At 50.2% G+C, this 57671-nt stretch carries 61 protein-coding genes (2 of these 61 cut by a window edge); 9 read left to right on the top strand and 52 right to left on the bottom strand.

Going from position 1 to position 57671, the window contains the following annotated elements; all coding sequences use genetic code 11:
- The 6 genes in view from nuoI to J2S00_RS10865 are tightly spaced (at most 43 nt apart) and all read right to left on the bottom strand, a layout consistent with a single transcriptional unit that may run on beyond the window.
- Positions 1-171, bottom strand: the 5' portion of a protein-coding gene (gene nuoI, locus J2S00_RS10890) for an NADH-quinone oxidoreductase subunit NuoI (RefSeq protein WP_307339375.1). 249 nt of this gene lie to the left of the window's left edge; only the first 171 of its 420 coding nucleotides appear in the window; its start codon is at positions 169-171; its stop codon lies off the left edge, out of view.
- A gap of 12 nt (positions 172-183) precedes the next feature.
- A complete protein-coding gene (nuoH, locus tag J2S00_RS10885; protein ID WP_307339371.1) occupies positions 184-1209 on the bottom strand; it encodes an NADH-quinone oxidoreductase subunit NuoH in 1026 nt (341 codons plus the stop codon).
- Positions 1209-2309 carry an NADH-quinone oxidoreductase subunit D gene (locus tag J2S00_RS10880; RefSeq protein ID WP_307339368.1) on the bottom strand — a complete coding sequence of 367 codons (1101 nt, stop codon included), beginning with the start codon at positions 2307-2309 and terminating at the stop codon, positions 1209-1211. Before J2S00_RS10880 ends, nuoH begins: the two co-directional genes overlap by 1 nt.
- Before the next feature lie 43 nt (positions 2310-2352).
- Positions 2353-3114, bottom strand: coding sequence for an NADH-quinone oxidoreductase subunit C (locus J2S00_RS10875; RefSeq protein ID WP_307339365.1), 762 nt, complete (start codon positions 3112-3114; stop codon positions 2353-2355).
- Positions 3111-3632: a NuoB/complex I 20 kDa subunit family protein gene (locus J2S00_RS10870; protein WP_307339363.1), complete on the bottom strand. Its 522-nt coding sequence runs from the start codon at positions 3630-3632 to the stop codon at positions 3111-3113. The genes J2S00_RS10875 and J2S00_RS10870 overlap by 4 nt, the downstream gene beginning before the upstream one ends.
- On the bottom strand, positions 3623-3997 hold the full coding sequence (locus tag J2S00_RS10865; protein ID WP_307339360.1) for an NADH-quinone oxidoreductase subunit A: 375 nt from the start codon (positions 3995-3997) through the stop codon (positions 3623-3625). Before J2S00_RS10865 ends, J2S00_RS10870 begins: the two co-directional genes overlap by 10 nt.
- Positions 3998-4435: 438 nt before the next feature.
- On the opposite strand from J2S00_RS10865, the gene J2S00_RS10860 reads away from it, so the two are divergent.
- Both J2S00_RS10860 and J2S00_RS10855 read left to right on the top strand, forming a co-directional pair.
- The gene (locus J2S00_RS10860; protein WP_307339357.1) at positions 4436-5056 is read left to right on the top strand and encodes an RraA family protein; all 621 of its coding nucleotides are present in this window, start codon (positions 4436-4438) and stop codon (positions 5054-5056) included.
- 101 nt (positions 5057-5157) lie between these two features.
- Entirely contained in the window at positions 5158-5610 is a 453-nt protein-coding gene (locus tag J2S00_RS10855) for a cupredoxin domain-containing protein (protein WP_307339354.1), read from the top strand.
- Between the two features lie 76 nt (positions 5611-5686).
- On the opposite strand, the gene J2S00_RS10850 is transcribed toward J2S00_RS10855, so the two are convergent.
- The 46 genes from J2S00_RS10850 to J2S00_RS10625 all read right to left on the bottom strand — a co-directional run bounded on the left by J2S00_RS10850 (position 5687) and on the right by J2S00_RS10625 (position 50904).
- Positions 5687-6091: a F0F1 ATP synthase subunit epsilon gene (locus J2S00_RS10850; RefSeq protein WP_307339352.1), complete on the bottom strand. Its 405-nt coding sequence runs from the start codon at positions 6089-6091 to the stop codon at positions 5687-5689.
- A 25-nt stretch (positions 6092-6116) separates the two neighbouring features.
- The gene (atpD, locus tag J2S00_RS10845) at positions 6117-7505 is read right to left on the bottom strand and encodes a F0F1 ATP synthase subunit beta (protein ID WP_307339350.1); all 1389 of its coding nucleotides are present in this window, start codon (positions 7503-7505) and stop codon (positions 6117-6119) included.
- Positions 7506-7527: 22 nt separating this feature from the next.
- Complete coding sequence (gene atpG / locus J2S00_RS10840) at positions 7528-8388, bottom strand: ATP synthase F1 subunit gamma (RefSeq protein ID WP_307339347.1); 861 nt, start codon at positions 8386-8388, stop codon at positions 7528-7530.
- A 42-nt stretch (positions 8389-8430) separates the two neighbouring features.
- Positions 8431-9939 carry a F0F1 ATP synthase subunit alpha gene (gene atpA / locus J2S00_RS10835; RefSeq protein WP_307339344.1) on the bottom strand — a complete coding sequence of 503 codons (1509 nt, stop codon included), beginning with the start codon at positions 9937-9939 and terminating at the stop codon, positions 8431-8433.
- Positions 9940-9957: 18 nt separating this feature from the next.
- Entirely contained in the window at positions 9958-10497 is a 540-nt protein-coding gene (locus J2S00_RS10830) for a F0F1 ATP synthase subunit delta (RefSeq protein ID WP_307339341.1), read from the bottom strand.
- Positions 10485-10994 (bottom strand): F0F1 ATP synthase subunit B, encoded by a 510-nt coding sequence (gene atpF, locus J2S00_RS10825; RefSeq protein ID WP_307339337.1) that lies wholly within the window; start codon positions 10992-10994, stop codon positions 10485-10487. Before atpF ends, J2S00_RS10830 begins: the two co-directional genes overlap by 13 nt.
- Before the next feature lie 84 nt (positions 10995-11078).
- Positions 11079-11297, bottom strand: coding sequence for a F0F1 ATP synthase subunit C (atpE, locus tag J2S00_RS10820; protein WP_307339334.1), 219 nt, complete (start codon positions 11295-11297; stop codon positions 11079-11081).
- A 100-nt stretch (positions 11298-11397) separates the two neighbouring features.
- A complete protein-coding gene (atpB, locus tag J2S00_RS10815) occupies positions 11398-12117 on the bottom strand; it encodes a F0F1 ATP synthase subunit A (protein WP_307339332.1) in 720 nt (239 codons plus the stop codon).
- A gap of 20 nt (positions 12118-12137) precedes the next feature.
- Positions 12138-12527 carry an ATP synthase subunit I gene (locus J2S00_RS10810; RefSeq protein ID WP_307339330.1) on the bottom strand — a complete coding sequence of 130 codons (390 nt, stop codon included), beginning with the start codon at positions 12525-12527 and terminating at the stop codon, positions 12138-12140.
- Between the two features lie 2 nt (positions 12528-12529).
- Complete coding sequence (locus J2S00_RS10805; RefSeq protein WP_307339327.1) at positions 12530-12739, bottom strand: AtpZ/AtpI family protein; 210 nt, start codon at positions 12737-12739, stop codon at positions 12530-12532.
- Between the two features lie 205 nt (positions 12740-12944).
- On the bottom strand, positions 12945-13082 hold the full coding sequence (locus J2S00_RS10800; protein WP_307339323.1) for a hypothetical protein: 138 nt from the start codon (positions 13080-13082) through the stop codon (positions 12945-12947).
- Between the two features lie 221 nt (positions 13083-13303).
- Positions 13304-14743: a sensor histidine kinase gene (locus tag J2S00_RS10795; protein WP_307339321.1), complete on the bottom strand. Its 1440-nt coding sequence runs from the start codon at positions 14741-14743 to the stop codon at positions 13304-13306.
- A complete protein-coding gene (locus J2S00_RS10790) occupies positions 14740-15480 on the bottom strand; it encodes a response regulator transcription factor (RefSeq protein ID WP_307339318.1) in 741 nt (246 codons plus the stop codon). Before J2S00_RS10790 ends, J2S00_RS10795 begins: the two co-directional genes overlap by 4 nt.
- Before the next feature lie 67 nt (positions 15481-15547).
- Entirely contained in the window at positions 15548-15907 is a 360-nt protein-coding gene (locus J2S00_RS10785; protein ID WP_307339316.1) for a thioredoxin family protein, read from the bottom strand.
- A gap of 68 nt (positions 15908-15975) precedes the next feature.
- Entirely contained in the window at positions 15976-17157 is a 1182-nt protein-coding gene (locus J2S00_RS10780; protein WP_307339313.1) for an acetyl-CoA C-acetyltransferase, read from the bottom strand.
- Positions 17158-17272: 115 nt separating this feature from the next.
- Entirely contained in the window at positions 17273-18430 is a 1158-nt protein-coding gene (gene wecB / locus J2S00_RS10775; RefSeq protein WP_307339310.1) for a non-hydrolyzing UDP-N-acetylglucosamine 2-epimerase, read from the bottom strand.
- Between the two features lie 56 nt (positions 18431-18486).
- The gene (upp, locus tag J2S00_RS10770) at positions 18487-19116 is read right to left on the bottom strand and encodes a uracil phosphoribosyltransferase (protein ID WP_307339308.1); all 630 of its coding nucleotides are present in this window, start codon (positions 19114-19116) and stop codon (positions 18487-18489) included.
- A gap of 13 nt (positions 19117-19129) precedes the next feature.
- The gene (glyA, locus tag J2S00_RS10765) at positions 19130-20371 is read right to left on the bottom strand and encodes a serine hydroxymethyltransferase (RefSeq protein ID WP_307339306.1); all 1242 of its coding nucleotides are present in this window, start codon (positions 20369-20371) and stop codon (positions 19130-19132) included.
- 85 nt (positions 20372-20456) lie between these two features.
- A complete protein-coding gene (locus J2S00_RS10760; protein WP_307339305.1) occupies positions 20457-21014 on the bottom strand; it encodes a TIGR01440 family protein in 558 nt (185 codons plus the stop codon).
- Positions 21011-21463, bottom strand: a complete 453-nt coding sequence (gene rpiB / locus J2S00_RS10755) for a ribose 5-phosphate isomerase B (protein ID WP_307339304.1) — start codon at positions 21461-21463, stop codon at positions 21011-21013. Before rpiB ends, J2S00_RS10760 begins: the two co-directional genes overlap by 4 nt.
- An 83-nt stretch (positions 21464-21546) precedes the next feature.
- Entirely contained in the window at positions 21547-22842 is a 1296-nt protein-coding gene (locus J2S00_RS10750) for a methyl-accepting chemotaxis protein (RefSeq protein WP_307339301.1), read from the bottom strand.
- A gap of 120 nt (positions 22843-22962) precedes the next feature.
- Complete coding sequence (locus tag J2S00_RS10745; RefSeq protein ID WP_307339300.1) at positions 22963-23403, bottom strand: low molecular weight protein arginine phosphatase; 441 nt, start codon at positions 23401-23403, stop codon at positions 22963-22965.
- Positions 23404-23488: 85 nt separating this feature from the next.
- Entirely contained in the window at positions 23489-24004 is a 516-nt protein-coding gene (locus J2S00_RS10740; protein ID WP_307339486.1) for a manganese efflux pump MntP, read from the bottom strand.
- Positions 24005-24178: 174 nt separating this feature from the next.
- Complete coding sequence (locus J2S00_RS10735) at positions 24179-25285, bottom strand: L-threonylcarbamoyladenylate synthase (RefSeq protein ID WP_307339483.1); 1107 nt, start codon at positions 25283-25285, stop codon at positions 24179-24181.
- A 191-nt stretch (positions 25286-25476) separates the two neighbouring features.
- Positions 25477-26166 carry a stage II sporulation protein R gene (gene spoIIR, locus J2S00_RS10730; RefSeq protein ID WP_307339298.1) on the bottom strand — a complete coding sequence of 230 codons (690 nt, stop codon included), beginning with the start codon at positions 26164-26166 and terminating at the stop codon, positions 25477-25479.
- A gap of 109 nt (positions 26167-26275) precedes the next feature.
- Positions 26276-27214: a peptide chain release factor N(5)-glutamine methyltransferase gene (prmC, locus tag J2S00_RS10725; RefSeq protein ID WP_307339295.1), complete on the bottom strand. Its 939-nt coding sequence runs from the start codon at positions 27212-27214 to the stop codon at positions 26276-26278.
- Positions 27214-28284, bottom strand: a complete 1071-nt coding sequence (gene prfA / locus J2S00_RS10720; protein WP_307339293.1) for a peptide chain release factor 1 — start codon at positions 28282-28284, stop codon at positions 27214-27216. Before prfA ends, prmC begins: the two co-directional genes overlap by 1 nt.
- Positions 28239-28868, bottom strand: a complete 630-nt coding sequence (locus J2S00_RS10715; RefSeq protein ID WP_307339481.1) for a thymidine kinase — start codon at positions 28866-28868, stop codon at positions 28239-28241. The genes prfA and J2S00_RS10715 overlap by 46 nt, the downstream gene beginning before the upstream one ends.
- 113 nt (positions 28869-28981) lie before the next feature.
- On the bottom strand, positions 28982-29185 hold the full coding sequence (rpmE, locus tag J2S00_RS10710) for a 50S ribosomal protein L31 (RefSeq protein WP_307339290.1): 204 nt from the start codon (positions 29183-29185) through the stop codon (positions 28982-28984).
- Between the two features lie 112 nt (positions 29186-29297).
- Positions 29298-30362, bottom strand: a complete 1065-nt coding sequence (locus J2S00_RS10705; protein ID WP_307339288.1) for a M23 family metallopeptidase — start codon at positions 30360-30362, stop codon at positions 29298-29300.
- A gap of 77 nt (positions 30363-30439) precedes the next feature.
- Positions 30440-31705: a transcription termination factor Rho gene (rho, locus tag J2S00_RS10700; protein WP_307339286.1), complete on the bottom strand. Its 1266-nt coding sequence runs from the start codon at positions 31703-31705 to the stop codon at positions 30440-30442.
- 59 nt (positions 31706-31764) lie between these two features.
- Positions 31765-32730, bottom strand: coding sequence for a class II fructose-bisphosphatase (gene glpX, locus J2S00_RS10695; protein WP_307339284.1), 966 nt, complete (start codon positions 32728-32730; stop codon positions 31765-31767).
- Positions 32731-32923: 193 nt separating this feature from the next.
- Entirely contained in the window at positions 32924-34210 is a 1287-nt protein-coding gene (gene murA / locus J2S00_RS10690) for a UDP-N-acetylglucosamine 1-carboxyvinyltransferase (protein ID WP_307339283.1), read from the bottom strand.
- Positions 34211-34286: 76 nt separating this feature from the next.
- On the bottom strand, positions 34287-34943 hold the full coding sequence (fsa, locus tag J2S00_RS10685; protein WP_307339281.1) for a fructose-6-phosphate aldolase: 657 nt from the start codon (positions 34941-34943) through the stop codon (positions 34287-34289).
- Positions 34944-34962: 19 nt separating this feature from the next.
- The gene (gene fba / locus J2S00_RS10680; protein WP_307339279.1) at positions 34963-35829 is read right to left on the bottom strand and encodes a class II fructose-1,6-bisphosphate aldolase; all 867 of its coding nucleotides are present in this window, start codon (positions 35827-35829) and stop codon (positions 34963-34965) included.
- A gap of 100 nt (positions 35830-35929) precedes the next feature.
- A complete protein-coding gene (locus J2S00_RS10675) occupies positions 35930-36304 on the bottom strand; it encodes a response regulator (protein WP_307339276.1) in 375 nt (124 codons plus the stop codon).
- A gap of 190 nt (positions 36305-36494) precedes the next feature.
- The gene (gene pyrG, locus J2S00_RS10670; RefSeq protein WP_307339274.1) at positions 36495-38096 is read right to left on the bottom strand and encodes a CTP synthase; all 1602 of its coding nucleotides are present in this window, start codon (positions 38094-38096) and stop codon (positions 36495-36497) included.
- Positions 38097-38323: 227 nt separating this feature from the next.
- A complete protein-coding gene (rpoE, locus tag J2S00_RS10665) occupies positions 38324-38827 on the bottom strand; it encodes a DNA-directed RNA polymerase subunit delta (RefSeq protein WP_307339271.1) in 504 nt (167 codons plus the stop codon).
- A gap of 95 nt (positions 38828-38922) precedes the next feature.
- The gene (locus tag J2S00_RS10660) at positions 38923-42381 is read right to left on the bottom strand and encodes a methylmalonyl-CoA mutase family protein (RefSeq protein WP_307339268.1); all 3459 of its coding nucleotides are present in this window, start codon (positions 42379-42381) and stop codon (positions 38923-38925) included.
- Between the two features lie 32 nt (positions 42382-42413).
- Positions 42414-43037 carry a TetR/AcrR family transcriptional regulator gene (locus J2S00_RS10655; RefSeq protein WP_307339265.1) on the bottom strand — a complete coding sequence of 208 codons (624 nt, stop codon included), beginning with the start codon at positions 43035-43037 and terminating at the stop codon, positions 42414-42416.
- A gap of 27 nt (positions 43038-43064) precedes the next feature.
- Positions 43065-44009 carry a methylmalonyl Co-A mutase-associated GTPase MeaB gene (meaB, locus tag J2S00_RS10650; protein WP_370875865.1) on the bottom strand — a complete coding sequence of 315 codons (945 nt, stop codon included), beginning with the start codon at positions 44007-44009 and terminating at the stop codon, positions 43065-43067.
- A gap of 20 nt (positions 44010-44029) precedes the next feature.
- Entirely contained in the window at positions 44030-45172 is a 1143-nt protein-coding gene (locus tag J2S00_RS10645; protein ID WP_307339262.1) for an acyl-CoA dehydrogenase, read from the bottom strand.
- Between the two features lie 100 nt (positions 45173-45272).
- Positions 45273-46412: an acyl-CoA dehydrogenase gene (locus J2S00_RS10640; RefSeq protein ID WP_307339259.1), complete on the bottom strand. Its 1140-nt coding sequence runs from the start codon at positions 46410-46412 to the stop codon at positions 45273-45275.
- 93 nt (positions 46413-46505) lie between these two features.
- The gene (locus tag J2S00_RS10635; protein ID WP_307339255.1) at positions 46506-47360 is read right to left on the bottom strand and encodes a 3-hydroxybutyryl-CoA dehydrogenase; all 855 of its coding nucleotides are present in this window, start codon (positions 47358-47360) and stop codon (positions 46506-46508) included.
- A 47-nt stretch (positions 47361-47407) separates the two neighbouring features.
- The gene (locus J2S00_RS10630) at positions 47408-48595 is read right to left on the bottom strand and encodes an acetyl-CoA C-acetyltransferase (protein WP_307339253.1); all 1188 of its coding nucleotides are present in this window, start codon (positions 48593-48595) and stop codon (positions 47408-47410) included.
- Between the two features lie 158 nt (positions 48596-48753).
- The gene (locus J2S00_RS10625) at positions 48754-50904 is read right to left on the bottom strand and encodes a heterodisulfide reductase-related iron-sulfur binding cluster (RefSeq protein WP_307339250.1); all 2151 of its coding nucleotides are present in this window, start codon (positions 50902-50904) and stop codon (positions 48754-48756) included.
- Between the two features lie 290 nt (positions 50905-51194).
- Here J2S00_RS10625 and J2S00_RS10620 point away from each other — a divergent pair, with 290 nt between their 5' ends.
- The 7 genes from J2S00_RS10620 to J2S00_RS10590 form a co-directional block, all read left to right on the top strand.
- A complete protein-coding gene (locus J2S00_RS10620; protein WP_307339247.1) occupies positions 51195-52049 on the top strand; it encodes a mechanosensitive ion channel family protein in 855 nt (284 codons plus the stop codon).
- Positions 52050-52133: 84 nt separating this feature from the next.
- Positions 52134-54446: a DEAD/DEAH box helicase gene (locus J2S00_RS10615; protein WP_307339244.1), complete on the top strand. Its 2313-nt coding sequence runs from the start codon at positions 52134-52136 to the stop codon at positions 54444-54446.
- Positions 54436-55839, top strand: a complete 1404-nt coding sequence (locus tag J2S00_RS10610) for a ribonuclease H-like domain-containing protein (RefSeq protein WP_307339242.1) — start codon at positions 54436-54438, stop codon at positions 55837-55839. The genes J2S00_RS10615 and J2S00_RS10610 overlap by 11 nt, the downstream gene beginning before the upstream one ends.
- A gap of 77 nt (positions 55840-55916) precedes the next feature.
- Positions 55917-56300 carry a hypothetical protein gene (locus tag J2S00_RS10605; protein ID WP_307339240.1) on the top strand — a complete coding sequence of 128 codons (384 nt, stop codon included), beginning with the start codon at positions 55917-55919 and terminating at the stop codon, positions 56298-56300.
- On the top strand, positions 56300-57133 hold the full coding sequence (locus J2S00_RS10600; RefSeq protein WP_307339237.1) for a hypothetical protein: 834 nt from the start codon (positions 56300-56302) through the stop codon (positions 57131-57133). Before J2S00_RS10605 ends, J2S00_RS10600 begins: the two co-directional genes overlap by 1 nt.
- A gap of 35 nt (positions 57134-57168) precedes the next feature.
- A complete protein-coding gene (locus J2S00_RS10595; protein ID WP_307339235.1) occupies positions 57169-57330 on the top strand; it encodes a hypothetical protein in 162 nt (53 codons plus the stop codon).
- A gap of 124 nt (positions 57331-57454) precedes the next feature.
- Positions 57455-57671 carry the 5' portion of a hypothetical protein gene (locus tag J2S00_RS10590; protein WP_307339232.1) on the top strand. The gene runs 14 nt beyond the window's last position, so only the first 217 of its 231 coding nucleotides appear in the window; it begins with the start codon at positions 57455-57457; its stop codon lies beyond the right edge, outside the window.

The raw sequence follows: 57671 nt of genomic DNA, 5'->3' as shown, positions 1-57671 counted from the left end.
CGGACAGATGGCTGCACATTGGTTACACACGATGCACTTTTCAGGATAAAAGGTTTGAATGCCCCGGAAACGGTCAGGCACATCCAGTGGTTCCTGGGGATAGTCATAGGTGACTTGCTTTTTCCCCATTTGTTTTAAGGTATAGGCTAATCCCTTGGTTAAGCCTAACATGTGATCACACCCTTATTTGATGAAGATTTCTACCATAATCGCTGTCACAAAAACATTAACCAAAGCCAAAGGCAGCAGCACTTTCCAACCGAACTCCATCAATTGGTCAGCCCGCACACGCGGAAAAGTGGCTCTGAGCCAAAGCATGAAGAACACAACAGCCATGAACTTCAAGGCAAACCAGACCACGCCCGGAATCACACCCAGGAAGGCCAAACCGGGAATAAACTGCAAGGGCGGGTGCCAGCCACCCAAGAACAGCACCGTGGTCAAGGCAGCCGTGCCAAACAGATAGACATACTCGGCCAGCATGAAGAATGCCCAGCGGAAGCCGCTGTATTCCGTATGATAGCCGGCCACCAGTTCCGATTCAGCCTCAGGCAAGTCAAAGGGCACACGGTTCAGCTCAGCCACAGCAGCAATCAGGAAAATGATAAAAGCCAGTGGCTGTACAAAAATATACCACACCGTCTCCTGCCCATTGACAATGGTGATCAGGTTGAGGCTGCCGGAGAGCAAAATCACACCAATCACGGACATGATCAGCGGGATTTCGTAGGAGATCATCTGGGCGGCGGCCCGCATACCCCCCAAGAGGGAGTATTTGTTGTTAGAGGCCCAGCCGCCGGCCAGAACCCCCAGTGTGGTAATGCCCGCTACAGCGATGTAATACAGCAAGCCAACTGCCAGGTCGGTAAAGTACAAGCGCTCACTGAAGGGAATGGCGGCCAATACAGCAAAGGCCGGCACAAAGGCAAGCACCGGTGCCAGAACAAACAGCGGTTTATCTGCTTTTTTGGGAATAATGTCTTCTTTTAAGAGCAGTTTAAGCACATCTGCTACGGTTTGCAACAGACCGAAGCGTCCCCCCACCTGGTTGGGGCCGAGGCGCATTTGCATAAAGCCGATCACTTTCCGCTCAGCCAAGATGGCAAAGGTGACAAAGCCCAAAGCAATCGAGAGCAGGCCTGCGCCAAGGGCCACAAATGTGGCCAAATTGAGCCATGACGGAGGTGAGCTCAGCAATTCTGTTATCATCAGCCATCCACCTCCCCAAGCACAATATCAATGCCACCCAAAATAGCAATCAGGTTGGCGATGTTTTCCCCTTCCAAGAGCTTGGGCAGAATTTGCAGGTTGTAGAAGGAAGGGCGGCGAAACTTCAACCGATAAGGCTGAGGTTTCTTTTTGCTGTAGATATAACAGCCAATTTCTCCCCTTGGTGACTCTATGCGCACGTAAGTTTCCCCTTCAGGCGGCTTAATGATGCGCGGCACCTTGGCCATGATGGCCCCTTCCCCAGGGAATTGCTCTACAGCCTGCTCCAGAATGCGCAGGGATTCGCCGATTTCAGCCATGCGCACCAGATAACGGGCGTAGCAGTCTCCCTCAGTCTGTGTGGGCACATCAAACTCAAAGCGGTCGTAGATCGAATATGGTTCATTTTTGCGCAAATCCCATTTGACCCCTGTACAGCGCAGATTAGCGCCGCTTAACGAATACTCAATGGCCGTTTGGGCATCGTATTTGCCGACGCCTTTGACTCTGTTGAGGAAAATTTCATTGCCGCTCACCAGATCATGATAGCCTTCCAACTGTTCGCGCATGTAGGGGATAAACGCTCTTACCTTGTCGATCCATCCCTCGGGGGCATCCCATTTAACACCGCCAACACGCATATAGTTGAAGGTCAACCTTCCGCCACAGACTTCATTTAACATGTTAATAATCATTTCCCGGTCCCGGAAGGCATATAAAAAGGGACTCATGGCGCCAATATCCAGCAAATACGTGCCGAACCAAACGAGGTGACTGGCAATGCGGCCCAGTTCCATGGTAATGACCCGCAAATATTCGGCCCGTTCGGGAATCTCCATGCCCATCATGGTTTCCACGGCATGGCAGATCACATAGTTGTTGGTCATGGCAGCCAGGTAGTCCATCCGGTCCGTATAGGGAATAATTTGTGTATAATTCAAGTCTTCGGCCAGCTTTTCAGTCCCTCTGTGCAGGTAACCAATCACTGGTGTGGCTTCTTTAATAATTTCCCCGTCTATTTTGAGGACGACGCGAAACACTCCGTGGGTACTCGGGTGCTGGGGACCGACATTGAGCATCATCTCTTCTGTTCGGATCATTGTCCTCGACAACTCCTCACTGATCGTTAAGTCACTTAATCATTTAGATCTCTTCGTCATATTGCTCATAATCTTTGCGTAAAGGATAACCCACCCAATCATCGGTTAAGAGAATCCGCTTCAAATTGGGATGACCATCAAAGTGAATACCCAACAAATCATACGCTTCCCGCTCCGGCCAGTTAGCTCCGGCCCAGATGGGCGTGATGGACGGAACACGGGCTTCGTCCCGGTCAGTCTTCACCCGTACAGCCACCGGCTGGTTTTCTTTATAGGAATAAAAATGATAATAGACCTCCATATGGGTTTCATGGTCAATCCCAGCCAGGTGGGAAAGATAATCAAAAGACAGTTGTTCATTATGTTTCATAAATTGGGCCACTTCAAACCAGTGTTCCTTTTTGATCACCAGAGTGGGCACTTCTTTGGCCAGTTCATTAATATAGGCGTCTTCAAGCACGTCTTCCTCAAAGTGTTCTTTGAGGACTCTAACATACTTATCTAACAGCGGCTGGTTCTTAGACGGCTCTTTGGGCTTAACTTCTTCCTCTTTGCCTTCCAAAGCCTTTTTCTTCCGGGCTGCCGCTGCCGCTTTGGCCTTGGCAATCGCGGCGGCCTTCGCTTTGGCTTTGGCGTCGTCAGCGTCTCCGTCTGCTGCTTCCCGTTTTGCTTTGGCTTTGGCCGCGGCAGCCGCTTTTGCTTTGGCAGCAGCTGCGGCTTTGGCTTTAGCTGCGGCAGCTGCTTTTTTCTTCTTCAGTTCTTCTTCGTCCATCGGCTGGTCTGTTTTTTTCTGTTCGTCGCTCATCGATTGGTCACCCGCTTTCCAGTTTTGGCTTCATAGCGGATTTTTTCCTGCAGCTTGTTAATACCGTAAATCAAAGCAGCCGGGTTGGGCGGGCAACCGGGAATATATACATCAACTGGCACAACCTGATCCACACCTTTGACCACGGAGTAGGACTTGACGTATGGTCCGCCCGCTGTGGCACAAACTCCCATAGCAATGACCCATTTGGGTTCAGGCATCTGATCATACAACCGGCGCAGCACAGGTGCCATTTTCTTCGTCACTGTACCGGCGACAATCATCACATCAGCGTGACGGGGCGAGGGACGGAAAACACCTGAGCCGAAGCGGTCTAAATCGTAGTGGGAAGCCCCAGTCCCCATCATCTCAATGGCACAGCAAGCCAGGCCAAATGTTAAAGGCCACATGGAATTGCTGCGGGCCCAAGCTTTGACCTGCTCCAAGGTGGTTAAAAAGACATTGCGCTTCAGTTCTTCCTCTTCTTTCGGTGTGATCTTCTCCAAGTTTAGATCCATTTTAACACCTTCTTCTTCCAAGCATAAACCAACCCAAGTAATAGGAAGATGACAAAGATCAGCATCTCAATCAATGCAAAAAAACCCAGCTTCTCATAGGCCACAGCCCATGGAATGATAAACACCGCCTCCACATCAAACAACACAAACAAGAGCGCAATCACATAATAGCGCACATTAAAACGCACCCAACTGTCGCCAACCGGGTCGATTCCGCTTTCATAAGTGATGCGCTTGGCCTCATAGGGGTTGTGCGGTCTGAGCAAGCGCCCTGCCGTAAGCGCTACCATTGGCAGGAGCACACCAATCAAGATAAAGGCGGTAACCACGAGATAGTTGTTCTGGTACACATTAAAAAAGTCCATTAACTTCCCTTCCCCCCCATTATTCGGTGGAAACAAGGTGAGACTCCTTTATCCAGCTTGTTAATCTGTTTAACTTATGGATCTGTCATGTAACAAATCGCTAGAAACAAGGGTTAAATACCTCTTAACATTATATCAAATGTGCCAAAAACTGTCTAACTAAGACCTACCCCTTTTGACGGCCATTTTCTGTCAGCCCAAGGTGGAAAAGACAAGCCACCCTGCTCGCAGTTTTTTGTTTGGTGAAACCACGTTCTATTGTATCTTACCTCCGCTAGTAAAACTATGATCTATATCACAACCCTTTACCGATCAGTTTATCATTGAAGAAGCATGCACTAGCCTTGCTATTGGTCATAATTGTCCCAGTTTTGTATAATTTCAATATAGTGTGTGCTTATTCTAACAAAGGAGTGGAAAACAAAGGAGTGGAATATGATGAACCAGGTAATTGAGCTATTAAAAACGTTACCCACAACGGTTGTTTCCGATGCACTGGGTGGGCTCTATCATCTGGACCCGGCTATTAAGCCATTGAAAGAGGAGTGGAAAGTGGCCGGCAAAGTCCGTACTGTCAAGCTCAGAGCGGCTGACAACAAGCTGTTGCTGCAAGCCATGCGTGAAGCCGAAGATGGGGAGGTGCTGGTCATAGATGCCCGTGGCTACACCTATAATGCGATCGTCGGGGATTTCATGGTGGAGTTGGCCAAGCTGTTGGGGATTGCCGGGCTTGTCATTGACGGAGCTGTGCGGGATGTGCAGGGAATCAAAAAGATAGACTTGCCGGTATTTTGCCGCAGTGTCACGGTGGCAGCCAGCGATAAGAGTGGCAGCGGGGAAGTAGATGTGCCCATCTCCTGTGCTGGTGCCAGCGTCAAGCCGGGAGACTTGATTGTGGGCGATGCAGATGGCGTAGTGGTTATTCCCCAGGAAAAGGCTGAAACAGTCGTGGCTAAAGCCCAGGAGAAAGTGCAAAAAGATCTGGAGCGGGAAGCTAAGGTATTGGCCAGCCGGGAAGCTGCCATGGCTTACCTGGATAAAGCCTTGGGGAAACAGTAACGAAATTTTATCCGACTGGCATCCATCTTTAGGCATAAAACACCGGGACAACGCATAACCTTGTACAAATATTTGGACTAAGGAACAAGGAGCGGGTGTCTATGGTGTTAAATGGTAAAAAACTGATGGGCTGGATTGTTGTTGTGCTGGTCTTACTCCTGGCCGGTAGCTATTGGTTCCTGTCTAACAGCACTGGCGATTCTGTGCCAGCGGGTGGGCGAGATAATGATGTAAAAACCTTTGATTTGGTGGCCGTAGAGCATACCGGGAAGCATCCCCAAACGGGTGAACAGATGGAAATTTATCGCTGGGATCCCGGTTTGTTGGTTGTGAATAAAGGGGATCGCGTTCGGCTGAACATCATTGGACTTAATGGTCATAGCCACCCTTTCACTATCGAAGGCATGGGTGTGAAAGGGGAGGTTGTCAAGGGGGATGTAACAACCGTTGAATTTGTAGCAAAAAAAGCAGGCACATTCAAAATCGTCTGCCTCTCCCACACTGATTTGTCCAACGAAGGACCGATGATAGGACATATTGTGGTACTCAAATAGGCAACACACCACACAAAACCTCCTTGCCATGATGGTCAAGGAGGTTTAAATCATGCTTTCCAGTCACTTACAGGGCCTATTTGCTTTTAGCCACCTGCAGGCGTACTTCAGCCCGTTCCAAAGCACGCTTGTGGCGCAGGTAATCCTTATCCGATTTATCCAGCCGTTTCAGGATGGTCTCATGGCGCGCCTTTGCTTTTTGGGCACGCTCCACGTCAATTTCTTCAGGCAATTCGGCTGTATCAGCCAATACGTTCACTTTATCAGGGCGCACTTCCAAGAAGCCGCCACTCACAGCAATCAGGGTTTCCTGGCCCCCTTGCTTGATGCGGATCGGTGCTGTTTTCAACGCGGTGACCAGAGGAGCGTGGCCGGCCATAACCCCCAATTCACCCTCCACACCGCGGGCGATGATAATATCAGCCTCTCCCTGAAACACTTTCCGTTCAGGTGTGACGATATCAACTTGAACAGTTGCCATAGTTTATCCTCCCTATCCCAGGGAATTACAGTTTCTTCGCTTTCTCAACCGCTTCGTCAATGGTACCCACCATGTAGAAGGCATCTTCAGGCAAATTGTCATGCTTGCCTTCCAAAATTTCTTTAAAGCCGCGGACCGTCTCTTTAACCGGCACATATTTTCCGGGCATACCGGTAAACTGTTCGGCCACATGGAACGGTTGAGAGAGGAAGCGTTGGATTTTACGGGCACGTGCCACAGTCAGCTTATCTTCATCACTTAATTCATCCATACCCAAGATAGCGATGATGTCTTGCAAGTCGTTATAGCGCTGCAACACTTGCTGTACGCCGCGTGCCACTTGATAATGCTCCTCCCCTACAACGGCAGGAGAGAGAATACGGGATGTAGACGCCAGCGGATCCACAGCCGGATAGATCCCCATCTCTGCTAATTTACGCTCCAGGTTGGTGGTCGCGTCCAAGTGGGCGAAGGTGGTAGCCGGCGCCGGGTCTGTGTAGTCATCCGCCGGAACGTAAATAGCCTGGATTGAAGTGATGGATCCTTTTTTGGTTGAAGTGATCCGCTCTTGCAACTGACCCATCTCAGTGGCCAGCGTCGGCTGGTAACCAACCGCAGAAGGCATGCGTCCCAGCAAAGCGGACACCTCTGAACCGGCCTGGGTAAAGCGGAAGATGTTATCGATGAAGAGCAGCACGTCCTGACCTTCTCTGTCACGGAAATACTCGGCCATGGTCAAACCGGTCAAAGCAACGCGCAGACGGGCTCCCGGGGGCTCGTTCATCTGGCCGAAGACCATGGATGTTTTGGAAATAACGCCGCTGTCCTTCATCTCATGGTACAGGTCGTTACCTTCGCGTGTACGCTCACCAACACCGGCAAAGACAGACAAACCGCCGTGCTCTTGCGCCACGTTGTTGATCAGCTCTTGGATCAACACGGTTTTACCCACACCGGCACCACCGAAGAGACCGATCTTACCCCCCTTGGCATAAGGGGCCAACAGGTCAATCACCTTAATACCCGTTTCCAAAATTTCATCGGCTGTGGAGAGCTCTTCAAATTCCGGAGCAGGACGGTGAATGGGGTGTTTCTCCTCCGCCTGAACCTCTCCTTGTTCATCGATGGGTTCACCTAAAACGTTAAAGACACGTCCCAAAGTGGCTTCCCCAACGGGCACGGAAATGGGCGCACCTGTATCTGTCGCCTCCAGTCCGCGAACCAGTCCATCCGTTGAGGCCATGGCCACACAACGGACGACATTATCTCCAAGATGAACGGCTGCTTCTACGGTCAATGTGCCACCTTGGGGCCGCTCAATCGTAATGGCATTATTGAGATCGGGCAGTTGTCCACTTTCAAATTGAATGTCAACAACAGGACCCATAACTTGGATGATACGTCCTTTATTCACGCGTTTTCCCTCCTTGCTTTACCTAACTTAAGGCATTGGCTCCTGCGACAATTTCAGCAATCTCTTGGGTAATCGCAGCCTGACGGGCGCGGTTAAACTGCAGCGTCAGCGACTCAATCATTTCTGTGGCGTTATCGGTTGCGTTCCCCATCGCTGTCATCCGTGCACCAAACTCACTTGCTTTGGCATCCAGTAAAGCACTGTAAATCAAGGTTTCAGCATACTTGGGCAGCAACACTTCCAAGACAGATTCACTGTCCGGTTCATATTCATATTGGCTGACCGGGCCGCTGAGTACTTCTTCAGAGGCCAGGGGAAGCAGCTGCTTCTCCACAGGGCGCTGCACAATCGGGCTGACAAACTCGTTATAAAAGATGGTCAGCTTGTCAAACGTCTCATCGGCAAACATGCCAATCGCACTTTGGGCAATGTCCTGAATTTCCACCAGGGAAGGGGTGTCGGAGATACCGGTTACTTCTTCCACCACAGGATAGCCCCGCTTGGCAAAGAAGTCACGCCCTTTGCGGCCAATGGCAAAAATGACGTATTCGTCTTTGGACTGGTGACGCTCATCGATCGTTTTGGCCACCATACGCAAAATATTGGCATTATACGGTCCGGCCAAGCCCCGGTCGGAGGTGATCACCATGTAACCCGTCTTTTGGACTGGACGGGCTTCCAGCATGGGGTGAGAAAAATCCTTGGTCCCAGCTGCAATACTGGAGATCACCTCTTTAATTTTTTCGGCATAGGGACGGGCATTCTCGGCTGTTTCCTGTGCCCGGCGCAGCTTGGCTGCCGCCACCATTTTCATCGCTTTGGTGATTTGGCGTGTATTTTTAACCGAACGGATACGGCGCTTGATCTCTCTCATTCCTTGCATGACGCATTCACCACCTTTTTCCTCTGTTTAACATGCGGCCTTTTAGGCAGACGGTGTAAAGCCTTTCTTAAACTCTTCAATGGCAGCATCCAGTTCTTTCGTGTCTGGCAATTCACCAGTCTGGCGGATATGGTCGAGCAAGGAATCTTTGTGGGCGCGCATGAAGCTTAACAGCTCTTCTTCGAAACGGCGCACATCCCCCACCGGAATGTCATCTAAGAATCCTTTGGTCACGGCATAAATGCTGATCACTTGTTCCTCAACTTCCATCGGTTTGTTCTCATCTTGTTTCAAAATTTCTACGGTGCGCTCCCCGCGGTTCAGCTTGGCCTGTGTGGCTTTATCCAAGTCGGAGCCAAACTGGGCGAATGCCTGCAGCTCACGGTACTGGGCCAGGTCCAGACGCAAGGTACCGGCCACTTTCTTCATCGCTTTGATCTGAGCAGCGCCCCCGACACGGGAAACGGATAAACCAACGTTAACGGCCGGACGCACACCGGAATAGAACAGGTCAGATTCCAGGAAAATCTGTCCGTCGGTAATGGAGATCACGTTGGTTGGGATGTAAGCGGAGACGTCACCGGCTTGGGTCTCAATAAACGGCAGGGCCGTTAAGGATCCGCCACCTTTGTCGTCGCTCAGTTTAGCGGCACGCTCTAATAAGCGGGAGTGCAGGTAGAATACATCCCCAGGATAAGCTTCACGTCCCGGCGGACGTCTTAACAGCAAGGACAGCTCACGGTAAGCTGCAGCTTGTTTGGACAGGTCGTCATAGACCACAACGACGTGTTGTCCTTTATACATGAAATACTCGCCCATGGCGCACCCGGCATAAGGCGCCAGATACAACAGCGGTGCTGGCTCAGAAGCAGCAGCTGTAACCACAATCGTGTAGTCCAGTGCATCATGCTGACGCAGTTTCTCCACCACACCAGCCACAGTGGATTGCTTTTGGCCAATGGCGACGTAGATACAAATGACGTCTTTTCCTTTTTGGTTAATGATTGTGTCAATGGCGATGGTGGTTTTACCGGTCTGACGGTCACCGATAATCAACTCACGCTGACCGCGTCCTATGGGGATCATGGAGTCAATCGCTTTAATCCCCGTTTGCAGCGGTTCATGCACGGATTTACGATCCATGACACCAGGTGCGGGAGATTCAACCGGGCGGTATTCCGATGTTTCAATCGGACCACGGCCATCAAGGGGCTGACCAAGAGGGTTGACTACGCGGCCAAGCAAGGCTTCGCCTACAGGCACCTCCATAATGCGTCCTGTACGCTTCACTTGTGTGCCTTCACGAATCTCAGAGAAGGGACCCAAGATAACGATACCCACGTTGTCCTCTTCCAGGTTTTGAGCCATTCCCATGACACCGTTCTCAAACTCGAGCAACTCCCCAGCCATGACGTTTTCCAAGCCGTGTACACGGGCAATCCCGTCACCAACCTGGATCACGGTTCCTACTTCAACAACCTCCAGATCTGCTTCATAATTCTCGATCTGCTTTTTGATTAACGCACTAATTTCTTCAGGTCTGATGCTCATCTATTTCACCCCAATCTGCTAGCTTTTCGTTCTTTCGATCATACGTTCAAAGCGGGATAGTTTGCCTTGCACGCTTCCGTCATAGATTCGGTCGCCAATTTTCACTTTAATGCCGCCCAAAATGCCGGGATCAACCACAGGATGAAGGCGGACATTTTTATTTGTAATACGGCCAAATACCTGACGCAACTGCTCTTCTTGCTCCTCTGAGAGCGGGGAAACGGTGGTGACGACAGCATCGACCACCCCGCGTTCTTTATTAAGCAGGTCCGCATAATAGGCTGCAATATCTTCCAGCTCATTTTCACGGTCCCGTTCAATCAAAAGGTGCAAGAGACCAGTCATAGCCTGAGAGAGTTGGCCAGCAAACACTTTGCCGATGAACTCTTTTTTGGCTTGCTTCTCGATTAGTGGATGGCGAAGAAATTGAACAAAGGCGGGATTCTGGTTCAGCAGCTCTTGAATGTTTTGCAATTCCTGTTTAACGAGGTCAAGTTCATCTTTTTCTTTGGCTACTTCAAACAGGGCTTTGGCATAACGCTTTGCTACTGCACCCATTTTTTGGTCCCTACCTCTTTAAGATAATCGTCAATCAGTTGCTGCTGCTGCTGTGGATCCAGTTCTTTTTCAATCACTTTGCTGGCCAGCAAAACAGACAGTTTGCCCATTTCCTGGCGAAGCGCTTCGATCGCTTTTTCCTTTTCGCGCTCAATTTCTTTGCGAGCGACACTTTTATACTGCTCCACTTCTTCTTTGGCTGTCCTGATGATTTCATCAGCCTGTTTCTCACTGGTTGTGCGTGCGTTATCAAGAATGGTTTTTGCGTCTTGCTTGGCTTGTGCCAGCTCAGCACGCTGCTGCTCAAGCAATTTTTCAGCTTCAGCGCGGTTTTGTTTGGCATGTTCCAGGTCTTCTTCAATCTGCTTCGCCCGCTTTTCCATGACACCCATTAACGGACCAAAGGCATATCTACGAAGGAGCAGGAAAAGAACAATAAACATGAGCAGTGAATAGATCATATCACCCCAACGGATGGCACCCAGTTCCATTTCCATGTCATTCACTCCCTTCGAGTCTCAAATACAAAGGAAAGGCGAAGGTCAAGCTGACCTCGCCATACGCTTGATTTTAAATTAGGGTTATCTTCCTAAGGCAATGAAGGCAATCACAATAGCGATGATCGGAATCGCTTCTACCAGACCAATCCCGATAAACATCGTGGTTTGCAGTACACCGCGAGACTCGGGTTGACGCGCAATGCCGTCAAGCGCACTGCCAACAATATTTGATACCCCAATACCTGCCCCTAAAGCTGCTAAACCTGCAGCAATTGCTGCTGCTAATACCGCAAAATCCATTGAGAAATCCTCCTTTCAGAATCTAAACAGATCAGACAGAAGTTGATAAAGAGAGTGATTTATGCTAAACCTCAATGATTGTAAAAGATGAGGCTTAAACCTAATGATCAGGTTCCACTTTTTGAGCAATATACACCAATGTCAATATTGTGAAGACAAATGCCTGAATGGCCCCTACAAAAATTCCAAATGCCTGCCAGGCAATCATCGGAAGGGCAAAAGCAACGGCACCAACAACACTAGCGAAGCCAGCATGGGCCAGCATCCCAGCCAATGTTTCTTTGGCAAAGATATTACCAAACAGTCGCAAGCCCAGGGTCAGCGTCTTGGCGAACTCCTCAATAATATGTAACGGAAATTGCCAAGCCTGAGGTTTAAAATAATGTAAAAAGTATTCCTTGAATCCCAGCATACGGATGCCAAGTATGTTAGACAGAACAATCACAGTGATCGCCAGCGTCAAAGTCACATGCGGATCGGAAGTTGGCGCTTTCCAAAGAATGTAATAATTGTCTGTGGTGATTTTAAACGGTATGCTAAGAAAATTACCAATAAAGATAAACATGATTAACGCCAAAGCCAGCATGACAAACTGGTTGTTGCGTGCAGAGTGCATAGTGCTGCCCACTAGGCCGCGAATAAATTCAACCATCCATTCCATGAAGTTTTGCATGCCGGACGGTTTGCCTGTATGAGCCTGCCGTGCACCCGCATAAGCAACAGCAAAAGTTAATGCGGCGGTGATCGTGACCATTAGAACAACCGTAAAACTAAACTCCAGAAAACCTAGCAAGGTAAAAGTTGGCTCTTTGTACTGCAAGCAGTATTCACCCCTTTCTGCTACTTCTCTTGTTTAAGTTGATCATATATAGCATCGCCTATGGCGAATACTGTCGGCATCATCAACCCAATGACCAGACCAATGTAATCAAAATAGTGGGGGTAGATCATCACCATCACGGCAGCAAGTGAAACCAAAGCCAGCCGGGTCATGGTTCCCAAGTTGGGCAGCGGCTCTCCTTTTGCTGCGGCTTGTCCAAAATACTGGACGCGTTTGGTCAGATGAATCGCACCGATATACCCAATGCATAATCCCAAGCCCATCCCGGCAAAGAAAGAGGGATAGCCGGAAAATCCCCATCCCAAAACGACGAAAGCCAAGCTAAACAAGAAAAAGCGCGTCAGACGCCTGATGCGTCCCACCATATCTTCAAACATAACAAACTCCATTGTCACAGATACTTTTTCACAACAGGGATAATACTTAGGATACCGGCTCCCAGCCCCGCAAACACACCGATGATGAGCCCCAGCGGTTCTGTACCCAGCCACTGGTCCGCCTGACGCCCCAACCAATAGCCGATAATGGTACAGGCAGCCAGATCGATGCCGATCAAACTGACCACTGATAAGGCTCGCCACGGGGAGTTGGAACCAGCCACACATAAACCCCCTCTGTCTCGTTAAGCACGAAAAGTGAATCGCTTCCAGTGAACTCCTTCACAACTAAAGATACCTGTTATATCGTATAATATTGACTTATGTTTGTCAATGTGAAGGAAATCATTTTCCATTCCCAAAAGTTTGTCAAAATTGTGTCTAAAAAGCGAAAAAAAAAAGCCCTGCAGGGGCAGGGCAGCCGCTTCATTAGTTGCTGCTTTCACCTTCACCGGCAGGCTCTTGAACATCAGCTGGTTGTTCTGTACCCGGGTCATCCGCACCTTCGGCACAGCCGACCAGCAAAATGGAGACTAAAGCTAAACTGAGCAACAGTTTTTTAAACATATCAATCGCCCTCCTTGTTTTAAATCAGACAGTTAACTGACCATCCTTTGTTTCATACACTGGATTGTCTTCACAACCGGCAGCTCCGGTTTGTTAACCTCTAGTATAGAGGGCAAACATGACCACACTTTAACCAAATTGTGAACACTTATGAACATAATGTGAAAAAAATGTGAACATTTTTTCCGGAGCTGGGAGGGCCCTCTCTCACCGTAGCCTATTTAGGCTTTCGCTCGTCTAAGGGGAAATGTGACCGTAAAGGTGGTCCCCTTGCCCACCTCACTCTGCACCTCAATCGTACCCCCGTGCAGCTCCACCAGTTCTTTGACTATCGCTAAGCCCAAGCCTGTTCCTCCTTCTTTTTTAGAGCGCATGCGATTCACTTTGAAAAAGCGGTCCCAAATTTTGGGCAAGTCATGGGAGGGAATACCAATCCCCGTATCGGTGATTGAGACAATGATGGATTGATGATTAGATCTAATGGTGATCCGAATGGTGCCATTCTCTGTAAATTTAATCGCATTGCCAAGTAAATTGTTAAAGATCTGCTCCAAGCGGACTGGGTCAGCCCACAACGCCGGTAAATCATCCGGATAATCGACATGGATCTCGTTGTGCCGCTCTTCTGCCTTGGCTTCCTGCAGGAAGACGACTTTTTCAATAATCTCTCCCACCTGAACATGGTAAGGTTCCAGTTTAATATCTCCTTTTTCCAGTTTGATTAAATCCATCATGTCGTCTACCAGCCGGTTTAAGTGCATCGTTTCCCGGTACATCACATCATAATAACGCCGCTTCGACTCTTCATCCTTAACCAATCCATCCTGCAATGCTTCCAAAAAGCCTTGCATGGATGTTAATGGGGTGCGCAATTCGTGGGAAATATTGGCCAAAAATTCATCACGCTTCTGCTCCTGGGCTTGACGCTCGTTCTCTACCTGTTCCAGTTTTTCGGCCATGTGGTTAAAACTTTTGGCCAGTTCGCCTATTTCATCAGCCGATTGTTCCTGTACTCTTTTCCTGTAGTTGCCGAGGGCAATTTCATTGGCTGCCTGCTCAATATGTCGCAACGGGCGGGAGATGGACCAGGAAAGGTAGGAAACCATGACCGTGGTGACCAAGATGGCAAACAGCATCGCCCACAAGACCGTTTCCCGCAAATTGCGAAAGGTGGACTCAATACCTTCAATGGGGGAATGAAGGACAATACCCCCATATAGTTGGTCTTCTTCCCCCCAGGGTACAACCACAGACATCATCGGCCGAGGCAAGCCTTCTATATTGAGATTTTTAATCACATCCTGCCCTTGCATAACCTGTTCTACTATGGAAGTGGACATTTCCCGGCCCACAAACACTTCGTCAGGCATGGAGCTGGCAATGATCTCTCCCCGTTCGTTAAAAACCCAAATGCGGGCATCAAAAGCAGAGTCCAAAAAGATCAAGGTATCCTTCATCTGCTCCGTCACTTGGTCTGTATGCTGGATCGTGGCATTGACCCGCTTGGCTTGCCGGAGCATCTCCTGCTCTTTGGTTTGAGTGATATGACTGGTAGTTAAAAAGGAGATCACGGTACCCATCACACCCAGTCCGAGTAAAACGGTGATCAGGTAACTGATCAGCAGCCGTCGGAACAAACTGCGTCCAAGCCACTTGGTCACGCCCCATCACGTCCTTGTTTGTCTGCCGGCAGTTCAAAGCGGTAACCGACACCCCATACTGTATGAATGCATTCAAGATCATACTCATTCAACTTTTTCCGCAATTTTTTAATGTGGGCGTCAACAGTGCGCATATCGCCGTAAAAATCATAACCCCACACCTGCTCCAACAGTTGTTCCCGCCCCAGTACGACTCCAGGATGGCGTGCCAGGTAAAGAAGCAAATCAAATTCTTTGGGCCTAAGGCTAATGGCCTGGCCATGAACGGACACTTCGCGGCGTTCGGCATCTATGAACAGGGGGCCTGCTTCCACTTGTACAGCCTCTTTGGCTCCCTGACCGTTGTCCTTGCGTTCCTCTTCCCTCTCCCGGGACATGCGCCGCAAGATCGCCTTGATGCGAGCCACCAGTTCCCGCGGGCTGAACGGCTTGGTTACATAATCATCCGCCCCTAATTCCAGTCCAAGTACCCGGTCAATTTCGCTGTCTTTTGCTGTCAACATAATAATGGGCACATCTGTTTTGGTCCTCAGTTGGCGAGTGACATCATAGCCGTCCATCCCTGGCATCATCACATCAAGAATAATCACATCCGGCTGTTCCTCTGCGGTTAATCTGACAGCCTCCTCCCCATCGTTCGCTTCAACCACCTGGATGTGATGTTCTTCAAAATAGAGACGAATAATCTCACAAACGTTGGGGTCGTCATCAGCGACCAACACTTTGAGCTCCTTCATCTAACCCCTCCCTTCCCCCGAAGGTTAATCTTTTATTCTATCATATCATGTGTAAAAGTCCCTGCATTTAAGACAGGGACTTTGTGTACTCTTCTAGGGCCTGGGAGACTTGCACGACCCGGTTGAGAAAGGCTTCGATTTGTTCCCGTGTTTTGCGCTCCTTATTGACAAAACGCATGATTTCCTGGCCGTTACGATAGGCGATGAAACTGGGAATCCCAAACACGTCTAACTGCTGAGCCAGATCAAGCATCTGGTCACGATCCACTTTGTACATCTTGAGCTGGGACTTGAAGTTTTCTTCTACTTCAGGCATAAATGGGTCAATGACACGACAGTCGGGACACCAATCTGCGCTGAACATAAGAACAGTGACTCCTTCTTTAATGGCGCTCTGATAAGCTTCGATGTTTTCTATGGTTTGCATAACATCTCCCCCTGTTTGCATGATCCTTGATTTTACAAGTCATTCTTGGCTTGTCGGCCCAAAAGTTCTTATGGGCGTTCTACAATGGTAGCTACCCCTTGGCCGCCGCCAATACACAGTGTGGCCAAGCCCCGTTTTACATGTCTGCGTTTCATTTCAAACAAGAGGGTGACCAAAATGCGCGCTCCGCTGGCTCCAATCGGGTGGCCCAACGCAATGGCCCCCCCATTCACATTAACGATATCCGGGTTCCAGTCCAGCTCTTTGCCCACGGCCAGAGACTGAGCAGCAAACGCTTCATTGGCTTCAATTAAATCCATGTCTTTAAGCGACAATCCCAGTTTGGCGAGGGCTTTTTGTGTGGCGGGAACAGGACCGATACCCATGATGGACGGGTCAACCCCGGCATGGCCATTGGCCCGGATCACAGCCAGTGGTTCAAGCCCTAATTTCTCTGCTTTGGAAGCAGACATAACCAACACCGCTGCAGCCCCGTCATTGATACCGGAAGCATTGCCGGCCGTCACCGTTCCGTCTTTTTTGAAAGCTGGGCGCAGTTTGGCCAGTGATTCTGCCGTCACGCCCGCTCTGGGAAACTCATCGGTGTCAAATAAGAGGGGAGCCCCTTTTTTCTGTGGGACCTCAACAGGTACAATCTCCTCTTTAAACCGCCCTTCAGCGAGGGCGCGCTCCGCTTTTTGCTGGCTTAATGCAGCAAATTGATCCTGTTCTTCACGGCTGATGTCGTATTTTTCAGCCAAATTTTCAGCGGTAATGCCCATGTGATAGTTGTTCATGGCACAAAGCAAGCCATCTTGCAACATGCTGTCCACCACTTGCTGATCCCCCATGCGGTATCCCTGACGCGCTTTAGGCAGCAAATAAGGGGCTAAGCTCATATTTTCCATTCCCCCGGCTACCACAATATCTGCCTCTCCCAGTTGAATAGCTTGGGCAGCCAAATGCACTGCTTTCAATCCGGAACCACATAGTTTGTTGATCGTCATGGACGGCACATGGTGGGGCAGACCTGCCTGGAGCGCTGCCTGTCTGGCCGGTCCCTGTCCCAGGCCTGCTTGCAACACGTTGCCCATAATCACTTCATCCACCTGATCAGCCGCGACCCCGGCCCTGTTTAACACTTCTTTGATGACCACCGCACCCAATGTGGTCGCCGGAATTTGGCTCAATGCACCTCCAAAATTACCAATCGCTGTCCGGGCAGCACTGACAATCACCACTTCTCTCATTGACCCGAGAACCTCCTTTAAAAAGAGGCACAATTCCTGTTTGGCGAAAGGGAATTGTGCCCGCGGTATATAAAAGCTTATTGCTCAACTGCACCATCGTTCCAAATCAACTGCTTTATGAGATGATAAGCGGCACTTGAAAGGAAGCTGGCCGTTCAGAACGCCTGCCGTAATAATGGAGGATAGCCTCCACAATCCGTTTGGATGCCTGCCCATCTCCGTAAGGATTGGATGCCTTGGCCATTTGTTCATACATCCGGTTGTCTGTTAATAACTGTCGGGTCAGCTGATAGACCTCTTCCTCTTGAGTGCCGGCCAGTTTTAACGTACCTGCTTGCACTCCCTCTGGACGCTCGGTGGTATCCCGCAAAACAAGAACGGGAACGCCAAGGGAAGGAGCCTCTTCCTGAATGCCACCCGAGTCGGTCAAAATGAGATGGGCACGGGCCGCAAAATTATGGAAGTCAAGTACATCCAGCGGCTCAATAAGATGAATGCGGTCATGTCCGCCGAGGATATCCTGAGCTGCTTCCCGAACCGCAGGATTTAAGTGGACCGGGTAGACCACGTGGATGTCCCCCTGCTCAGTAACCAGTCGGCGTACCGCTCTGAAAATGCGCCGCATGGGTTCTCCCAGATTTTCCCTCCGGTGAGCCGTCATCAAAATCATCCGGGAATTCCCCAGCTGTTCCAGAATGGGATGTGTGTAATCGTCCCGTACGGTGGTCTTCAGGGCGTCAATGGCCGTGTTACCGGTAATATAAATACTTTCGGCAGGCTTATGTTCCTGTAACAAGTGTTCAGCTGCCTGCTGGGTTGGAGCAAAATGCAAGTCAGCCAACACACCTGTTAATTGACGGTTCATTTCTTCAGGATAGGGGGAATCTTTGCGGTAAGTCCTGAGACCTGCTTCCACATGTCCAACTGCGATTTGATGGTAAAAAGCAGCCAGGCTGGCCACAAAGGTGGTTGTCGTATCCCCATGAACCAGAATGATGTCAGGTTTGGCCTCTTTAATGACCGCCTCCAAACCTTCCAGAGCCCTTACCGTCACCTGAGTTAACGTTTGGCGGGCTTGCATGATATTGAGATCATAATCAGGGGCGATTTTGAACAGGCGCAACACCTGATCCAGCATTTCCCGATGCTGGGCAGTCACCGTGACCAACGATTCAATCTCTTGCTCATGCTTTTTCAATTCATGAACCAGTGGGGCCATTTTAATCGCTTCAGGGCGTGTCCCAAAAATGGACATCACCTTGATTTTACGCATATGAAGCATCTCCTTTAATATTTAATGCTGCAAGTTATATTTATGATCTGCGGATGTTACTTTGTGCCAAACAGCCGGTCGCCGGCATCGCCCAAGCCGGGGACAATATAGCCTTTCTCATTCAGCTTCTCATCCACACTGGCCACATAAATATCCACATCAGGATGCTCCTCTTGCACCCGCTCAATCCCTTCCGGTGCGGCAATCAAACACATCAGCTTCATATTGGACGCTCCCCGCTTTTTGAGGGAGTGAATGGCCGCCACAGCTGATCCTCCCGTAGCCAGCATAGGGTCAATGACAATAAAATCACGCTCTTCAATGTCACTGGGCAGCTTCACATAGTATTCCACCGGCTCCAACGTGTCAGGATCCCGGTATAAACCCACATGCCCCACTTTGGCTGCGGGAATCAGCTTTAAAATGCCATCCACCATACCCAATCCGGCGCGCAGGATAGGCACCAGCCCGATCTTCTTCCCTGCTAAAAGATACGATTTGCACTTAGCCACCGGAGTCTCTACTTCCACCTCTTGTAAAGGCATGTCCCTCGTAATTTCATAAGCCATCAAGGCAGCCACTTCATCGACCAGTTCCCGAAATTCCTTGGTCCCAGTCTCCTTGTTACGAATATAGGTTAGTTTATGCTGAATCAAGGGATGATCGAAAACATAGACTTTACTCATGGCAAACTCCTTCCTACAGCTCCGGATAGAGCGGGAAGCGTTCCGTCAGCTGGCGGACGCGCGCTCTGGCTTCCTGTTGTTTGCTGTCATCTTCCGGATGTTTCAGCGCCAAAGCCATAATATCTGCAATCTCTTCCATTGCTTTCGTATCAAACCCTCTGGATGTGACCGCTGCCGTGCCAATGCGAATGCCGCTGGTGACAAATGGGCTTTCAGGGTCAAACGGAATGGTGTTCTTGTTGCAGGTAATGCCCACTTCATCCAACAGGTGCTCTGCCTGTTTACCGGTCAGGTTTAAATTGCGCACATCAATCAAAATCAGATGGTTGTCCGTTCCGCCGGAAACGAGCGTAAACCCGCGGTCGGTCAGGCTTTGAGCCAACTGCTTGGCATTATCGATAATGGCTTGGGAATAGGCTTTAAATTCCGGACTGAGAGCTTCTTTAAAGGCAACTGCTTTGGCGGCAATGATGTGCATCAGCGGGCCGCCCTGCATGCCCGGAAAGACGGCTTTATCAATCTGTTTGGCGTATTCAGCTTTACACAAAATCAAACCGCCGCGGGGGCCACGCAATGTTTTGTGGGTGGTAGAAGTGACAAAGTCCGCATAAGGTACCGGTGAAGGGTGATGACCTGTCGCCACAAGGCCTGCGATGTGAGCCATATCCACCATCAGCAAGGCACCCACTTCATCAGCGATCTCCTTCAAGCGGGCAAAATCGATCACCCGTGGATAGGCGCTGGCGCCAGCGACAATCAACTTGGGCTTATGTTCTTTGGCCTTGTTTAAAACATCATCATAGTCAATCCGGTGCGTGTCCGGGTCTACTCCGTAGTCAACAAAATTGTACAGGGTGCCGGAGAAGTTGACAGGGCTGCCGTGGGTCAAATGTCCCCCGTGGGACAGATTCATCCCCAGCACGGTATCACCCGGTTTTAGAACTGTAAAGTAGACAGCCATGTTGGCCTGGGCCCCGGAATGGGGCTGGACGTTGGCATGGTCGGCACCAAATAATTTTTTCACCCGTTCCCGTGCCAGCTCTTCAGCCACATCCACATGTTCGCAACCACCATAATAGCGGCGGCCTGGGTAACCTTCGGCATATTTATTGGTCAGCACACTGCCCATGGCTTCCAAAACCGCCCGGCTGACAAAGTTTTCAGAGGCAATCAGCTCAATTTTGCTGCGCTGACGGCCCAATTCTGCTTGAATGGCTTCGTAAATTTCCGGATCTTGCTTATGTAAAATATCCATCGTTTCGCTTCCCCCTTTAGGCTGTCCTGTTCTCGATTGGTCAGTTTTCTCATTTCTAACTACTATAACAGATCGTCAGCGTAAATCAATTCTTTTTCTCCAATTCGTAGATGGCCCGTGATCCTCCGATCAGCTTGGGCCGTGTTTTGGCCATCGTAACATGAGCCTTCCCTACTTGCTTAAGCGTGCCTCTGACTGGGACAGCCACATGTTTGAGATGCATACCGATCAAGGTATCGCCAATGTCGATACCGGCATGGGCTTGAATATGTTCCACCATGACTGGATCAGCCAGTTGGCGGTAGGCATAGGCGGCCATGGCGCCCCCGGCCTTGGGTGCAGGGATGACGGTCACTTCTTCCAACTGAAAGATATCAGCCGTACGCTTTTCCACGACCAGGGCCCTGTTTAGATGTTCACAGCATTGGTAAGCGATGTGAAAACCGTGTTTCTGCCGCACATCTTCAACAGCACGGAAAATAGCTTCCGCCACATCATCACTTCCGTGGGTGCCGATTTTCTCCCCTAGCACTTCACTGGTGCTGACCCCAAGTACGAGAATCTGCTTGGTGCCCAGGGGATATTGGTCCAGGAGATCCTGCAGCACTTGTCTGGTTTGGTCATAGATGGAGGTTAACTTCATGTTGCCTCCGTCTCCTTTTCCAGCACATTTATTTTATCAATACGGCGGGCATGGCGCCCTCCTTCAAATTCCGTCTCCAGCCATACTTTAACAATTTCTTTCGCTAAGCCAGGGCCAATCACCCGTTCACCCATGGCCAATATATTGCTGTCGTTATGCAAGCGGGTCATTTTGGCACTGAACGTATCGTGGGCCAAAGCACAGCGAATCCCCCTGATCTTGTTGGCCGTAATAGACATACCGATCCCTGTCCCGCAAATCAAAATACCCCGCTCAAACTCACCGCCGGCCACTTTCTGGGCCACAGGGCCGGCATAATCGGGATAATCTACCGAATCGGCACAGTGGCAACCAAAATCCTCAACTTCATGTCCCATTTCAGTGAGCATGCTTTTAATCTCTTCTTTTAATCGGTAACCTCCGTGATCAGAACCAATGGCAATTTTCACGGTTTCCCCCTCCTTTCTCGACACATATGCGCTTTTGGCGGTGATCAAAAAGGCTTCTTAATTATTATACCCGATTATACCCGTTAAAGCGTAAAGCGGCTAATTTTCTCATGCAATGTTTTCGCCTCTCGTTCCAGTACCTCTGCGGAAGCAGCAATTTCTTCCATGACTGCTGTCTGCTGCTCAACTGAAGCTGCCACTTCTTGAGCACCAGCCGAAGTTTGCTCTGAAACGGCAGCGACCCCCTGTGCTTCAGCCAACGTTCGTTTCATCGCTTCCGTTTGTTCACCTGCCAAACGGGTGATGTGGGCAATTGATTCTACCACCTTATGAATAGAACGGCTGATGGCCTCTAAAGCCTGATTGGCTTCCTGCCCTTTGGCTGATTCCGATTCTGCCGCGTGCACTTGAGCTTCAATGTGACTGACAACCTGCTCTACACCCTGGTGAATATGGTTAATCAGCTTAGTAATGCGCCCCACTGCCTGGCGGCTTTCATCAGCCAGTTCACGCACTTCCTGAGCCACAACAGCAAATCCCCGCCCGTGTTCTCCAGCCCGGGCTGCTTCAATAGAGGCATTGAGAGCCAGCAAATTAGTCTGTTCGGCAATATCTCCTACCATGTCTGTAATTTCATTAATCTCTTTGGCTTGCTCCTTCAAGCGGGAAACCACTTGCAGCGATTCCTGATTAACTGCCGCAAGACTGCCCATCCCTTCAATTAAAGAGTGGACCACTTCACCACTGTGATTCAATTCGCTGACCATGTCCTCTGCCAGCCGCTTCGATTCCTCAGCATAGCGATCCACTTCCTCAGCCATGGCGGTCACTGACTCCACTGCTTCCACTGTGGCCTGCACGCTGGAAGCCGACCGTTCTGCTCCGGAGGCAATTTCTTCGATGGTGCGGCTGATCGCTTCTGCCTGTTCGGCTGCTGAATCTGATGCTTGGGACAACTCTTGGACTTGCCGGTTGGTCTCTTTAAAATGATTGGAAATGTCCCCTACCATCCCTTGCAATTGGTGAACCATCTGATTGAAGGCTTGTCCTAACGCTTTAATTTCATCATCAGAGCGGTATCCTTCAAACTTGACTCTCAAATCACCGGTTGCAGCCGTGTGCATGGACTGGGCCAAGCGCTGAATGGGACGGGTAATACGCCTCGCTGCAAAATAACCCAGAATGCCCGACCAGATCACTCCCAGGCCAAAGGTAATCAGCGTAAACGAGAGACCTGTCATCCAGGGCACATAGTCACTGACTACAAAAATGAAAAAGGCACTGCACCCATAAGTAATCAGGGCCAGCACAACAATCCCTGATACCATCTTTTTTTGCAAACTGAACGTGTAACGCTGTTTCGCTTGTTCTGCTTTCATCACGGCACTCCTCCTTAACACCAAAAGGGACTCTTTTCCTATTTCTTTCTTCACAATGAAGCAGAGTCCCTTCTTGTGACTATTTTAATTTGTGACATTTTGGAGAATATTGCTCAGCCTTTAGCCCTCTTTCTCTACGAAGCGCTCCAGCCATGCTTCAATCTCATGCATGGTGGACTCATAGACTTCCTTGTTTCCGCCAAACGGGTCTGAAATATTGGGATTCTCATGCTTTGGGTCCACATAGGTTTTCAAGGTATATATGACGTCTTTTTTATCTGGAAATTGCTCTTGCAAGTGGTGCATGTGTGCCTCGGTCATGGTGAGTACCAAATCGGCCCACTCCATCAATTCCGGTGTAACCGGCTGAGACTTATGGTCAACAAGAATCCCCTGCTCGTTAAGTAATTGTTTGACATGGTCGGCAGCATCCTGACCAGGAAAAGCAGCCAGACCAGCCGATTTTACCTCATACTTTTCCCCTGCTTTGTGACGCAGCAAATACTCCGCCATCGGACTGCGGCAAGTATTTCCCGTACAGACAAATAAAATATGTTTCAAAGATCATCCCTCCTGTTGTAGTTCTTCTCCTCAGTGTATGTCACTATGCGGGGGCTGCCTCCTATGTATGACGTCTCTGAACAGATCAGAACAGAAATTTAAGACCAAATGTGACTAGAATCATACCCCCCACCGCCTCACTATAATGGCCCATCCAGCCTCCCACATACCGGCCAAGGATTAACCCCAGCCAGGTTAGCACCAAACCGGAAAAGCCGAACAATGGGATAGCTAGCCAAGTGTTAACGTCAAACAGACCTAAAGACAAGCCGACTGAAAAGCTGTCCAAACTAACGCTGACGGAAAACAGAAACAATCCGGTCCCTGTTGTGTTTAGCCATAATGGGGTTGTAGCAGCACTGAACAAGGAAGAATAGACCATATGAAGTCCAAAGCAGATCAGCAGGGTTCCTCCTATAGTGAGCGCCAGATGGCCAATCATGTCCCCGATCATCTGACCCAGGATCATACCGGCCAAAGGCATGGCCATATGCAAAAAGCCGTTGCATAGTCCGATCGCTGCCATTCTTCGCGCACCCATCCGCACTAGTCCCAATCCCAGACACATGGAGAAGGCATCCATCCCCAGTGCAAGCGCCATCAAGCCTAGTGTGATCAGTTCCCCGGTGTTTATGGTGTGGAGCAACTGTCCTCCCCCCTTGTCTCTTTCAACATATGCATGGGGGAAGGAAATAAGTACAAGCCGGGAAGTTTTTATTTGCTTACGAGGCTAACAATAGCTGGTTGCCAGTTGTACAGAGTGCGGTTCCATGGTTCAAGGTTCAAGCATGCGTCCCTGAGCAGCTTTGAGCAAGCGGTTCATAATGGCTTCGCCTACGGCTGCAGTAGGAAAGGATTCAACATATATTCTTTGTATCTGCGCCTGATCCGCCTCTCGCAAGGCGGCATAAATCCGCTGGGCGACCCTCTCCAGCCGGGTCCGGTCACCTAAGGAGATAACCAAATCGGCCACATAAAATCCTTTCCCATCATCGGTGGTCAATACAGCCACAGAATAACCCTGCTCTCTATCCCGGAGGGCACACTCTTGAATGTAGCGGCGCATCGCCTTCACTCCTTTGGCCAGAGAGACAAGAAAGACCTCCCCGTCCGGTGCGTAATGTTTATATTTCAAGCCCGGTGAACGGGGACGAAAAGCTGCGGTGTTGTGAACGGAATCCAGGTGATAGGACAGCGCTGGATCTATCTCTACGCGGCCGACCACTTCCTCCAGCTCACTTTGGGTTACCCCGCCCGGACGCAGCAACAGGGGAACTTCCCCAGTCACATCCACAACGGTAGACTCCAAACCGACCCCCGTTTCTCCCCCGTCCAGCACACCCACAATCCGACCGGACAAATCATGCAACACGTGTTCAGCCCGGGTGGGGCTGGGTTTGCCTGAAAGGTTAGCGCTGGGGGCTGCCAACGGCTTTCCACACGCTTCAATGAGGGCCAGGGCCACCGGATGGGCAGGCATGCGGACTGCCACAGTATCCAGGCCTGCAGTCACACTCTGGCACACTTGACTCCCGCGGGGAAGAACCAGAGTTAATGGACCGGGCCAAAACTTGGCCATCAGCAACCGGGCCTGTGCAGGTATTTCATCCACAACCCCTGCCAGGTTATCCACAGCTGAGATATGAACAATTAATGGGTTGTCTGCCGGGCGTCCTTTGGCCGTAAAGATTTTCTGCACAGCCTTGTCAGACAAGGCATTGGCACCTAACCCGTAAACGGTTTCGGTGGGGAAAGCAACCGGTTCATCCCGGTTGATCCAGCTGGCTGCTTGCTGAACATGTGGATGGCTAATCAAGTTATCAACATGTTTATCCACAACATTGTGGATATGCCAATGTTTTGTCTGCCATTTGTGTTCCATCACCTGCTAAAACTCCTTTATGGACACCTTGATGTCTCGTCCCAAAACTTATTAACTTATTATACATATTATACCCTTTACGGGGTTTGCCCCGCACGCACATTTTTGTCTACAGCAAAGCCGGTGTTTTCCTATGATGCCCTGACAGGCAAATTTATTGGAAAACACCGGCTCAAAGTGCGGCTAAGTTTTTAAACAAACAAGTTTTTTACTTTATCAAACAGATCCACCAGGAAGAAACGAACCTCAACCTCTTGCTGGGCCAGATCATTTTCCTCGGTGAGCAGTAAATCTGATTCTTGCTCGGTGCTGTCAAATAAGGACTGCTCGCTCTCTGTTGGCTGCTCATCTCCCTCTTGGTCCATTTCCAGTACATCTCCGGTCCCGAAGTCGACAAAACAGAGAGGTGGAAAGAGCACACACCACCAGTTTTCTCCCTGCCCGGCACCAATGGTGATCAATACGCCTTCGTATTTTCCAGCCGGATACAGACGGCTGCCGTACAACTTGGTCGGGAACGGAATCTCTCCGTAGCTGACACTGAATGTATAGTTAAAACCACGGGACTGAATCGTTTGGCCGACCACCCGTTCCAGTTCAGCCAGAGAACCGGCGATCACTTCGCGGGCATCGTCAATGTCATCCATCCCGTTCACCCAAGTTGTGATCAGTTCAACCACTTCATTGCGCACTTCCTCTTTCAGCCACTGGTCATGCGGGCTATCACTATTGGCCAAAATACGCAGGCGGAGGGACTCTTCCGGAATCTCTGTCGTCATCACCAGGGAAGAGGCTGTCACCCGCTGGTACTCCCAGCTCATCACGACAATCATTAAACCGGTCAACACATAGGCACAGACCCGTTGAAAATGCTTATTCATCCTTGTTTCCCCTCTCCAAGTCGTCCATTTTTGTTCCGTTAGTCTCAGCTTGGACCAACTGGCTGAAAGTTAAACCTTGGAGAAGGGATGTTTTGACCGACAAAACTCGTCACCTTTCTATAAGGGCGACAACGATCCGCTCGATACCTTGTAAGTCCGGCTTGATCAAGCACCGGGCCTGTGGATAAGCGGTGCGGATGATGGCCGCCACCTGCTCGGCCTGCCCCTGACCCACTTCAAAGGCCAATACACCTGGCCTGTTCAATACAGACAGCGACTGCCGGACAATCTGCTGGTAACTATACAGTCCGTCATTCTCTGCAAAAAGGGCCAAATGGGGTTCATAGTCCACGACTGCCGAATCCAGCGTATGCCGCTCATCCGGGGGCACATAAGGAGGATTAGAGACGATCAGATCCACCCTTTGCCCGGCTTCGGCCAAGGCTTGCAGCCAATCACTGTGGATAAAAGTGACTTTGGCTTGCATGCGTTTGGCATTAGTTTGGGCCACCCGGAGGGCAGCCGTGGAAATATCAACGGCTAGTATCACCGGTTCGAGTCCTTGCTGTTCTCTATCTGACAGGTATCTATCTTCATTCTCAACTTCCTGGCTGCAAACAGCCGCCCCCATCTCCAGAGCCAGGGTAATGGCGATGGCCCCGCTTCCGGTCCCCACATCGACAACTTTAAGCGGATGGCTCGCCGCTTGACACAGTTTTAACACTTCTTCAACCAACAGTTCCGTTTCCGGTCGGGGAATCAGTACATCCCGGTTGACAAGAAACTCACGTCCGTAAAATTCGGCTGTACCCAGTACATATTGATAAGGTTCACCCTCTAAAATGCGCTTGATGCGCTCGCCAAAGGAACGCCTTTGGGTCTCAGTCAGGGGATGATCCAGCATGTTTAAAAAAGAGGCCCTGTCTACATCCAGCACGTGCATCAGTACCCATTCTGCCACTTTGGGGTTTAGCACCTGCTGCAGTAATAAAGAAGAAGCCCAAACCAGGGCTTCTCGGCATGTACAAACAGAACCAGGCGTGTTCATCAGGCTTCCTGACGCTCCAAAAGGGCCGATTGTTCCTGCACAATCAGCGCATCAATAATATCATCCAGCTCTCCGTTCAACACCTGATCCAGCTTGTGCAGCGAGAGCCCGATACGATGATCAGTCACCCTGCTTTGGGGGAAGTTATACGTCCGGATTCGCTCACTGCGGTCCCCTGTGCCCACAGCAGACTTGCGGATGCTGGCATATTCGCTCTGGGCCTCTTGCATATATTTGTCATAGACACGGGCACGTAAAATTTTCATAGCCTTGTCTTTGTTTTTATGCTGTGATTTCTCATCTTGGCAAGACACAACGATACCGGTGGGAATGTGGGTGATCCGCACGGCTGATTGGGTGGTGTTCACGCTTTGCCCACCGGGGCCACTGGAGCAGAACACATCCACACGGATATCTTTTTCGTCAATCTGCACATCGATTTCCTCCGCCTCAGGCAAGACAGCAACCGTCGCTGTGGAGGTATGAATACGTCCGCCGGACTCAGTTACGGGGACGCGCTGCACCCGATGGGCTCCGCTTTCATATTTCAGGCGGCTATAAGCCCCCTTACCTTTAATGGTAAAAATAATCTCTTTATACCCGCCTACATCATTGGGGTGGGCTTCGATCACTTCAATTTTCCACCCTTGATCTTCCGCATAGCGGGTGTACATTTTGAATAAATCCCCGGCAAACAAGGCCGCTTCATCACCGCCCGCTGCCCCGCGGATTTCCACAATCACGTTCTTCTCGTCGTTAGGATCTTTGGGCAGCAAGAGGATTTTCAGCTTCTCTTCCAAGGCTTCTTTTTTCTCACTCAGTTCAGCAATCTCCTCTTTGACCATCTCCCGCAGTTCGTCATCCAGTTTTTCTTCCAGCATGGATTTGGCATCTTTCAATTGCTGAACCGCATCTTTATACTCACGGTAGCAGGAAACCGTTTCCTCCAGTTCAGACTGCTCTTTGGAGTAATCCCGCAGTTTTTTGGGATCACTGGCCACAGCAGGATCTGACAACAGACGGTTCAATTCCTCGTAACGATCTTCCAATGCTTGTAAGCGGTCAAACATGAAGCCTTCACTCCTTTCACTTCATGGCAGTGGCGGCAACGGGGTTCATAGCTTTCCTTGGCTCCAATCAATATGACTGGGTCGTTCACATGGGCCGGTTCTCCGTTGATCAGGCGTTGAGTCCGGCTGGCCGGTGCTCCGCAGCAAGCACAAACGGCTTGCAATTTGGTGACATATTCGGCACAGGCCAACAGCTGCGGCGTGGGGCCGAAGGGTTGTCCACGAAAGTCCTGATCCAGCCCGGCGCAAATCACCCGTTTGCCCTTGTTGGCCAAGTACTGGGCCACTTCTACCACAGCTTCATCAAAAAACTGAACTTCATCAATGGCCACGCATTCTGTTTTTTCCTGCACCTGATCCACAATGTGGCTGGCCTGTTCCACAGGAATAGCAGAGAGAGAGGTGCCGTTATGGGAGACAACAGCTACCTCACTGTAACGGTTATCTAGCACAGGTTTAAAAACCTGTGTGTGTTGTTTGGCGTAACGGGCCAGGCGCACCCGCCGGATTAATTCTTCGCTCTTGCCTGAAAACATGCTGCCGCAAATCACTTCAATCCATCCGTTGTGCTTTACCACATGCATCAATGACAGCGCCCCCAACATCAGTAATAAGGATCATCAGGCCACATATGTAGCAAAAAACAGGCAAGCGTCCTTGCCTGTTTTGTCCAACGCAACATATGATTGTCGTCCGTTTATTGCAGGTTGTATTTTCTTTTGAAACGGTCCACACGTCCGCCTGCATCGACGAATTTTTGTTTTCCGGTAAAGAACGGGTGACAGTTGGAGCAGATCTCCACGCGCAGCACTTCGGCTTTAGTGGAACCCGTTTCAAACTCATTTCCACACTGGCAAACCACTTTGGTGACGTGATAGTTAGGGTGAATGCCTTGTTTCATCTTCTTTCACTCCTTTTTGCCCTGAATCAACACGAAACAGAGTTCTTTCAAAACATATTATATTATAGCATGGTTCAACTCTCCTTGGCAACAGGGCAAGAGGAGCAAGGGATTATGGAAGATAGTGGATCGGGTTGAGGGGCTTATTGTTCAATCGTACTTCAAAGTGGAGATGGTATCCGGTGGCGTTCCCTGACATGCCTTGGTAACCCAGCACCTCCCCCTCGGCAATGGACTGCCCTTGACTGACGGCAATCTGGCTGAGGTGGGCATAATAGGTTTCTACTCCCCCACCATGGTCAACGATCACCAAATAACCGTAACCCCCGTGGTAATTCGCTTGCTTGACCACTCCTTCGCGAGCTGCTTGCACCGCCGCATTTCTTTCCGGGTTGGCAATATCCACTCCATTGTGCATTCTCCCCCATCTCATGCCAAACGGACTGGTAATTGTTCCTTTTATTGGCCAGGAGAAAAAGCCGATGTCACTTGCTGAGGCAGATGTGGCCTGTGCCGATGCCGTAGTGTTTTCTGCGGTCGCGGTCTCTTTTTGCTCTTGTTCCTGTGAAGGGCGGTTCTGGGAGCGGCTGGCCACGGTAACAGGTGCTTTCTGCTGGCGGGGCGAGAGCACAGGCTGGGGAACAGGTTCCGGCGGGGGAGATGTAGGAATATTGATGGCCTGGCCGGGAAAAACAGTCCGGTTATTGAGACGCAGCTGGGCATTATGAGCCAGCAATTTCTCCATACTGACCCCATGTGCCTCAGCAATGGTCTCCAGGGTGTCGCCATGCCGTACCACGTATTCAACTTCTTTCAGGCGGATCTTTAATTCTTGCCCCTCACGGATAAAGTGAGTGTTGGTAATGCCGTTCTGTACCGCTATTTCCCGCACAGGAATATCAAACCGGTGAGCTATTTCCGACAAGGTGTCTCCTGCCTGAACCGTATAGGTGATATACTCCTCCATCTCCTCATCTTTCACGTCAAGCTGAAGACGATTGAGAGGATTGGTATAGTGGCGCAGTGCATTTTCGATCCACTCTGCTTCCAGCTCCTCCAAATCTTCATCCAGAAAGCCGCCGTCTTTGATCTCAGCGGCTTCCGCATCCATCGCTGAGAGAGCAGTTCCCCCTGTTAAGACCAGGGTTGTGGCCACCACTTTTTTCACTGAGCCCACACAATGTCCCTCCTTCAGACAGCTTGATGACAGCATTATTTACAATCCTATGCTGCTGAAGGGAAAAATATCACCACTTAAGCTGAAGAAGAGGATTTAGATTCAAATAAGGCCATAAACTCCAAATTGGACTTGGTTGCCTTTAATTTACGGATAAATTGCTCTGTAAAATCCGGGGTTTCATTCATGGTTTTGCGGATGTTCCACAATTTCTCCAAATCATCGGGGTCAAGCAGCAATTCTTCCCGGCGCGTCCCTGAACGGCGGATGTCAATGGCCGGATAAATGCGCCGTTCGGCCAGACGACGGTCCAGATGCAGTTCCATATTACCGGTCCCTTTAAATTCTTCATAAATCACATCATCCATGCGCGAACCGGTGTCAATCAGGGCCGTAGCCAGAATGGTCAGGCTGCCCCCCTCTTCAATATTGCGGGCGGCACCAAAAAAGCGTTTGGGGCGGTGGAAAGCAGCCGGGTCAATCCCGCCGGATAAGGTGCGTCCGCTGGGTGGAATCACCAGGTTGTAAGCCCGGGCCAAGCGGGTGATGCTGTCCAGCAGAATGACCACATCTTTTTTGTGTTCCACCAAGCGCATGGCCCGTTCCAAGACCAGTTCCGCGACACGAATATGATTTTCGGGCACCTCATCAAAGGTGGAACTGACCACTTCCCCTTTGACAGAGCGCTGCATATCCGTTACTTCTTCGGGGCGCTCATCGATTAATAGCACAATGAGATCGATTTCAGGATGATTGGTGGTAATGCTGTTGGCAATCTCTTTTAACAGCATCGTTTTTCCAGCTTTGGGGGGCGCCACGATCAATCCCCGCTGTCCCAAACCAACCGGCGCAATCAGGTCAATAATACGGGGGGCAAGCTTGTCCGGACTGCTCTCCAGAACCAGCTTTTGATCGGGGTAGACAGGGGTAAGTCCGGGGAAATGAACCCGTTCTTTGGCCAATTCAGGATCCTGTCCGTTGACCGCATCCACATGCAACAGACCGAAATAGCGCTCATTTTCCTTGGGTGGTCTCACTTTTCCAGATACTTTGTCCCCGTTTCTCAACTCAAAGCGACGGATTTGGGAAGCAGAAATATAAATATCTTCTGAGGAAGGTGCATAGTTAATGGGCCGCAAGAAACCGTAACCCTCACTCAAAATTTCCAGGATCCCTTCCATGAACAGATAGCCGTCTTTTTCAGCCTGAGCTTTGAGAATGGCAAAAATCAACTCTTTCTTTTTCAGTTGTGAATAATAAGAGATTTTGTACTCCCTGGCCAGTTTATACAGGTCACTTAATTTTTTTTCCTCCAAGCTGGCTAACTCCAGATGTGTTGTCATCGTTTTCTCCCACCACTTTTCATAATCTCTTTTGCTTGCTGTGTCTCATTCATGTGTGTTTATTCAACCACCATATTAGGCTTTCGCTCCAAGCGGTGCTTGGCTTGAATAAAACGCACCGTCCCCGACTTGGCCCGCATCACCACCGATGTGGTTTCGGCTGTATTGCCTTGGAAACGGACTCCTCGGAGCAGTTCCCCATCAGTTACACCGGTAGCGGCAAAAATGGCATCGTCCCCTGCAACCAGGTCTTCCATGGTGAGCACCTGCTTGGGATTGGTGATGCCCATCTTTTTGCACCGCTCCCACTCTTCCTCGGTCTGGGGAACCAGCCGTCCCTGAAGTTCGCCACCCAGGCATTTTAAAGCAACCGCGGCAATCACCCCTTCAGGTGCCCCGCCTGTGCCAAACAAAATATCCACACCTGTATTCTCAAAAGCCGTATTAATCGCCGCAGCCACATCTCCATCGGAAATGAGTTTGATACGCGCCCCGGCCCGGCGCACTTCTTCAATAATATGGCGGTGCCTTTCTCTGTCCAAAATCACCGCGACAAGATCAGAAATATCTTTATTGGTCGCTTTGGCCACGGCTTTTAGGTTATCAGTAACCGAGGCATTCAGGTCAATCTGGCCCACAGCCGCAGGTCCCACGGCAATTTTCTCCATATACATGTCCGGGGCATGCAGCAAATTGCCCTTGTCGGCAATGGCCAGGACAGACAACGCATTCCACGTGCCCTTGGCCACGATGTTGGTACCTTCCAAGGGATCAACAGCCACATCCACCTCGGGCCCCTGACCGGTCCCCAATTTTTCCCCAATATAAAGCATGGGCGCCTCGTCCATTTCTCCCTCTCCAATAACTACAGTACCTTGCATGGGAATCGTATCAAATACTTTGCGCATGGCTGTGGTGGCTGCATCGTCGGCTTCTTCCTTACGACCCCTTCCCATCCAGCGGGCCGAAGCCAAAGCTGCTGCCTCAGTCACACGAACCAGCTCCATGGTTAAGCTTCTTTCCATGTCGTTTCCCCCTTTTGCTTGTTTCCTCGTCAACCGGTTTCCTCTTCACAGAAAAGGCTTCCACAATAGGAACCCATGATCTCTGCAGGAGAGATCATGGACTGTACATGATGTCTTGTGTTGGACAGAAAATGAAGTGACGTCACAAACCATCTGGGAAGAAAATGATGAGAGGTTGAAGGTGAGAGGAATGTTATTTGACTCGGTACAAAGCGGCCTGTCCTTCTGCAGACTGGCGCCAGATTTGAACCCCCAGGCCTTTTAACTTGGCTTCCAACTGCTCATAACCGCGTTCAATATGCTCCACACCGCTGATTTCAGTTAATCCAGAGGCAATTATGCCGGCAATGACCAGAGCAGCACCGGCTCGGAGGTCGCTAGCTGTTACCTTGGCTCCGGTTAAAGGTGTAGGTCCGCTAATAATGGCCGAGCGGCCCTCCACTTTGATGTTGGCGCCCATACGCCTCAATTCATCCACCTGTTTGAAACGGGAACTATAAATGGTGTCGGTGACAATGCTGGTTCCCTCAGCCTGAGTCAGCAAGGTGGTCATCGGCTGCTGCAAATCGGTGGGAAAACCAGGGTGGACCAATGTTTTAATATCTACAGCCTTCAACTTGGTCTGACTGCCATCCACAATAATATGTTCATCTGCTTCAACTACTTTGACGCCCATTTCGCGCAGCTTGGAAGTTAAGGACTCGACGTGTTTGGGGATCACCTGATCCACCATCACTTGCCCACGGCTGGCAGCAGCAGCAATCATGTAGGTTCCTGTCTCGATTCGGTCGGGAATAATGCTGTGCCGGCAGCCATCCATTCGTTTGACGCCTTCAATACGGATCACATCTGTTCCGGCTCCCTTAATCTTTGCCCCCATGGAAGAGAGCAAGGTAGCCACATCAATAATCTCCGGCTCTTTGGCTGCATTCTCAATAATGGTTTGCCCTTCCGCTCTGACAGCCGCCAGCATGATATTGATGGTGGCCCCCACACTGACGACATCTAAGTAAATACGGGCCCCGGATAGCTTTTCAGCCTCCAGATAGATGGCACCTTTTTCAGTGCGCACTTTGGCACCCAATGCTTCAAAACCCTTAATATGCTGGTCAATGGGACGCGGTCCCAAATTGCAGCCTCCCGGGAGGCCGATTGCCGCCCGCTTGAACCGACCCAGCATGGCACCCATCAGATAATAGGAGGCACGCAACTGTTTGACCCGTCCGTTGGTCAGCGGGGTGTCTCTCATCCGGCTTGCGTCAACCTTCAATTCCCCGCCTCTTAAACGGACCTGTCCGCCAATCTCTTGCAATAACTCAATTAAAATATGAACATCGCGGATATTGGGCACGTTATCAATCACCGTTTCCGATTCAGCCAGAATGGTAGCCGGAATCAGGGCAACAGCGCTGTTTTTAGCTCCGCTGACTTGCACTCTGCCTTTTAAGGGAGTGCCCCCCTCTATCACGATTTTCTCCATGAAGCATGGTCTCCTTCCTTGTGCACTTCTGAGACGTTTGGTTCTATTATTGACCAAATGATGCTGGTTTAACAGGTCAGTTCCGTGCTGACTTTTGGGCTTCTTCCCAGTCCTTTAAGAATCTCTCAATACCAATATCAGTTAAAGGATGCTTAATCAATTGCTGGAGAACTTTATAGGGAATGGTGGCAACATGTGCCCCGTGCAAGGCAGCTTCCCGTACATGCTGGGGATGGCGGATGGAGGCAGCGATAATTTCCGTCTCAATGCCATGCAGGGCAAATATCTCGGCAATATCGGCAATCAACTCCATGCCGTCATGGCCGATGTCGTCCAGACGTCCCAAAAACGGAGACACATAGGTGGCACCGGCCCGGGCGGCCAACAGGGCCTGGTTGGCAGAGAAAATAAGGGTCACGTTGGTTTTAATCCCTTTCTGACTAAAAGCATGCACCGCTTTTAACCCTTCGGTGGTCATAGGCACTTTAATGGTAATTTGCGGGGCAATCTTAGCCAGTTCCTCCCCTTCGGCAATCATCTCTTCCGCTTTCTCGCTTATTACTTCCGCACTAACTGACCCCTTAACCACTGCACATATTTCTTTTAAGCGTGTATGAAAGTCAACCCCTTCCTTGGCCACTAAAGAAGGGTTGGTGGTCACCCCAGCCAACACACCCAGAGCATGGGCTTCTTTAATCTCAGCAATGTTTGCACTGTCGATAAAAAATTTCATGTGTCCCCCTCCTGCTCGATTATTCAGCTTTCCTGCTGGACCCAAATTCGCGCATTTTGCCTTTGACCGTTTCCTTAATGGTCTCTCTGGCCGGTCCCAGGTATTTGCGTGGATCATACAAGGACGGGTTTTCATCCAAAACCTGACGCACGGTTTTGGCCGATGCCATTTGGTTTTCTGTGTTGACATTAATTTTGGCCGTGCCTAATGAAATGGCTTTTTGAATATCTTTGAGGGGAATGCCGGTTCCGCCATGCAAGACGAGTGGTACACCTGTCAGCCTTTGAATCACTTCCATGCGGTCAAACCCCAGTTTAGGCTCCCCTTTGTAGGGACCATGAACCGAACCTAAGGCCGGAGCAAAGCAGTCTACCTTTGTTTCACGAACTAATTGCTCGCATTCTTCGGGAACCGCATACATCGCTTCCGCATCATCAACGACCAGATCATCCTCCTGCCCGCCGATTCTCCCTAATTCGGCTTCAACAGAAACACCCAAAGCATGAGCTACATCCACTACTTTTTTCGTCAAAGCAATGTTCTCTTCTAAGGGTAGATGCGATCCGTCAATCATCACCGAGGTAAAACCGGCATGGATAGCTTTGACGCAATTTTCAAACGAGGAACCGTGATCCAAATGAATGGCTACAGGAACAGTGACGTTGTACTCTTCCATCAAGGCTTTGACCATATTGACAACCAGTTTAAATCCGCCCATGTAGCGGGCAGCCCCTTCACTGACACCTAAAATAACAGGAGAACGCTCTTCTTGGGCTGCTTGCAAGATGGCCTGGGTAAACTCCAGATTATTCAGGTTGAATTGTCCGACGGCATACTTGCCCTCAACCGCTTTGTTCAGCATGTCTGTCATTGAAACCAAAGGCATGGCGTATGTATCCTCCTTAATTATTATCTTTAATTAATTTTTCTTAACTATTCATACGCTTTATATTATACTAACCTGCTTATCTGGCAGCAAATGAAACTTAAGGAGTCAAGGGCAGCAAATACTCCTCTACTTTTTTGCACAGTTCATCAATATCAAAGGGTTTGCTAAAATGAGCCAAAGCCCCCAGCTGCATGGCTTCCTTGATCATGTCCAGCTCCCCATAGGCCGTCATCATAATCACTTGGATCGAGCTGTCAAATGCCTTAAGATGTTTTAAAATATCCAAGCCGTCCATCCCTGGAATTTTCATATCCAATATCACTAGATCCGGCCGTTCCTTTTTGGCGATCTCAATTGCCTGTTTGCCGTTGGACGCTTTAAACGTGATGTAACCTTGACTTTGCAACACTTCGGACAACAAGATGCGGATACCGTATTGGTCATCCACGATTAAGATTTTGGCTTTAGCCATTTTTATCCCTCCTCGCTTCTGACCTTCATTATTTGTTACATTCTTGCCTTAATGGCCGGAATCCTTCTTTTTTTCATGGCTTTTTTTCAGAAAATCGGGGAAAAGATTTTGGATGATCTTAATCGTGGATCTATAGACCTAACCTTCCCATACTTAAGGCCTAACCTGTCACTTTGTACCAGCAGTCCCTTTAAACCTGGTACTCCAGGGCGTGCTTAACAAATTCCCTGAAAAGGGGCTGGGGCCGGTTGGGGCGGGAGACAAATTCGGGATGATATTGGCTGGCCATAAACCAGGGATGGTCCTCCAGCTCAATCACTTCGACCAAGCGGCCATCAGGCGATGTGCCGGAAAACTTGAAGCCGCGCTCCTCAAACAAGGGGCGGAATTCGTTGTTAAATTCATAGCGGTGGCGATGACGCTCGTAAACCAACTCTTCCCGGTAGGCTTGATAGGCCTTGCTCTCTTTGTGCAACTTGCAGGGATACAGGCCTAGGCGCATCGTCCCGCCCAAGTCCTGAATCTCTTTCTGTTCAGGCAAAAGATCAATCACAGGATAGCGTGTATCCGGATTAATTTCAGAGCTGTGAGCCCCAGCCAACCCTAGCACATGGCGGGCAAATTCAACACAAGCCAGCTGCATCCCTAAGCAGATGCCCAAAAACGGGATACGCTGTTCCCGGGCATAGCGGATGGTGGCAATTTTACCCTCAATGCCCCGGTCACCAAACCCTCCGGGAACCAGAATACCATCTGCCCCCTGCAATTTCTCGGCTACGTTTTCTGCTGCCACTTCCTCTGAATTGACCCAGCGGATGTTGACCTCTGTATCATTGGCAATCCCGGCATGATTTAAAGCCTCCGCAACGGATAGGTAAGCATCAGGAAGTTCCACATATTTGCCAACCAGGGCGATGGTGGTGGTGCGGCTCAAGTTCTTAATTTTGGCCACCATTTCTTTCCACTCGGTCATATCGGCTGCGGGTGCCTCCAACCCTAACTTTTGCAGAACGTAATCGTCAAAGTGCTGGGCCTGTAACAAGAGAGGTACTTCATACAAGGTATCCACATCTTGTGCCTCAATAACGGCCTCTTTTTCAATGTCACAGAACAGGGCCAGTTTTTCTTTCATTTCTTCAGACAGCTTATGTTCTGTGCGGCAGACAATGATATCGGGTTGAATTCCTAAACTGCGCAACTCTTTGACACTGTGTTGTGTCGGTTTTGTTTTCAGCTCTCCGGCAGCTTTTAAGTAAGGGATCAGAGTGCAGTGGATGTACAAGACATTTTTGCGGCCGATGTCGCTTTTAATTTGACGAATCGCCTCCAGAAAAGGCAAACTTTCAATATCGCCTACCGTTCCGCCGATTTCGGTAATCACCACATCTGGATGGTCCACCTTGCCGGCCCGGAAGACCCGCTCCTTGATTTCGTTGGTAATGTGAGGAATCACTTGTACTGTGCCACCCAAATAGTCTCCCCGGCGCTCTTTAGTTATCACAGAGGAATATATTTTGCCCGTGGTGACATTACTGTTAGCATTGAGGTTAATATCGATAAAGCGTTCATAATGGCCTAAATCAAGATCGGTTTCGGCCCCGTCCTGGGTGACAAACACTTCCCCATGCTGATAAGGGCTCATGGTTCCTGGATCCACATTGATGTATGGATCAAACTTTTGAATGGTGACGCTGAGTCCACGGTTCTTCAGCAAGCGCCCCAATGAGGCAGCCGTAATCCCTTTCCCCAGCGATGAGACCACACCGCCTGTCACAAAGATGTATTTTGTCATCCGTGATCCTCCTTTTCTCTTCCTAGTGTAACTGATGTGGGGAGTCTTAAATCTTGTCAATATGAAAAAGGCACCCCTGTCAGGGGCGCCCTCATTTGATCTATCTTTCATGCTTGGCTGCACGTATGAGCCAAACACGTGTGTTCAATTCTATGGCCCAGCACATATGTTACTCCTTCACCAGAAAGATGTCAAGCCTTGAGATACACCTTTCTTCCGCCGGTCTTTTAAACCTTGTCATCATCATCGCCCAGGTCATCAAACGGCGCAAACTCATCCTCATCCAACTCATCCTCATCCAGCGCTTCATCGAGGTCTTCGTCCAGCTCTTCGTCGTAAAGCTCTTCATCGTCAAGTTCTTCGTCCAGATCGTCATCCACTAATTCATCGGACAGATCATCAAAGTCGTCATCATCCGGAGCCTGCTTTTTCTTTTTCTTCCTTGTCTCAGCCATCACCGGTTCTTCTGTTTGTTCAACCGGATACCAGCTGCGCAGACCCCACAGGTTATCTCCCACTGGCTTAAAGCGTCCATCTATATTGATCTCCGTATACAGCCGGGCAATGACACTTGAGCTTTGTTCCTCTGAGAAGCCCTTTAGTTCAGCTACCTCCCGAAACAATTCGTCAAAGGGCTTGGGTTCTTTGGCTTCTTTTAAGAGTTGATAGACAATATCCACTACGGACATTTCCTGTATGGTCAGTTGATCGAGCTCTTTGAGCGCACTCAATCCTAGCACTTCCCTTCCTCAGTCTCTGGTATGCTCTATCACTACATTATAGACCGATTAAAGGATTTTATGCCATACCCTTTTTTAAGATAAACTTACATGTTGCGACGGTATTGTCCACCCACTTCATATAAAGCTTGTGTAATTTGCCCCAAGCTGGCCACCCGGACGGTGTTCATCAGCTCGGCAAAGATATTGCCTCCGGAACGGGCGGTGTGCTGAAGCCGCTCCAGAGCTTGGGAAGCTTCGTTCTTGTGTTTGTCCTGGAAGGCACGTAAGTTGGCGATTTGCTGCTCTTTCTCTTCCTCGGTAGCCCGGGCCAGTTCCAAGTTAAATTCCTCTTCTGCTTGTTTGTTGGGATTGAGGAAGGTGTTGACCCCGATGACAGGCAGCTCTCCGGAATGCTTCTTGGTCTCATAATAGAGGGATTCCTCCTGGATCTTACTGCGCTGGTATTGGGTTTCCATGGCCCCCAGCACACCGCTCCGGTCGTTGATGCGCTTCAGTTCCATCAACACCGCTTCTTCCACCAGGTCGGTCAATTCCTCGATAATAAAGCTGCCCTGCAGCGGATTCTCATTTTTGGCCAAGCCCAATTCCTTATTGATAATCAGCTGAATGGCCATCGCCCGGCGCACCGATTCCTCCGTCGGCGTGGTGATCGCTTCATCATAGGCATTGGTATGCAAAGAGTTGCAGTTGTCATAGATAGCCATTAGCGCTTGCAAGGTGGTGCGGATATCGTTAAAGTCAATCTCCATAGCATGCAAGGACCGTCCTGACGTCTGGATGTGGTACTTCAATTTCTGGCTGCGTTCATTGGCGCCATACTTGTGTTTCATGACCACGGACCAGATGCGGCGGGCCACCCGGCCAATCACCGTGTATTCAGGATCAAGACCATTGCTGAAAAAGAAGGACAGATTGGGTGCAAAATCATCAATGTGCATGCCCCGGCTGAGGTAGTATTCCACATAGGTGAAACCGTTGGCCAGGGTAAAGGCCAGCTGGGTGATGGGATTGGCTCCTGCTTCAGCGATATGGTAGCCGGAAATGCTGACCGAATAATAATTACGCACTTTGTTTTCTATGAAGTACTCCTGTATGTCACCCATCATGCGCAAAGCAAAATCGGTGGAGAAAATACACGTGTTTTGTCCCTGGTCTTCTTTTAAAATGTCAGCTTGCACTGTGCCGCGCACCGTTTGCAATGTATATGCTTTGATTTGTTCCCGTTCCTCTGCTGCCGGTTCGCGCCCTTCCCTTTCTTTAAATTTGTCAATTTGCTGGTCGATAGCCGTATTGAGGAACATGGCCAGAATAATCGGGGCAGGCCCGTTAATGGTCATGGAGACACTGGTGTTAGGGGCGCACAGGTCAAAGCCGGCATACAGCTTTTTCATGTCATCAAGTGTGCACACACTGACGCCGCTTTCGCCCACCTTGCCGTAGATGTCCGGCCGCTCGTCGGGATCCTGGCCATATAAGGTGACGCTGTCAAAGGCAGTGGACAAACGCTTGGCTTCACTGTCTTTGGACAGGTAGTGGAAGCGGCGGTTGGTCCGCTCCGGAGTTCCCTCCCCGGCAAACATGCGTGTCGGATCTTCCCCTTTCCGTTTGAAGGGAAACACCCCGGCCGTAAAGGGGAATGCGCCCGGCACATTTTCCTTCAAGAGCCAGGTGACAATGTCTCCCCAGTCCTCATAGCGGGGCAAGCACACCTTGGGAATTTTAGTGCCAGATAGAGAAGTGGTATACAATTCGGTGACGATCTCCTTGTCACGCACTTTAACCACATGCCGATCCTGTTGATACGTTGCTTTCAGCTCCGGCCACTTTTCCAGCTTTTCTCTCACTTCAGGATGCAGCTTATTTTTGTAGTGCTCTTTTAGCTGCTCCAGCTGGGCGAGTGCGGCAGCGCTCTGTGCCGATTCAGTGTTTTGTTGCTGGGCTTCTGACTCTGGTTTTTCTTGTTCTCCAGATGCTGACAGCCCCTCCCCAAGCGCCACTTCCTCCTGGTCTAAGGCATCGACAATGTCACTCTCCCCTCTCTTCAACAACTCCTGCAGCGCTTGCTGGGCTCCCTCCAATTGATACCATTTGCGGGCCAGCTGTGCTTGCTCCTCCACAAATTTACGGTAACCTCTGACTGTCTGCACGATTTCCGCCAGATAATGCGTCCTTTCCGGGGGAATAATCTGATTTTTGTTGACCAAATCTCCTTCGGTGGCAATGGTAACCGGCCAATCCAATCCCATTTTCTCATTGATTTTGTGTATCAGAGCCGCAAACAAACGGTTAGTACCCGGGTCCTGGAACTGGCTGGCGATGGTGCCATAGACCGGCAGTTGTTCATCCGGAATGTCAAACAGCTGCTGATTGCGCTTCACCTGTTTGCGCACTTCACGCAAAGCATCCTCCGAACCTTTGCGGTCAAATTTATTGATGACAATCAGGTCGGCAAAATCAAGCATTTCAATTTTCTCCAGCTGGCTGGGAGCGCCAAATTCACTCGTCATCACGTACATAGACAGGTCACACACTGTGGTGATTTCCGCATCACCCTGGCCGATGCCGCTGGTCTCCACGATAATCAGATCAAACCCTGCTGCTTTAACCACTTCAATGGCTTCATACACAGCTTCACTTAATTCTGTGCGGGAGGAGCGAGTGGCCAGACTGCGCATATAGACCCGCGGGTCATAGATCGCATTCATGCGGATGCGGTCACCCAACAGAGCACCGCCCGTCTTTTGCTTGGATGGATCCACGGAAATAATGGCTACAGTTTTGTCCTCATACTCGTTTAAGAAGCGGCGGACCAGTTCATCAGTTAATGAGCTTTTTCCCGCTCCCCCTGTCCCGGTAATCCCTAATACCGGTGCGTGCGTGTTGGCCCGGGCTTTGGCTTTGACAGCGCTGAACAGCTGACGGGTCTTGTCGTCAACGAGTTCAGGCTGCACTCCTCCTGAGGCAATGGTCACTCTCTCCCGCATGCGCATCGTATCGTAAGTTTTTTCGGCAAGAGTAATCAAGCGGGCGATCAGCTGAGTGTCCGCCACACTAAGCTGCTCAACCATCCGATCTTCCAGAGGGAGGTCGTGCACATCCAACGGTGAGAAATCAGCTGCTTCGATCACCTGGTTAATCATCCCTTGCAAGCCCAGTTCTCGGCCGTCCTCAGGGGAAAAGATCCGCGTAATGCCGTACTCGTGCAACTCCTTGATCTCGGGCGGAGTGATCACGCCGCCACCGCCGCCAAAAATTTTAATATGTCCTGCCCCTCTCTCATGGAGGAGGTCATACATGTACTTAAAATACTCCATGTGGCCGCCTTGATAGGAACTGATACAGATACCTTGCACATCTTCCTGGATGGCGGCATGGACCACTTCATCGACGGAACGATTATGCCCCAGGTGGATCACTTCCGCTCCTGAAGCCTGTAAAATACGCCGCATTACATTAATGGCCGCATCATGCCCGTCAAACAGACTGGAAGCCGTTACAAAGCGAACCTTGTGCTTCGCTTGATACATTTTCTGCCCGCTCATGCTGCTCTTCCTCCTTGTCAGAGATTGATCCCTTAAGAGATTTGACTCAGAATGAGAGAGATTTGCTTCTCAATATACTCTTCCAGGGTGAATCTTTTGGCCAACGCCCAGCGCCTGAACACCCACATCTCACCCAACACCATGATGTTATGGGCCATCAGTTTGGCCTCTTTAGGATTCATGTCAATGCTGCCGTCCTCGATACCTTTCTTGAGCACTTGTTCAAAAATAGCCGTAATCTGTTCCTCTCTGTTCAGCACATATTTCAAAGTGTCAGCGGGCAACGATTTGGCCTCTTGGTAAATAATCAAAATCTGATCTTGCATATGGTCCATAATCTCAAACAGACGCCTGATGGCCAGCACCAGTGACTCGCGTCCGCTGGTCTCCTCTTTCAGGACAGGCATCAGACGCTCTTCCAACTCCTGATGAATGGCATCACAGACCAGATAGAGCACGTCTTCCTTGGACTGGATATACTCGTACAGCGTGCCGATACTAAAGCCTGCTTTAGCCGCAATTTCCCGTGTCGTTGTTTTATGGAACCCTTTTTCAATAAACAGAGACACAGCCGCTTCAATCATCTGTTCCCGCCGTTTCTGAATCAGTCGCTGGTCTTTTACCAGAGAGGGGATTTTCTTTTTGGGATCGGTCACACTTAGCTCACCACCTTATAAAAATATTCAGGATTTTATCCAGGTGCTAAACAGCTCTTCCGCTGCTGTATAGGGATCCTTTTGTTCTTGGGCAATCTCTGCTTTAGTCCGCAGGAACTCGGGCGCCTGCTGTTTTGCTTTGATAAACGCCAGCCACTGCTGTTCCAAAACGCCCAGCATCTCCTGCACAGCCCGTAAGGACTTACGCCGTTCTCCTTCCCCTGAGTGCTCTAAATAACGGCGATGCGCTACCAGCATATCCCACAACCCTTCAATGCCTTCTTGTTTGGTGCTGATCGTTTTGACAATGGGCGGTCGCCAGGGTGCATCATGTTTGACCAAGTCCAGCATATGCTCTATTTCCGCTTTCATTTTCTCCGCTCCTGGCAAATCTGCTTTATTAATCACGTACAGGTCGGCAATTTCCATAATTCCCGCCTTAAAGGCTTGCACCACATCACCTGCACCAGGATTAAGCACTAATGCCACCGTGTCAGCCACATGCATAATGTCCAGTTCCGATTGCCCCACGCCAACCGTTTCTATGATGATGACATCTTTGCCGTATGCGGCAATCAGATGGACCGCTTCTTTGGTGGCCCGGGCCAGTCCCCCCAGACTGCCCCGGGTGCCCATGCTGCGAATATAAACCTCAGGATCAGTATAGTGGGGGGACATGCGCACTCTGTCACCTAAAATGGCACCGCCAGTAAAAGGACTGGTGGGATCCACCGCCACAACGCCCACCGTTAATTTCTCCCGGCGCAAGAGGGTGACCAGCTCGCTGGTAAGGGAGCTTTTGCCTGCACCAGGGGGGCCGGTCAGACCGATAATGTAACTCTTGTTCTGATAGCCATGCACATCTTTCAACAGTTCCAAGCGGTCGGGGTGTCCATTTTCCACATAGGAAATGGCTCGAGCCAAGGCCCGTACATCTTTTTGCAGGATCCGTTGTGCTAAGGGATGCATCATCCAATCACCACATTTCCAACTTAATCTTTGAGCAGATACCTGGATATCACCAGGCGTTGAATTTCATTCGTGCCTTCATAGATTTGAGTGATCTTGGCGTCGCGCATAAACCGCTCTACCGGGTATTCTTTGGTGTAGCCATAGCCGCCGAACACTTGCACCGCATCAGTGGTGACTTCCATGGCAATATCCCCGGCGTACAGTTTGGACATGGCTGATTTCAAACCGTAGGGCAGTCCCTCACTCTCCGCCCAGGCCGCCTGGTAGGTGAGCAGTCGGGCAGCTTCCACTTTAGTGACCATATCAGCGAGCATAAACTGAATCCCTTGCTGCTGGCCAATGGGCTTGCCAAACTGTTTGCGTTCTTTGGCATAGGCGATGGCATGATCAAGGGCACCCTGGGCAATGCCCACCGCCTGGGCAGCGATGCCGTTGCGCCCCCCGTCAAGGGTCATCATGGCAATTTTGAAGCCTTCTCCTTCTTCACCGAGGCGGTTCTCCACAGGGACTTTCACATTGTCAAAAATGATTTCCAGCGTAGGGGATGAACGAATGCCCAGCTTGCTCTCCTTCTTGCCAAAACGGAAGCCTTCCATGCCCTTTTCCAGGATAAAAGCGGTTACCCCTTTGTGTTTCTTTTCCGGATCAGTTAAAGCGAAGATCACATAAATTTCTGCCTCGCCACCGTTGGTGATAAAAATTTTGCTCCCGTTAAGGATATAATAATCCCCTTCCCGCTTGGCAGTGCTTTTCATGGCAGCCGCATCAGAGCCGGAACCTGGCTCGGTCAGGCCGTAAGCACCCATTTTGGTGCCCTTTGCCAGCGGCTTTAAAAACCGCTGTTTCTGCTCTTCCGTGCCAAATTTATAGATGGGCCAGCTGGCCAGGGAGACGTGGGCAGACAAGGTCACCCCTGTTGAGGCACACACCCGGGACAATTCTTCAACAGCAATCACATAACTGAGATAATCGGAGCCGATCCCGCCGTATTTTTCGTCCCAGGGGATGCCGGTTAAGCCCAGCTCGGCCATTTTGTCAAAAATCTCCCGGTCGAAGCGCTCTTCTTCATCCCGCTCCGCCGCTGTGGGCGCCACTTCATTTTCGGCAAAGTCACGCACCATTTTGCGTATCATCTCATGCTCTTCCGACAATTTAAAATTCATGGTTCTCCTCCTCTTTCCCTGCCCTGTCACAGGCCGTAATCTATGACACTATGCCCAATGCGTTTTATCAACATCCATGGCGCATGTCATATGGCGCCAGTCAGCTTAGCAGATGCTTGGCTATCACCAGGCGCAGGATTTGATTGGTCCCCTCATAAATTTGGGTCACTTTGGCATCGCGAAACAGGCGTTCCAGCGGATACTCCTTGGTATAGCCATAACCGCCAAAGATCTGGAGTGCTTCGGTGGTCACTTTCATGGCCGTGTCAGAAGCAAACATTTTGGCCATGGAGGACTCCCGTCCGCAGCGCTCTCCATTTTGATGAAGGTGGGCGGCACGGTAAGTGAACAGTTTAGCCGCCTCCACCTGGGTGGCCATATCGGCCAGTTTAAAGGCAATTCCTTGCTGCTGGCCGATCGGTTGGCCAAACTGCTTCCGGCTAGCAGCGTACTCACGGGCCAGCTCCAGTGCTGCTTCAGCAATGCCCAAACTTTGGGCGGCAATCCCGATGCGTCCCACGTCAAGATTGGCCATGGCAATGGTAAAGCCCATGCCTTCTTCACCCAGTCTGTTACGCACCGGAACCTTAGCGCCTTCAAAGATCACCTCGGACGTATCAGACCCGTTTAAGCCCATCTTTTTCTCCTTTTTACCGATGACGAGCCCTGGTGTGTCTTTCTCCACAATGAACGCAGTAATCCCTTTTTTACCTTTGTCTGGGTCAGTGACGGCAAAGGTGATATAGATATCCGCTTCTTTGGCGTTGGTAATAAACATCTTGTTGCCATCCAGCACATAATAGTCTCCTTCCTTGACCGCTCTGGTGCGAATGCTGCCCGCATCAGACCCGGCCTGGGGTTCTGTCAGGGCAAAAGCGCCCAAATACTGGCCCGAGGCCAGCTTGGGAATATAGTGTTGCTTTTGCTCTTCATTTCCAAAATAAAGGATCGGATTGGTGCCCACCGAGGTGTGCACGGACAAAATCACCCCGACTGTAGCCGATACCTTGGACAATTCATGAATGGCAATAATGTAAGAGATAAAATCAGCGCCACTGCCGCCCCAATCTTCCGGAATGGGAATGCCCATCAGGCCCAATTGACCCATTTTGTTCAGGATTTGCCGCGGAAATTCATCAGTACGGTCCATGTGCTCCACAACCGGTGCAATCTCGTTCTGGGCAAATTCACGCACCATCTGCCGCATCATGTCTTGCTCTTCGGTAAAACGCAAATTCATGGCTGTCTCCCCCTGTTTTGGTTTGTCCAGCGGTTCTCTCCATTCATGTGTTTTCTTTTCTAGAAGTTAAGGTCCGCTAACAAGGGGCGGTCCCTATTGATCATAGCGGTAAAAACCGCGTCCCGATTTTTTGCCCAGCCAGCCTGCCTTCACATATTTGCGCAATAAGGGGCAGGGCCGGTATTTGTCATCGCCAAAGCCTTCATGTAATGTTTCCATAATATATAAGCAGGTATCCAAGCCGATAAAGTCAGCCAGCTGGAGAGGTCCCATGGGATGGTTCATGCCCAGTTTCATCACTTGATCCACATCTTCCGGACTGGCCACGCCTTCATACACCGTATAAATCGCTTCGTTAATCATGGGCATCAAGACCCGGTTGGAGACAAACCCCGGGAAGTCGTTCACCTCCACCGGCGTTTTTTCCAGCTTAAGCGCCAGATCATGCACCACTTGATACACCTCATCGGTGGTGGCCAAGCCGCGGATAATTTCCACCAGCTTCATGACCGGCACCGGATTCATAAAGTGCATGCCGATCACTTTTTCCGGCCGTTTGGTGACCGCTGCAATCTCCGTAATCGGCAAAGAAGAGGTGTTGGTGGCCAAGATGGCATGTTCTGGCGTAATATCATCCAGGCGGGTAAAAATATTTTTCTTAACCTCCATGTTTTCCACTGCAGCCTCAATGACCATATCCACCTCTTTCCCGTCGGCCACATCAGTAGTTAATTCAATACGGTGCAGGATAACCTCTTTTTCCTCCTCTGACATTCTGCCTTTTTGCACTTGGCGGTCAAGGTTGGAGCGAATACGCCCCAAACCACGGTTTAGAAAATCATCTTTCACATCCTGTAAGAACACTTTAATTCCTGCCTGAGCCACCACCTGAGCAATGCCTGAGCCCATTTGGCCTGCTCCGATCACCATCATGTTTTTAATCTCCATGTTATGACCTCCTTCTTCATCCAGTCTGGGTTGTTTATTTCCTGCAACTATTCCCCATCCACTCGGATCAGAATGGCATCTCCTTGGGCTGCCCCGCTGCAGATGGCGGCAATGCCCAAACCACCGCCCCGGCGCCGGAGCGCGTAAATCAATGTGGTTAAAATCCGTGCCCCGCTGGCACCGATGGGATGCCCCAAGGCAATGGCGCCGCCATGGACATTCACTTTTTCCTCATCCCAGCCGACAATTTTACCGCTGGTTAAAATCACGGCAGCAAAGGCTTCATTGACCTCCAACAGGTCAATCTGCTCCAGACTGTAACCGGTTTTGGCCAACAGTTTCTGGATGGCCAGCGCCGGAGTACGGGCAATATACGGCGCTGCATCCGCCACTTGAGCATGGCCCAGTATGGTAGCTAACGGCCGCTTGCCTTCCTGTTTTGCGCGTCTTTCCGACATCAGCAACAAGGAACTGGCGCCATCGTTCACACCGGGAGCATTGCCGGCGGTAATGGTTCCGTCCAAGGTGAACACAGGCGGCAATTTGGCCAAGGCCTCCAAACTGGTATCCTTGCGCGGTGCTTCATCTATATCCACCACTCTCGGCTCCTGCTTACCCTCTTGCACCGTAACCGGCACAATCTCTTCCTTAAACCAGCCTTTTTCCGTGGCCTCAACGGCGCGCTGATGGCTGCGCAAAGCCCATTCATCCTGGGCCTCTCGGTCAATGGCATACTCAGCGGCCACATGACTGCCATGAACAGCCATGTGCACCTGATCAAAAGCACAAGTCAGCCCATCATGAATCATGAGGTCGACAACAGGTTGGTCACCCATGCGCTGTCCCCAGCGGGCTTTGGGCAGGATGTAAGGTGCCTGGCTCATGCTTTCCATGCCTCCAGCCAGAATCACTTCGGCATCACCAGCACGGATGATTTGATCAGCCAGCGTCACCGCCCGCAAGCCGGAAGCACATACCTTGTTGACAGTTTCACTTTGCACCTCCCAGGGAAGGCCTGCTTTTCTGGCTGCCTGACGGGAAGGAATTTGTCCTGCTCCCCCTTGGAGCACCATACCCATGATCACCTGGTCCACTTGCTGAGGAGACCAGGCTGCCCGAGCCAATGTTTCCTTTAAGGTAACTGCCCCTAGTTCCACAGCGGGCACCATTTTGAAAACGCCTCCAAATTTGCCGATAGGTGTACGTGACGCACTGACAATCACAGTACTGAACACTGATATGGACCTCCTTTAGACTGAACGCTCATTCAGTTTTGCTGTGATGACCGTAACCCGATGCCTGTTTAGCATCGGGTGAACGGCAACATGTGTTTAGCCTCTTGTATTTATAGCTTTAATTGATCCAGCTTTCATTAATCGTTGGTCATTCCTAGTTAATGCACCATAGCTTGCTCTGTATCCAAGGCCTCGACCACGATCTCGGCAATATCCTTGGTGGCGATGCTGTCTTCCACTTCCAGCATCTTGGTGCCGTCACTCATCATGGTCAAACAGTACGGACAGGCACTGGAGATGGTATCCGGTTTGACGGCTAAGGCTTGCTCAGTGCGGGCCAGGTTGACCCGTTTGCCCTGGTCTTCTTCCAGCCACATCATGCCACCTCCGGCACCGCAGCACATACCTAAGTCACGGTTGCGCTCCATTTCCACCAGTTCTACGCCGGGGATCGCTTTTAGGATCTCCCGGGGGATGTCGTACACGCCGTTGTAGCGGCCCAGATAACAGGAGTCATGGTAAGTGATGCGCTGGTTGATCTCCTTGCCCAACTTGAGACGCCCTTTCTTGATCAGCTGCCAGATCAGTTCGGTGTGGTGGATCACTTCCGCCTGCAAGCCAAAGTCCGGGTATTCGTTTTTGAGAATGTTGTAGGTGTGCGGACAGGCGGTCACAATTTTCTTCACGTTGTATTTTTCAAAGGTGGCGATGTTCTCCATACACAGCTGCTGAAACAGGTATTCGTTGCCCATGCGGCGCGGGGTGTCCCCGGAGTTTTTCTCTTCGTTGCCCAGGATGGCAAAGGAAACACCAGCGGTATTCAATATTTTGGCCAAGGCTTGGGCCACTTTTTTGTTGCGGTTGTCGTAGCTGGCCATGGAGCCCACAAACCACAGATACTCGAAGTCATCGACTTCCTTAACGGTAGGTACATGGATGTCGTCTCGCTCATCCCGCCAGTCGATGCGCTCTTTACGGTTTAACCCCCAAGGGTTGCTTTGCCGCTCAATGTTGTTAAAGACGCGGGTAGCTTCAGCAGGCATGTCACCCTGGGTCATGACCAAGTAGCGGCGCATGTCCACAATTTTGTCCACGTGTTCGTTGCCCACGGGACACACTTCTTCACAGTTGCGGCAGGTGGTACAGGCCCACAGTTCCGTTGCGGTCATCACATCGCCGATCAGCTGTTTGTCATAGCCCGCATGTTCCAGTTTGGCTTCCGCTGAGGCGGCCGCTTCGTTTTCGGCCTCTGACACGGTGGCGGTGGCGGAAGCCAGCTGGTTGGCCGTAGTGCCCTTGAAGGCAAAGGCCGGCATCCACGGGGTGCGGGAGGTGATGGCTGCCCCCTTTTCGGTCAGGTGGTCGCGCAGTTTGACGATCATGTCCATGGGGCTGAGCATTTTACCGGTGCCTGCCGCCGGACAGACGTTGGTGCAGCGGCCGCACTCCACACAGGCGTACAGGTCCATCAGCTGTTTTTGAGTGAAGTTTTCGATTTTTCCTACTCCAAATTCTTCCGCGCTTTCTTCTTCAAAGTCGATGCTGTTCAGTTTCCCCGGCGGATCCATGCGCTTTAAGAAGATGTTGACCGGTGCCATGATCAGGTGGAAGTGCTTCGATTGCGGCACATAGATCAAGAAGGAGAACAGCACCAGGTTATGGGCCCACCAGAAGATGTAAAACAGGGTTGTGGCTGCGCCCCCGGATAAGCCTGTCAGGCCGCCCGCCAGAAGAGAGGTCACCGGATGGGCCAGGGTATAGCCGCTGAGATGGTCCTTATGGATCAGCATCACCGCTTCCATGGTCAAGGAAAAGAGCACGGTCAGCATTAAGGAGAAAAGAAAGATGATGACCAGGCTGGCCTTAAAGTTGCGCTTTAAACGCGGCAGTTTTTCAATAAAGCGGCGGTAGAAGGCATAGCCGGCCGCCAGGATAATCAGCAGGACGGTGATCTCCTGCATAAAGACAAAGGCCCCGTAAGCGCTGCCAAAAACAAGCTCTTTTAACCAATAAGGGTTGCCGCTCAAGCCTTTGCCGATCAGGTCGATGGCCCCGAACTGGAGAATGATAAAGCCGTAAAACATGACAAAGTGCATGATCCCGCTTTTTTTGTCTTTAAACAGTTTGGAGTGGCCAAACACTTGCACCAGAATCTCGTTCAGCCGCTCTTTGAAGGCTTGTTTGAAGTCCACTTCCTGTCCCAGTTTAAGGTACAGATAACGGCTGTACAGGATATGGGTGAACAGGTAGAGGACATAAGCCAAAACGGCAAAAAAAGCAATAAGATTAAGAATAGCGAGTCCGCTCATGTTGTCGCCTCCTTCGTTCGATACACAACTTTTCGACTGAACGCTCATTCTGTAACTTATGTTTATTATAACAGTCAAGAGCGTTCCTGTCACTTTAAATTTTTAATTTACTGACAGTTGCGCTTCTATTATAACACACAGTGAATGAATAGTCATTCATTTTTGGGCAAATTTGTGGAAATGATGTTTGCTGATAATCAGGGTTTAATTTTGGGCTCCGTGGGGTATGTCTAAGAAATATGACCACAACTTAATTTTACAGTACTGACATAAGTGGAGGAGGTTTGCCAATGGATGAGGCCATGTATGCTGTGGTAGCGCTATTAACCAGCGGTGCCTTTTGGGTGCAAGCAGGCTATGTGCTGCTCAAAATTGTGGTGATTATGTTATTGGCCCGCCTGGTGATCAGCCTTGGCCAACGTATGGTACACAAGCTGCTTACTGTCCGTCACAACCGCTTCTTATCCTTGCCCAGTGAACGGCAGCAAACAATTCAGAGTCTGCTCAACAGCGTATTGCGCAATGTGATTTATTTTATAGCTATTCTGGTCATTTTGGCTGAATTGGGTTTCAGCATCGGGCCTGTTTTAGCCGGCTTGGGTATTGTGGGACTGGCGGTCGGTTTTGGCGCCCAAAATTTGGTCCGTGATGTGCTGAGCGGTTTTTTTATCTTGCTGGAGGACCAGTTTTCCGTGGGGGATTTTGTCACTATTGGCCAATATACCGGAACAGTGCAAGAATTTGGCCTGCGCATCACTAAAATAAAAGAATTTACGGGACAGGTGCATATCATTCCCAATGGGCATATCACCGAAGTGACCAACTATTCCCGGGAAAACGCCGTCGCTGTATTAGACGTGGGCATCTCCTACGATACCCCCATTAACAGAGCGGAGCAAGTGCTGGAAAAGTTGTTGGCTGAGTTTGCCCAAACTGAAGAAGATGTGGTGGGTGATCCCAGCGTGTTGGGTGTGCAGGATCTGGGTGAATCAGAAGTTGTCATCCGTATCACCGTCCCCTGCCGTCCCATGACGCATTGGGCCTTGGCCCGCAAATTAAGAAAAATGGTCAAAGAACGCTTTGATCAGGAGGGTATTGACATTCCCTTTCCGCAGCTGGTGGTGCATCAACATCAAGCACAGTAAACAGATTTGCCAAACGAACACCCATTCGCTACAATGGGGTTGAGCAATCTGAACGGCATGTTAGTGGGAGAGTGAGAAAGAACGGTGTACACCAGAAAAAACGTTGCCCAACTTCTGGAAGAGTTAAAGCAAGAACCGGCCTTTGCTGACCACATTGTGGAGTGGGTTACATTACCTTCCCAAGAGGCAAGATATGCCCCGTTTCCTGAGGCGTTGCACCCCACAGTGCGGAAAGCCCTGGAACAACGGGGCATCAAGGCACTGTACACGCACCAAGCCACGGCCTTGGAAGCGGCTCTGGCAGGCAAAAGTTTTGTCGCTGTCACCCCGACAGCTTCGGGCAAAACACTGTGCTACAATCTGCCTGTTTTAAATGCTATTGCTAACAATCCCCACACCAGAGCATTATATCTGTTTCCGACCAAAGCTTTGGCCCAGGATCAGAAAGCGGAATTGCAAACTTTTGTGGACGACATGAACGCAGACATTAAAACCCATACCTATGATGGTGACACGCCAGCCAATATTCGGCAAGTGATCCGCCAAGCGGGACATGTGGTCTTGACTAATCCAGATATGCTTCATGCGGCTATCCTGCCCCATCACACCAAATGGGTTGCCCTGTTTGAAAACCTGAAGTATGTCGTGATAGATGAATTGCACACCTACCGGGGGGTTTTCGGCAGCCATGTGGCCAATGTGCTGCGCCGCCTGAAGCGGATCTGCCGCTTTTACGGCAGTTCGCCCCAGTTTTTCTGCACCTCAGCCACCATTGCCAACCCCAAGGAGCTGGCTGAGCAGCTCACCGGTGAACCCATGGTGCTGGTTGACAACAACGGCGCCCCCAGGGGGAGGAAACATTTTATCCTGTATAATCCGCCGGTGGTCAATAAGCCGTTAAACATTCGCCACAGCGCCACGCTTGAAGCCCGGCGGATTGCCAGCCTGTTCTTAAAAAACGGGATCCAAACCATCGTGTTTGCCAGAAGCCGGGTCAAAGTGGAGGTCATCTTGCATTACCTCCGCCAGCTGGTGCAGAACGAACTGGGGCCCAAATCCATCCGCGCCTACCGGGGAGGGTATCTGCCCAAAGAACGGCGGGAAATTGAAAGCGGCTTAAGAAATGGGAATATTCGCTGTGTTGTCAGCACCAATGCCTTGGAACTGGGCGTGGACATCGGACAGCTGCAGGCCTGCGTCTTGACCGGCTATCCAGGAACGATCGCCAGCCTGTGGCAGCAAGCCGGGCGGGCCGGCCGGCGTCAGGACGAATCGGTCGTCTTCCTGGTGGGCAGCTCGTCTCCCCTGAATCAGTATGTGATGCAACATCCGGAGTTTATTTTTGAACGGAATCCGGAAACCGCCCGCATCCAGCCGGACAACTTGATTATTCTGGTTGATCATATTAAATGTGCCGCTTATGAGCTTCCTTTTCGTCAAGGCGAGACTTTTGAAGGAGTGGAGATTGAAGAAATCCTTCATTTTCTGGCCGAAGAACAGGTGCTGCATTACCAGAAAAACAAATGGTACTGGATGAACGACTCCTTTCCGGCCCATAACATCAGCCTGCGCTCGGCCTCCCAAGAAAATGTGGTGATTATCGATCAGACAGAGGCCCCCAATGTGCAAGTGATCGGGGAAATGGACCGGTTCAGCGCTATGACCTTGTTGCATGATGAGGCAATATACCTGCATCAAGGCAAACAATATCAGGTGGAAAAACTGGATTACGAACAGAAAAAAGCATACGTGCGGGAAGTGAACGTTAATTATTACACCGATGCCAATCTGGCCGTGCAGCTCAAAGTGCTGGAAGTGGATAAACAGCGCGAAGAGAGGGGCGTCTCCTTCGCGTACGGTGACGTAACCGTCAATGCCATGGCTACTATTTTTAAGAAAATCAAATTTGAAACCCATGAAAACATTGGTTCCGGTCCCATTCATTTGCCGGAAGAAGAGTTGCACACCACGGCTGCCTGGGTCAGCCTGCCTGCCCATCTCCTGAACACTTACGGTGAAGCCCGCCTGGAGCAAGGGTTGGTCGGTTTAGCCCATATATTGAGACACGTGGCTTCATTTTACGTGATGTGTGATCCCCAAGATTTATTTGTCACTCCGCAAGTGAAAGCGGTGCATAATGAGCAGCCTACGATTTTTCTGTACGACCGCTATCCCGGGGGCATTGGCTTGAGCGAGCAGGTTTACCAAAGCATCGGTAAGATTTTGCAAGAAGTGGAACGAGTCATTCTCCGCTGTCCGTGTGAGAGCGGCTGTCCTTCCTGTGTAGGGGCCGCAGATGGTGCAGATATAAGGGAGAATAGCAGCGCCAGCCGCAAGCAGTTGGCCATGGCCCTGCTGAACATCATTCGGGGAGAAGGGATCCGCCTTGTCACTTAAAGGGAAGCTGAACCGGTTGAAAAGCCATCTCACGGTGGAGAAACAACACCCGGCCAAAACAGGACAACCAAACGTACAGACCACCCAGCCAACTTTACATGACGCCGGACAGCAGCTGGAAGCCGGACAACCGGACATTCCCCATCGAGAGAACTGGGCAAGGTTCAATACTCACCCCTATGTACTGGACGATGAGTATGCCCTGGTACGTACGATCACTTATCCGTTGGATTACCAACACGGCTTATACCCGCTTGGAGAGCTCAAAGAGGTTGTTCAGCAGTGGAATGACCTTGCCTTTTCCCATCCCCTGTCTACTTTTAACCGGGGTGCAAAGAATGAAGGGGAGCCACGAGCCCAATCTCTTGAGGCAGAAGATCTGCTCTTTTTTGATACTGAAACCACAGGTTTGGGCAGTGGCACAGGCAACACCATTTTTTTGCTGGGCTATGCCCGGCTGAAACGGGATCATGTGCATATCACCCAGTTTTTCCTGCCCGGCCCCGCTCATGAAGCAGCGTTTTACCATGGATTTTTGCAGGATGTCCGTGACCTGAAAAATCTGGTCACCTATAACGGCAAAGCGTTTGACTGGCCACAAGTGAAGACACGGCACACCTTTGTCCGGGAGCGGGTCCCTAAGCTGCCCCGCTTCGGCCATTTCGATCTGTTGCATGCAGCCCGGCGGCTGTGGAAACAAGAACTGCTCTCCTGCCGCCTGGCGGTGGTTGAAGAACACAAACTGTCCATCCGGCGCAAGGGAGACACAGCTGGTTATTTAGCTCCCATGTTGTACTTTGACTACCTGCAAGACCCCTGTCCCGAAACGATCAAAGGCGTGTTCCGCCATAACGAATGGGATGTTTTGTCTTTGATCAGCTTGTATATTCATCTATCCTCCCTTGTCTTGGGGCGGCGGGCATATACAGCAGAGGAAAAAGTTGAATTGGGCCGCTGGCTGGAACAGTTAGGGCAAGAGGAACCGGCCCAAAACTGCTATGAAGAACTGCTGGCTTCACTTTCTGCCGGCCATCACCTCTATGTGCCCGTTGCCCATCAACTGGCCAGCTTATACAAAAAACGGGGGAATTATGAGAAAGCTTTAGAGCTGTGGGACTCTCTTCCCGTTGACAAACATCCATACGGCCTGAAAATTTTGATTGAGTGTGCCAAACTGTACGAGCATAAATTTGGGGATAACGAGAAAGCTTTGACCTATGCCCGCCAGGCTTATGCACGCTGGAAACAACACAAGCGCTTGCTTGGCCATACCCCCCAACAGGCTGAAGCCGACTTGATGAAGCGCATCAACCGTTTGGAGAAGAAGGTGAAAGGGAAGCAAGCTTGTGATATAGATGACGGGCCCACCTTGTTTTCCTATGCGGAGTTTTAGACACAGCTGGCACAGCAAGATGAATGTTCTGTCCCGCTTCAAGAGCGGCAGTTAGAAATAGTTAGAGGAGGATGTAAATGGAACATATTTTAAGAAAATTACAGCCTGTGCTTGGTATCAATCGTCCGCTGCAAATTGCTAAAACGGAGTGGTCATACGAAGTTGTTGATGAAGAAACGGGAGAGGTGTACGGCACAATCACCTTTGATGAAAATGGAAGATTTTTGTGTTATGACAAATGCGAAGATGCTGAAATGGAAATGGAGCAGGCTATTGGCAAGGGGATGGATGCAACGAAACAAATAGAGACGATATTACAAAGGGCAGAAGCATTTGTACAAGCATTTGTGGAAAAAGAAGTTTATTTTGTAATGATGAACGAATGTGACGATGAACATTATATGGTGCTTTACCAAGAGCGTGATCCGAAACTTGGTATCTCTATTCCTCACACTGGTTGATGCTCTGGTTTTCAAAAAGTGGAGAACTGACCTCTGGCCATCTGGGACAAACGGAGTATAAACTGCTTTACCCGGAAACGATGATCACGAAGGAAACAGCGGAAGATAAGTTGCGGGAGGCTGGGTTTATCCGCCTGTACATTGATGTTGATGATAATAGCAAAGTGCAACTAGTGTATGGGCCAAATGATAACATCATAGCCGTTAATCTTTCCAGACACATAGAAACGATGACCACATTTATGGAAGCTGAGGAGTACCCCCGGCAGCGAATTTCGCCAGTTACTCCAGCTGTATCGTTGGAACCCATGCTGGGTGTGTCTGAAAAGTTAGTGAAAAAGCGTGATGAAGACGGCACTGTGCGCTGGGTGGATCCTGTGGCAGCTGAGGAAGATGAAGAGGAGGGCCTGATTTCCATTTATAACGATGAACACGCTCATTTCAGTCAATGCAATTTGCCCTTTGAACCGTATCTGGAACGCCAAGCGGAACCTTTACCCCTTGAGGTGTTAACAGAGAAAGCCCTGCACTACCTGGAACTGGTGGAGGGATCGATCCATGACAAATATCTATTAGAAGAGCCTGCTGTAGTAGAAGAAGAACATGAGCCTCATGAAGATGACACCGAAGCAGCAAAGCATTCAATTGTGTTGGAGCCCACCCAACTCTTCTATTTTTACCGCCATTATCGCGGACGCTTGCTGGAAGAAAGGCAAGCCCATATTCATGTGGGAAAATATAGCGGACTCATTCGCGAATGCTCCGTCACACGTTTGACAACCAGGCAGGAAGCCCAATTGCAAAAGCTTGACCCGATCCTGCCATCTCACTAGAGGAGGCAACCAACCAGTTTTTTGCAAACTTAGATATGAAACTGACCTGGGCTGTCAAACGGTTTGATGAGCCTCATGTGTATCACCTTGTCTATGTCCCCGATTACAAAGAGAGAGACGGAAAAATCATTGAAAAAATAGATGCCCACACTGGAGAAGTCACCTATATCGAAACAGGAATGATCAAAACAGGGTAAACAAGGGATGGGGCCTGATATCATCCTGCGAAAGAAAACGGCTAACATCAACTTACGTCAAAAAATGCTTTAAATATTACCGTTTTAAACGTAAAATGATAGTAAAAAATATGAGGTGAAACGGATGGATGAAAAGATCATTTTACAAGCGATAAGGGAGTTATCTGAGCAGATCAAAAACACCAATGCACGGCTAGACCGTATCGAGGAACGACTAGACCGCATTGAGGAACGGCTGACCCAAATTGAAGTCACTCAGGAAAAGATGAAGGATAGCATCGACTTGCTTGCCGAAAAACAGTGGGCGTTAGAGAATGATGTTTACCGATTAAAAAAGGCAA

The sequence above is a fragment of the Caldalkalibacillus uzonensis genome (assembly GCF_030814135.1).
In the GTDB taxonomy this organism is placed as follows: Bacteria; Bacillota; Bacilli; order Caldalkalibacillales; family Caldalkalibacillaceae; genus Caldalkalibacillus; species Caldalkalibacillus uzonensis.
This window is presented reverse-complemented; position numbering and strand designations above follow the sequence as displayed.

Coding starts and splice junctions, on each gene's coding strand:
- glyA (WP_307339306.1), bottom strand. CDS start 20,371: ATGGATATTTTACATAAGCAAGATCCGGAAATTTACGAAGCCATTCAA.
- J2S00_RS10830 (WP_307339341.1), bottom strand. CDS start 10,497: ATGGGTGCAGTAGCAAAGCGTTATGCCAAAGCCCTGTTTGAAGTAGCC.
- nuoH (WP_307339371.1), bottom strand. CDS start 1,209: ATGATAACAGAATTGCTGAGCTCACCTCCGTCATGGCTCAATTTGGCC.
- J2S00_RS10870 (WP_307339363.1), bottom strand. CDS start 3,632: ATGGATCTAAACTTGGAGAAGATCACACCGAAAGAAGAGGAAGAACTG.
- J2S00_RS10740 (WP_307339486.1), bottom strand. CDS start 24,004: ATGGCGCTTGCACTGGGGATGGATGCCTTCTCCATGTGTCTGGGATTG.
- J2S00_RS10865 (WP_307339360.1), bottom strand. CDS start 3,997: ATGGACTTTTTTAATGTGTACCAGAACAACTATCTCGTGGTTACCGCC.
- J2S00_RS10785 (WP_307339316.1), bottom strand. CDS start 15,907: ATGCAAACCATAGAAAACATCGAAGCTTATCAGAGCGCCATTAAAGAA.
- upp (WP_307339308.1), bottom strand. CDS start 19,116: ATGAGTAAAGTCTATGTTTTCGATCATCCCTTGATTCAGCATAAACTA.
- atpE (WP_307339334.1), bottom strand. CDS start 11,297: ATGGATTTTGCGGTATTAGCAGCAGCAATTGCTGCAGGTTTAGCAGCT.
- atpG (WP_307339347.1), bottom strand. CDS start 8,388: ATGCAAGGAATGAGAGAGATCAAGCGCCGTATCCGTTCGGTTAAAAAT.
- J2S00_RS10860 (WP_307339357.1), top strand. CDS start 4,436: ATGAACCAGGTAATTGAGCTATTAAAAACGTTACCCACAACGGTTGTT.
- prmC (WP_307339295.1), bottom strand. CDS start 27,214: ATGAACACGCCTGGTTCTGTTTGTACATGCCGAGAAGCCCTGGTTTGG.
- J2S00_RS10790 (WP_307339318.1), bottom strand. CDS start 15,480: ATGAAGGAGCTCAAAGTGTTGGTCGCTGATGACGACCCCAACGTTTGT.
- meaB (WP_370875865.1), bottom strand. CDS start 44,009: ATGATGCATCCCTTAGCACAACGGATCCTGCAAAAAGATGTACGGGCC.
- rho (WP_307339286.1), bottom strand. CDS start 31,705: ATGACAACACATCTGGAGTTAGCCAGCTTGGAGGAAAAAAAATTAAGT.
- J2S00_RS10640 (WP_307339259.1), bottom strand. CDS start 46,412: ATGAATTTGCGTTTTACCGAAGAGCAAGACATGATGCGGCAGATGGTG.
- glpX (WP_307339284.1), bottom strand. CDS start 32,730: ATGGAAAGAAGCTTAACCATGGAGCTGGTTCGTGTGACTGAGGCAGCA.
- J2S00_RS10875 (WP_307339365.1), bottom strand. CDS start 3,114: ATGAGCGACGAACAGAAAAAAACAGACCAGCCGATGGACGAAGAAGAA.
- wecB (WP_307339310.1), bottom strand. CDS start 18,430: ATGCGTAAAATCAAGGTGATGTCCATTTTTGGGACACGCCCTGAAGCG.
- J2S00_RS10810 (WP_307339330.1), bottom strand. CDS start 12,527: ATGGAGTTTGTTATGTTTGAAGATATGGTGGGACGCATCAGGCGTCTG.
- J2S00_RS10600 (WP_307339237.1), top strand. CDS start 56,300: ATGCTCTGGTTTTCAAAAAGTGGAGAACTGACCTCTGGCCATCTGGGA.
- J2S00_RS10625 (WP_307339250.1), bottom strand. CDS start 50,904: ATGAGCGGACTCGCTATTCTTAATCTTATTGCTTTTTTTGCCGTTTTG.
- fsa (WP_307339281.1), bottom strand. CDS start 34,943: ATGAAATTTTTTATCGACAGTGCAAACATTGCTGAGATTAAAGAAGCC.
- J2S00_RS10645 (WP_307339262.1), bottom strand. CDS start 45,172: ATGAATTTTAAATTGTCGGAAGAGCATGAGATGATACGCAAAATGGTG.
- pyrG (WP_307339274.1), bottom strand. CDS start 38,096: ATGACAAAATACATCTTTGTGACAGGCGGTGTGGTCTCATCGCTGGGG.
- J2S00_RS10595 (WP_307339235.1), top strand. CDS start 57,169: ATGAAACTGACCTGGGCTGTCAAACGGTTTGATGAGCCTCATGTGTAT.
- J2S00_RS10620 (WP_307339247.1), top strand. CDS start 51,195: ATGGATGAGGCCATGTATGCTGTGGTAGCGCTATTAACCAGCGGTGCC.
- J2S00_RS10780 (WP_307339313.1), bottom strand. CDS start 17,157: ATGAGAGAAGTGGTGATTGTCAGTGCTGCCCGGACAGCGATTGGTAAT.
- J2S00_RS10735 (WP_307339483.1), bottom strand. CDS start 25,285: ATGGAACACAAATGGCAGACAAAACATTGGCATATCCACAATGTTGTG.
- murA (WP_307339283.1), bottom strand. CDS start 34,210: ATGGAGAAAATCGTGATAGAGGGGGGCACTCCCTTAAAAGGCAGAGTG.
- J2S00_RS10850 (WP_307339352.1), bottom strand. CDS start 6,091: ATGGCAACTGTTCAAGTTGATATCGTCACACCTGAACGGAAAGTGTTT.
- J2S00_RS10660 (WP_307339268.1), bottom strand. CDS start 42,381: ATGAGCGGGCAGAAAATGTATCAAGCGAAGCACAAGGTTCGCTTTGTA.
- J2S00_RS10635 (WP_307339255.1), bottom strand. CDS start 47,360: ATGGAGATTAAAAACATGATGGTGATCGGAGCAGGCCAAATGGGCTCA.
- J2S00_RS10855 (WP_307339354.1), top strand. CDS start 5,158: ATGGTGTTAAATGGTAAAAAACTGATGGGCTGGATTGTTGTTGTGCTG.
- J2S00_RS10880 (WP_307339368.1), bottom strand. CDS start 2,309: ATGATCCGAACAGAAGAGATGATGCTCAATGTCGGTCCCCAGCACCCG.
- rpmE (WP_307339290.1), bottom strand. CDS start 29,185: ATGAAACAAGGCATTCACCCTAACTATCACGTCACCAAAGTGGTTTGC.
- J2S00_RS10715 (WP_307339481.1), bottom strand. CDS start 28,868: ATGCATGTGGTAAAGCACAACGGATGGATTGAAGTGATTTGCGGCAGC.
- atpA (WP_307339344.1), bottom strand. CDS start 9,939: ATGAGCATCAGACCTGAAGAAATTAGTGCGTTAATCAAAAAGCAGATC.
- J2S00_RS10800 (WP_307339323.1), bottom strand. CDS start 13,082: ATGTTTAAAAAACTGTTGCTCAGTTTAGCTTTAGTCTCCATTTTGCTG.
- J2S00_RS10605 (WP_307339240.1), top strand. CDS start 55,917: ATGGAACATATTTTAAGAAAATTACAGCCTGTGCTTGGTATCAATCGT.
- J2S00_RS10760 (WP_307339305.1), bottom strand. CDS start 21,014: ATGAAGTTAACCTCCATCTATGACCAAACCAGACAAGTGCTGCAGGAT.
- fba (WP_307339279.1), bottom strand. CDS start 35,829: ATGCCTTTGGTTTCAATGACAGACATGCTGAACAAAGCGGTTGAGGGC.
- J2S00_RS10675 (WP_307339276.1), bottom strand. CDS start 36,304: ATGGCTAAAGCCAAAATCTTAATCGTGGATGACCAATACGGTATCCGC.
- atpF (WP_307339337.1), bottom strand. CDS start 10,994: ATGGAAATGGAACTGGGTGCCATCCGTTGGGGTGATATGATCTATTCA.
- spoIIR (WP_307339298.1), bottom strand. CDS start 26,166: ATGAATAAGCATTTTCAACGGGTCTGTGCCTATGTGTTGACCGGTTTA.
- J2S00_RS10750 (WP_307339301.1), bottom strand. CDS start 22,842: ATGAAAGCAGAACAAGCGAAACAGCGTTACACGTTCAGTTTGCAAAAA.
- prfA (WP_307339293.1), bottom strand. CDS start 28,284: ATGTTTGACCGCTTACAAGCATTGGAAGATCGTTACGAGGAATTGAAC.